The sequence below is a fragment of the Actinoplanes siamensis genome, assembly GCF_016862395.1.
GTDB classification, from domain to species: Bacteria; Actinomycetota; Actinomycetes; order Mycobacteriales; family Micromonosporaceae; genus Actinoplanes; species Actinoplanes siamensis.
Map to the genome: position 1 here is coordinate 54,880 of NZ_BOMW01000050.1, position 48,936 is coordinate 103,815.

39 protein-coding genes and 1 pseudogene (1 of these 40 only partly in view) are annotated in these 48,936 nt (G+C 72.7%); 8 read left to right on the forward strand and 32 right to left on the reverse strand.

Annotation, left to right across the window (positions count from 1 at the left end; genetic code table 11):
- The 3 genes from lepA to Asi03nite_RS24940 all read right to left on the reverse strand — a co-directional run.
- Window positions 1–934 carry the start of a translation elongation factor 4 gene (gene lepA, locus Asi03nite_RS24930; protein ID WP_203682881.1) on the reverse strand. Its footprint begins 944 nt before the window's first position, so only the first 934 of its 1,878 coding nucleotides appear in the window; it begins with the start codon at window positions 932–934; the stop codon falls past the left edge of the window.
- Between the two features lie 98 nt (window positions 935–1,032).
- Window positions 1,033–1,872, reverse strand: a complete 840-nt coding sequence (locus tag Asi03nite_RS24935; RefSeq protein WP_203682882.1) for an MOSC domain-containing protein — start codon at window positions 1,870–1,872, stop codon at window positions 1,033–1,035.
- Between the two features lie 238 nt (window positions 1,873–2,110).
- On the reverse strand, window positions 2,111–2,644 hold the full coding sequence (locus Asi03nite_RS24940) for a DUF4240 domain-containing protein (protein ID WP_203682883.1): 534 nt from the start codon (window positions 2,642–2,644) through the stop codon (window positions 2,111–2,113).
- 53 nt (window positions 2,645–2,697) lie between these two features.
- Between Asi03nite_RS24940 and Asi03nite_RS24945 the strand changes: the two genes are divergently transcribed.
- Window positions 2,698–3,702, forward strand: coding sequence for a phosphotransferase family protein (locus Asi03nite_RS24945; protein ID WP_203682884.1), 1,005 nt, complete (start codon window positions 2,698–2,700; stop codon window positions 3,700–3,702).
- A 360-nt stretch (window positions 3,703–4,062) separates the two neighbouring features.
- Window positions 4,063–4,329 (forward strand): 30S ribosomal protein S20, encoded by a 267-nt coding sequence (rpsT, locus tag Asi03nite_RS24950; RefSeq protein WP_122976768.1) that lies wholly within the window; start codon window positions 4,063–4,065, stop codon window positions 4,327–4,329.
- 880 nt (window positions 4,330–5,209) lie between these two features.
- On the opposite strand, the pseudogene Asi03nite_RS24955 reads toward rpsT, so the two are convergent.
- The 4 genes and pseudogenes from Asi03nite_RS24955 to Asi03nite_RS24970 form a co-directional block, all read right to left on the reverse strand.
- Window positions 5,210–5,464, reverse strand: a pseudogene (locus tag Asi03nite_RS24955) (hypothetical protein); the annotation flags it as partial.
- On the reverse strand, window positions 5,461–6,444 hold the full coding sequence (gene holA / locus Asi03nite_RS24960; protein WP_203682885.1) for a DNA polymerase III subunit delta: 984 nt from the start codon (window positions 6,442–6,444) through the stop codon (window positions 5,461–5,463). The pseudogene Asi03nite_RS24955 and the gene holA, both read right to left, overlap by 4 nt.
- A gap of 216 nt (window positions 6,445–6,660) precedes the next feature.
- Window positions 6,661–9,066, reverse strand: coding sequence for a ComEC/Rec2 family competence protein (locus Asi03nite_RS24965; protein ID WP_203682917.1), 2,406 nt, complete (start codon window positions 9,064–9,066; stop codon window positions 6,661–6,663).
- A gap of 74 nt (window positions 9,067–9,140) precedes the next feature.
- Complete coding sequence (locus Asi03nite_RS24970) at window positions 9,141–9,971, reverse strand: ComEA family DNA-binding protein (RefSeq protein ID WP_203682918.1); 831 nt, start codon at window positions 9,969–9,971, stop codon at window positions 9,141–9,143.
- A 448-nt stretch (window positions 9,972–10,419) separates the two neighbouring features.
- Here Asi03nite_RS24970 and Asi03nite_RS24975 point away from each other — a divergent pair, with 448 nt between their 5' ends.
- Window positions 10,420–11,244, forward strand: coding sequence for a putative protein N(5)-glutamine methyltransferase (locus Asi03nite_RS24975; RefSeq protein ID WP_203682886.1), 825 nt, complete (start codon window positions 10,420–10,422; stop codon window positions 11,242–11,244).
- A gap of 8 nt (window positions 11,245–11,252) precedes the next feature.
- Window positions 11,253–12,293, forward strand: a complete 1,041-nt coding sequence (locus Asi03nite_RS24980; protein WP_203682887.1) for a hypothetical protein — start codon at window positions 11,253–11,255, stop codon at window positions 12,291–12,293.
- A gap of 4 nt (window positions 12,294–12,297) precedes the next feature.
- On the opposite strand, the gene Asi03nite_RS24985 is transcribed toward Asi03nite_RS24980, so the two are convergent.
- From Asi03nite_RS24985 to pepN, 7 genes are all read right to left on the reverse strand, one after another.
- The gene (locus tag Asi03nite_RS24985; protein ID WP_203682888.1) at window positions 12,298–13,146 is read right to left on the reverse strand and encodes a DegV family protein; all 849 of its coding nucleotides are present in this window, start codon (window positions 13,144–13,146) and stop codon (window positions 12,298–12,300) included.
- A 34-nt stretch (window positions 13,147–13,180) separates the two neighbouring features.
- Window positions 13,181–13,567 carry a hypothetical protein gene (locus tag Asi03nite_RS24990; RefSeq protein ID WP_239102902.1) on the reverse strand — a complete coding sequence of 129 codons (387 nt, stop codon included), beginning with the start codon at window positions 13,565–13,567 and terminating at the stop codon, window positions 13,181–13,183.
- 35 nt (window positions 13,568–13,602) lie between these two features.
- Window positions 13,603–14,202, reverse strand: a complete 600-nt coding sequence (locus Asi03nite_RS24995; protein ID WP_203682889.1) for a histidine phosphatase family protein — start codon at window positions 14,200–14,202, stop codon at window positions 13,603–13,605.
- Window positions 14,199–14,603 carry a ribosome silencing factor gene (gene rsfS / locus Asi03nite_RS25000; protein WP_203682890.1) on the reverse strand — a complete coding sequence of 135 codons (405 nt, stop codon included), beginning with the start codon at window positions 14,601–14,603 and terminating at the stop codon, window positions 14,199–14,201. Before rsfS ends, Asi03nite_RS24995 begins: the two co-directional genes overlap by 4 nt.
- A 58-nt stretch (window positions 14,604–14,661) precedes the next feature.
- Window positions 14,662–15,267 carry a nicotinate-nucleotide adenylyltransferase gene (gene nadD / locus Asi03nite_RS25005; RefSeq protein WP_203682891.1) on the reverse strand — a complete coding sequence of 202 codons (606 nt, stop codon included), beginning with the start codon at window positions 15,265–15,267 and terminating at the stop codon, window positions 14,662–14,664.
- A 145-nt stretch (window positions 15,268–15,412) separates the two neighbouring features.
- Entirely contained in the window at window positions 15,413–16,528 is a 1,116-nt protein-coding gene (locus Asi03nite_RS25010) for a two-component system sensor histidine kinase NtrB (protein WP_239102903.1), read from the reverse strand.
- Between the two features lie 55 nt (window positions 16,529–16,583).
- A complete protein-coding gene (gene pepN, locus Asi03nite_RS25015; RefSeq protein WP_203682892.1) occupies window positions 16,584–19,082 on the reverse strand; it encodes an aminopeptidase N in 2,499 nt (832 codons plus the stop codon).
- A gap of 255 nt (window positions 19,083–19,337) precedes the next feature.
- On the opposite strand from pepN, the gene trpS reads away from it, so the two are divergent.
- Complete coding sequence (trpS, locus tag Asi03nite_RS25020; protein WP_203682893.1) at window positions 19,338–20,333, forward strand: tryptophan--tRNA ligase; 996 nt, start codon at window positions 19,338–19,340, stop codon at window positions 20,331–20,333.
- Here the strand turns inward: trpS and Asi03nite_RS25025 are convergent.
- From Asi03nite_RS25025 to Asi03nite_RS25075, 11 genes are all read right to left on the reverse strand, one after another.
- Window positions 20,322–20,771, reverse strand: a complete 450-nt coding sequence (locus tag Asi03nite_RS25025; protein WP_203682894.1) for a GNAT family N-acetyltransferase — start codon at window positions 20,769–20,771, stop codon at window positions 20,322–20,324. The genes trpS and Asi03nite_RS25025 overlap by 12 nt on opposite strands.
- A 57-nt stretch (window positions 20,772–20,828) precedes the next feature.
- Window positions 20,829–22,337 (reverse strand): GTPase ObgE, encoded by a 1,509-nt coding sequence (gene obgE, locus Asi03nite_RS25030; protein WP_203682895.1) that lies wholly within the window; start codon window positions 22,335–22,337, stop codon window positions 20,829–20,831.
- A 400-nt stretch (window positions 22,338–22,737) separates the two neighbouring features.
- Entirely contained in the window at window positions 22,738–22,998 is a 261-nt protein-coding gene (rpmA, locus tag Asi03nite_RS25035; RefSeq protein WP_203682896.1) for a 50S ribosomal protein L27, read from the reverse strand.
- Window positions 22,999–23,006: 8 nt separating this feature from the next.
- Window positions 23,007–23,321, reverse strand: coding sequence for a 50S ribosomal protein L21 (rplU, locus tag Asi03nite_RS25040; protein WP_014688346.1), 315 nt, complete (start codon window positions 23,319–23,321; stop codon window positions 23,007–23,009).
- A 160-nt stretch (window positions 23,322–23,481) separates the two neighbouring features.
- Entirely contained in the window at window positions 23,482–23,970 is a 489-nt protein-coding gene (locus tag Asi03nite_RS25045) for a hypothetical protein (protein ID WP_203682897.1), read from the reverse strand.
- A gap of 112 nt (window positions 23,971–24,082) precedes the next feature.
- The gene (locus Asi03nite_RS25050; protein WP_203682898.1) at window positions 24,083–27,319 is read right to left on the reverse strand and encodes an Rne/Rng family ribonuclease; all 3,237 of its coding nucleotides are present in this window, start codon (window positions 27,317–27,319) and stop codon (window positions 24,083–24,085) included.
- 129 nt (window positions 27,320–27,448) lie between these two features.
- Window positions 27,449–28,183, reverse strand: a complete 735-nt coding sequence (locus Asi03nite_RS25055; protein WP_203682920.1) for a TIGR03936 family radical SAM-associated protein — start codon at window positions 28,181–28,183, stop codon at window positions 27,449–27,451.
- A gap of 52 nt (window positions 28,184–28,235) precedes the next feature.
- Window positions 28,236–30,179, reverse strand: a complete 1,944-nt coding sequence (locus Asi03nite_RS25060) for a TIGR03960 family B12-binding radical SAM protein (RefSeq protein WP_203682899.1) — start codon at window positions 30,177–30,179, stop codon at window positions 28,236–28,238.
- A 23-nt stretch (window positions 30,180–30,202) separates the two neighbouring features.
- A complete protein-coding gene (locus tag Asi03nite_RS25065) occupies window positions 30,203–30,550 on the reverse strand; it encodes an STAS domain-containing protein (RefSeq protein WP_203682900.1) in 348 nt (115 codons plus the stop codon).
- Window positions 30,547–33,042 carry a SpoIIE family protein phosphatase gene (locus tag Asi03nite_RS25070; protein ID WP_203682901.1) on the reverse strand — a complete coding sequence of 832 codons (2,496 nt, stop codon included), beginning with the start codon at window positions 33,040–33,042 and terminating at the stop codon, window positions 30,547–30,549. The genes Asi03nite_RS25065 and Asi03nite_RS25070 overlap by 4 nt, the downstream gene beginning before the upstream one ends.
- A gap of 33 nt (window positions 33,043–33,075) precedes the next feature.
- Window positions 33,076–33,873, reverse strand: coding sequence for an alpha/beta fold hydrolase (locus Asi03nite_RS25075; RefSeq protein ID WP_203682902.1), 798 nt, complete (start codon window positions 33,871–33,873; stop codon window positions 33,076–33,078).
- 236 nt (window positions 33,874–34,109) lie between these two features.
- On the opposite strand from Asi03nite_RS25075, the gene Asi03nite_RS25080 reads away from it, so the two are divergent.
- Window positions 34,110–35,348, forward strand: a complete 1,239-nt coding sequence (locus Asi03nite_RS25080) for a hypothetical protein (protein WP_203682903.1) — start codon at window positions 34,110–34,112, stop codon at window positions 35,346–35,348.
- Window positions 35,349–35,354: 6 nt separating this feature from the next.
- On the opposite strand, the gene Asi03nite_RS25085 is transcribed toward Asi03nite_RS25080, so the two are convergent.
- The 4 genes from Asi03nite_RS25085 to ndk form a co-directional block, all read right to left on the reverse strand.
- A complete protein-coding gene (locus tag Asi03nite_RS25085; RefSeq protein WP_203682921.1) occupies window positions 35,355–36,023 on the reverse strand; it encodes a lysophospholipid acyltransferase family protein in 669 nt (222 codons plus the stop codon).
- Window positions 36,024–36,162: 139 nt separating this feature from the next.
- Complete coding sequence (ileS, locus tag Asi03nite_RS25090; protein ID WP_203682904.1) at window positions 36,163–39,273, reverse strand: isoleucine--tRNA ligase; 3,111 nt, start codon at window positions 39,271–39,273, stop codon at window positions 36,163–36,165.
- Window positions 39,274–39,370: 97 nt separating this feature from the next.
- A complete protein-coding gene (locus tag Asi03nite_RS38960; RefSeq protein WP_373872160.1) occupies window positions 39,371–39,769 on the reverse strand; it encodes a PhoD-like phosphatase N-terminal domain-containing protein in 399 nt (132 codons plus the stop codon).
- A 118-nt stretch (window positions 39,770–39,887) separates the two neighbouring features.
- Window positions 39,888–40,304: a nucleoside-diphosphate kinase gene (gene ndk, locus Asi03nite_RS25100; protein ID WP_203682906.1), complete on the reverse strand. Its 417-nt coding sequence runs from the start codon at window positions 40,302–40,304 to the stop codon at window positions 39,888–39,890.
- Between the two features lie 144 nt (window positions 40,305–40,448).
- Between ndk and Asi03nite_RS25105 the strand changes: the two genes are divergently transcribed.
- Window positions 40,449–43,190: a VOC family protein gene (locus Asi03nite_RS25105; protein WP_203682907.1), complete on the forward strand. Its 2,742-nt coding sequence runs from the start codon at window positions 40,449–40,451 to the stop codon at window positions 43,188–43,190.
- A 49-nt stretch (window positions 43,191–43,239) separates the two neighbouring features.
- Here Asi03nite_RS25105 and Asi03nite_RS25110 read toward each other — a convergent pair whose 3' ends face one another.
- From Asi03nite_RS25110 to Asi03nite_RS25120, 3 genes are read right to left on the reverse strand one after another with little or no spacing between them, the layout of a single operon-like run.
- On the reverse strand, window positions 43,240–43,641 hold the full coding sequence (locus tag Asi03nite_RS25110) for a DUF4233 domain-containing protein (protein WP_203682908.1): 402 nt from the start codon (window positions 43,639–43,641) through the stop codon (window positions 43,240–43,242).
- A complete protein-coding gene (locus Asi03nite_RS25115) occupies window positions 43,638–44,963 on the reverse strand; it encodes a bifunctional folylpolyglutamate synthase/dihydrofolate synthase (RefSeq protein ID WP_203682909.1) in 1,326 nt (441 codons plus the stop codon). Before Asi03nite_RS25115 ends, Asi03nite_RS25110 begins: the two co-directional genes overlap by 4 nt.
- Entirely contained in the window at window positions 44,960–47,599 is a 2,640-nt protein-coding gene (locus Asi03nite_RS25120) for a valine--tRNA ligase (protein WP_203682910.1), read from the reverse strand. The genes Asi03nite_RS25115 and Asi03nite_RS25120 overlap by 4 nt, the downstream gene beginning before the upstream one ends.
- 299 nt (window positions 47,600–47,898) lie before the next feature.
- On the opposite strand from Asi03nite_RS25120, the gene Asi03nite_RS25125 reads away from it, so the two are divergent.
- A complete protein-coding gene (locus tag Asi03nite_RS25125; RefSeq protein WP_239102904.1) occupies window positions 47,899–48,558 on the forward strand; it encodes a hypothetical protein in 660 nt (219 codons plus the stop codon).
- The last annotated feature ends 378 nt before the right edge of the window (window positions 48,559–48,936 follow it).

Sequence of the window (48,936 nt, forward strand, 5' to 3'; positions counted from 1 at the left end):
TGGGGTCCTTGTAGCCGCCCAGCGCTTCCTTGGCGGGACGGCTGTTGCCGGTGACGGTGTCACCGACCTTCGACTGGCGGACGTCCTTCACGCCGGTGATCAGGTAGCCCACCTCGCCGACGCCGAGCGCTCCGGCCTTCTCCATCTCCGGCGAGGCGACACCCAGCTCCAGCAGCTCGTGGACGGCGCCGGTGGACATCATCCGGATCCGGTCGCGGGCCTCGATCCGGCCGTCGATGACCCGGACGTAGGTGACCACGCCGCGGTACACGTCGTACACCGAGTCGAAGATCATCGCGCGGGCCGGGCCGTCCGGGTCCCCGACCGGCGGGGTGAACTGGCGGACGATCTCGTCCAGCAGGTGGTCCACGCCGACGCCGGTCTTGCCGGAGACGCGCAGCACGTCGGTGGGCTCCACGCCGATCAGCTTGGCCAGCTCCTCGGCGTACTTCTCGGGCTGCGCCGCGGGCAGGTCGATCTTGTTGAGCACCGGGATGATGTGCAGGTCGTTCTCCATCGCCAGGTACAGGTTGGCGAGGGTCTGCGCCTCGATCCCCTGCGCGGCGTCGACCAGCAGGATGGCGCCCTCACAGGCGGCCAGGCTGCGGGAGACCTCGTAGGTGAAGTCGACGTGGCCCGGGGTGTCGATCATGTTGAGGACGGCGGACTCGCCCTTCTTGTCCCCCTCACGCACCGTCCACGGCATGCGGACGGCCTGGGACTTGATGGTGATGCCGCGCTCGCGCTCGATGTCCATCCGGTCCAGGTACTGAGCGCGCATCTGTCGCGGGTCGACCACCCCGGTGATCTGCAGCATCCGGTCGGCCAGCGTCGACTTCCCGTGGTCGATGTGGGCGATGATGCAGAAGTTGCGGATGCGGCTGGGATCGGTCGATCCGATCACGTTCACGCCGGGGTCGAGCGGTCCAGGCACGGTCGTCCGTTCTTCTCGGGGTGGCTGGGTCGGGCTTGTCGAGTGCCGGCTCGCACGCCGGCGCTCCTATCGTCCCACGCCCGGCCGGGCAGGTCCGATCACACCCGTTCGAGCGGCTCGTGCGGGCCCGGCGGCAGCTCCACGGCAACCGGATCCCCGGGGCGGATCGCCCCACCGCGCAGCACCACACCCATCACACCGGCCTTGCGCACCACGGCGCCGTCGGCGTCCTGCCCGAGCACCTCCTTGAGCAGCCCCGGCCGGAACCTGTTGATCTGCGCACACGGATTCCGCAGCCCGGCGATCACCACAGCGGCCCGGAAGTCCCCGCCGCCGCGGGCATCGCGCTCCGCGGCCCGCGCGACCGCCTCCGCCGCGCGGGCCGTCGCCTCGTCCAGCGTCGCCGCCGCGGCGGCCGCCAGCACCGCCCGCACCGGCTCCCCCACAGCCGCGCCGGCATCCGTCCCGGACCCGGCCACCGCGGATCCAGCCCCTCCGGTGCCAGCCGACTCGGACCCACCCGCCACGGGCGCAGCCGCCACGGGCGCAGCCGCCACGGGCTTGGCCTTCCGCGCCTCCGCCGCCGTCCCATCGGCCGCCGCCTCCGCCGGGCCGAAGCGCAGGATCGTGCCACGCGGCAGCCCGAGCAGGTCGATCCCGCGGGTCGTCACGTTCTCCCCGATGCCGCCGGCGGGCACGTCGTAGCCCTTCCCGGCCACCTCGTCGAACAGCTCGGCCTGGATCAGATGTACCTGCCGCAGATTCGGCTGGGACGGATCCGCCCGGACCCTGCTCCGGTGCCGCACGTTCACCCCGGCGTGGATGTCCCCCTCCACCCCGAGCCCCGCCACCAGGACGATCTCGTCCCGGTTCGGCTTGGTGAACGTGTAGGCGTCGTTCCGGCTGACCGCTGCGACTGTTCCCGACTCACCACTCATGCGCCGAGTCTCACCAGCCACCGCCCCACTTCTCGACCCCGTTTCCCATTTCCGGTCCGGCACCGGCCCTGCCCGCGTCCACCGGCCCGGCACCCACCGGCCCGAACACCGGCCCCGCGCGATTCACACCACACCGGCCCGAGCCGGAACCCCATCGGCCCCAAACGATCTCCAGATGCCGCCGACCCCGACCGAGCGGCTCCGGCATCCACGGCTCCGGCACCCGCGGCGCCAGGGCTCAGTCCGGCGGCTCCAGGAAGAGCGCGGACAGCTTGGGGAGGCGCCGCCGCATCTCGTCCTCGTTGTCGAAGTCCCACAGGTCGTCGACCGCCGGCCGGGTGCGTGGCCGGTCCTCCGCCGGCAGGGGCTCGCCGGTGGCCTGCTGGTAGGCCCGGGCCGCGATCCCGAGCACCTCCTCCGCCTCGAAGACCGCGCCGGTGTCCGCCGCCTCCTTGATCACCACCACGTTGGCCAGCACGTCGGGCGACTTGACCGCGGCGGCCACGGCCTTGCGGCCATGGGCGATCAGCCAGCCCCGGAAGGCGTCGAAACCCGCCTCGTCGGCGCCGCTGTTGATCAGATAGGCGGCGGCCCAGAGATCCTCCGTCCCGGAGGCCGCCAGCACCTTGTCCAGGTGGCGGCCCCAGGCGACGATCTCCTCCGGATCGTGCGTGGCCAGCTCGGCGACGGCACGCTCGGCCACCTCGGCGGGGGACGCCGGCCGCGACGCGGTCGCGCGGTCGATGACCGCCCAGAAATCGTCGGTTCGCATGCGGCGATCCTGCCAGTGCCCTCCGACATTTTCGGCGACGGCAGGATGGAGTCATGCGGCCGATCACTCTGCCCGACGTTCCGTACGGCTCTACCGCCGTACGCCCGAATTGGAAAGATCTGCCGGAAACCCTGCGCGAAGCGATCACCTTGCGCCTCGGTTCCCCGGTCTGCGCCGCGCGCAGCGCCGGCGGCGGTTTCACCCGGGCCTTCGCCGCCGTCCTCGAGACCGAGGCCGGGACCAGCGCCTTCGTCAAGGCGGCGCCGCTTCACGACCCGACCTCGCAGTGGTACGCCCGGGAGGCCGCCGTCACCGCCGCCCTCCCACCGGAGGTGACCGCCGCCCGCCCGATCTGGACAATGACCGATTCTGACTGGTACGTGCTGTGCCTGGAGGCGGTCCACGGCCGCATCCCGGCACTGCCCTGGTCGCCGGACGACCTCGGCACCACGCTGCGCACCTGGTCGGCCGCGGCCACCGCGCTCGCCTACCCGTCCCCGGCCCTGCTGGCGATCGGCCTGCCCCGCCTGCCGGACATCGTCCGCGACGAGATGTCCTGGTGGTCGCTGATCGCCAAGCGGCGGGAGCCGATGCCCGAACCGGCCCGGGACACGGTCGCGCCGCACCGCCTCGCCGACCTGGCCAAGCTCGAACGCGCCCTGCCCGACCTGGTCGCCGGCGACGCCATGACGCACGGTGACCTGCGGCTGGACAACGTGATGATCGATTCGGGCGGCCGCGGCTGGCTCTGCGACTGGACCTGGCCGTGCCTCGGCGCGCCCTGGTTCGACACGGTGCGGCTGCTGGTCAGCGCGCACGCCAGCGGCCTGGACACGGACGCCGTGCTGCGCGCGTGGGGCGCGCCGGACGACGGGGTGGACGGGGCGCTGGCCGCGCTTTCCGGGTATTGGCTGGTCAACGCGGGCAGCGAACCGAGCAGCGCGTCACCGCACAGCCGCCAGCACCAGCGGTTCAGCGGCCGGCAGGCGCTCGCCTGGCTGGCCGAGCGCCGCGGCTGGACCGCGACCCCCGAGAAGCGGCGCTGGTTCCACCGCTGAAGCAGCCGCAGGCTGCGCCGGTCCTGTTGGGGCCCCGCCGCTGAAGCAGCCGCAAGCGGCGCCGGCCCTGCCGGGGGCCCCGCCGCTGAAGCGGCCGCAAGCGGCGCTGGTTCCGCCGCTGGAACACCCGGCTCCGCCGCCGGAGCGGGCTGCCGGCCCGCCGCGGAGCCCGCCCGCCACCGGCGCCGCATCCGCCGTTGGAGCGGAGCCGTTTTGGCGGCTCGGAGGGGTGCTGGTAGTCTGGTTCCTCGCGTGTGGTGACACGCTGTTGTTTCCTGCACCGGCATCGCCGGGTGAGACGGCCGCGCGGTGACCACTCGTTAGGACCATTTTCCGAACTAGTCAGGACAAGGCTGTCGCGTGGCGAACATCAAGTCCCAGATCAAGCGCAACCGGCAGAACGAGAAGGCCCGTCTGCGCAACAAGTCGGTCAAGTCGTCGCTGAAGACCGTGATCCGCAAGCTCCACGAGGCGAGCGACGCGGGCAACGCCGAGACGGCGACCGCGTTGCTGCGTGACGCTTCGCGTCAGCTGGACAAGGCTGTCAGCAAGGGCGTCATCCACAAGAACCAGGCGGCCAACCGCAAGTCGGCCATCGCCAAGAAGATCGCCTCGCTGTCCGCCTGATCCTCCTTCGGATCAGATCGGCGGCCATACGGAAGCGGCCGCCGGCTCCGCCCGCCGGCGGGCGGGCAGACGAACGAAAGCGGGCATCGCCGGACCTCACGGTCCACGCGGTGCCCGCTTCGTCTTTCCGCTGGCAGGCTGCTTCCCGGCACGCCCGCCGGGTGGAAGCCCGCCGGGTGGAAGCCCGCTCAAGGGCACGCCCGCCACGCGGGAGCCCGCTCAAGGGCACGCCCGCCGCTTGCGGCCCGCTCGGCGCCGGGTCTTTCTTCCCGAGGTACGCCGCAAGGTTCCCCATTCGCGGTACGCCCCGGGCACCCGCCCGGTCCCAGTGCCCGGGCACCCACACCCCGCGGCCGGCCGCGCACCCCACACCGCAAGCCCCGTGCGAATCCTCGGCCGGGGCCGATCGTCACTCGTAGCGCCGCACCGCGGACTGCCGGGCCATCTGCTGGCGTACATCCAGTTCCTCGGTCCAGGGCCGCCGCACCGGCGCCACATTGACCACCGGCGCCGCCTCGCCCCCGGAGAAACGCCCGTGCCCGGCCTCCGGGCAATCCCCCGACGGCCCGTAGTCGCCCTCCGGATCCCCGCCGACCCCGGAGAACCGGCCGCCCCCCGAGGACGACGGATCAGCCGCACGACCGGACCGCCCGTAGTCGTTGTCCGGCGGGAACCACACCACCCCGGTCGGCCGGGTCCCGGCATCCACGGGCGGTGGCGCCACCGGCGTCCGCACCCGCGGCTGCCAGTCCCCCGAGTCGAACCCGAACCCCCCGCCGCCGTCACCGGTCGGCCACTCCGGGGCATGCCCGTTGCTGTGCGGCCGGTGCACGTGCCGTTCCCGTAGCACCGCGGCGCGCGCCGCCACCGGCTCGGCCGCCGCGGCGGGCGGCGCCAGCCAACCGGCCACCAGGTCGTTGAACTTCACCATCACCGCGACCGCCATCGGCAGCACCAGCACACCCCACCAGCTGACCAGCTCGGCCAGGGCGAGCAGGACGCCCAGCGAGATCGCGCCCTCCAGGAAGACGAAGCAGAGCAGCCCGCCGGGGGTGAGGTGGCGCAGGCACAGCATCCGCGCGTACAGCGGCCGATGCGCCACGCCGGCCCGCCGGGCCCGCACCGTCCGGGTCATCGGGCGCCTCCGCCGCGCCGTGCCGCGGCCACCGCGAAGACGGCCTGCTCCAGCGCGTACCCCCGGTCCTCGGCTCCGCCCTTGACCGCCGCGTTGCAGTCGGCGGCCGCGCGCATCGCGTCGACCAGGCCCTCCGGCGTCCAGCCACGGCTGCGCTCCTGCGCCCGCTGGATCTTCCACGCCGGCATGCCCAGCGTGCTGGCCAGCTGGTACGGGTTGCCCTTGCCGGCCGACGCCACCCGCGCCACGGTCCGCACGCCGTCGGCCAGCGCGTCGGCGATGGGCACCGGGTCGACGCCCACGTGCAGCGCCCAGCGCAGCGCTTCGAGCGCGCCGGGCAGGTCGCCGATCATCGCGGCGTCCGCCACCGTGAAGCCGCTCACCTCGGCGCGGCCCTTGTAGTAGCGGGCCACCACCGCCTCGGTGATCTTGCCGTCGGTGTCCGCGAGCAGCTGCGAGCAGGCCGCGGCGATCTCCCGCAGGTCGTTGCCGACCGAGGCGAGCAGCGCGGACGCGGCCGCCTCGTCGCACCGGCCGCCGGCCCGGCGGAACTCGTCGCGGACGAAGGCGATCCGCTCCCGGTCGCCCTTGAGCTTCGTCGCCGGCACGACGGTGGCGCCGGCTTTCTGCAGACCGTCGGCGAACGCCTTGCCCTTGGCGCCGCCCGGGTGGGTGACGATCAGGGTGACGTCGGGGTCGGGATTCCTCGCATAGGCCAGCAGGGCCGCGGCGAGCTCCTTGCGCGCGTCCTGACCGTTGCGGACGACAAGCACCCGGCGACCGCCGAACAGCGACGGGCTGAGCATCTCGGCCACCTCGCCGGGAAGGAGCTGGCCGGCTTCGTATTCCCGGACGTCCGCGCCGGGGTCGGCCGCGCGCGCCGCCTCCACCGCCGCGGTGACGGCACGGGCGGCGAGCAGTTCCTCATCGCCTTGGACGAGCAGCAACGAGGGCGGCGGCGCGACGTTCACGCCCGCCATATTCGCACGTCCGGCCGACACTCCGACGAGGCTCACTCGTTGGCGTCGCGGATTCGATCACTGCACGCGAAACCCGACATATCGGCGCTCGCGCATGCTTAGTTTGCCGTGACCTGCGCACTCCGGAAACTACGGGCAGAAGATTCGGCAGGTCATCGACCATTCCTCCCGTTCGGAAAATAGCTTACCAATCGGGCATGTCGCCCACTGTTCATGTCACTCCACCGTCCCGGGACCACGTACCGTCACCGCCAGCCGGCCATCGGCGGCTGTCACCGCCACATCGCCGGACTGGTCCGTACGCAGCACCCGCGCCCCACTCCGGACCAACCGGGCCAGCAGCGACGCGTTCGGATGGCCGTAGTCGTTGTCCACCCCCACCGAGACCAGCGCGACCACCGGGTCCACCGCGTCCAGCAGTTCCGGCGACTGCAGCGCGCTCCCGTGGTGCGCCACCTTCAGCACGTCCGCCCGCAACGCCGTCCCGAACCGCCCCACCAGGTCGTTCTGCTCCTCGGTCTCGGCGTCGCCGGGCAACAGCACCGACCGGCCGCCGGACGTGGCCCGCAGCACCAGCGAGTTGTTGTTCGGATCCGAGTTCGTCCCGCGCAGCGGCTCCAGCGGGGCGAGCGCCTCCAGCCGCAGGCCGCCCACCTCGTACGTCCAGCCCGGCCCGACCGTCCACACCGGCGCCCCCGCCTTCCCGGCGGCCTCGGCCACCTCCCTGCGCCCACCCGCCGGCTCCGGCCAGTCCGGCCCGGCCACCGCCGCCACGGCACGTCCCCGGAAGAGCCCGTCCATCCCGCCGATGTGATCCGCGTGATAGTGGCTGACCACGAACACCGCCACCTCGCGGATCCCGAGCCGGCGCAGGCACCCGTCCACCGGGTCCGGCTCCGGGCCGGCGTCCACCACCACCGCCCGCGCGGCGCCGGCCGGCAGCACGATCGCGTCACCCTGCCCCACCGCGCAGGCCACCACCAGCCAGCCCGGCGGCGGCCAGCCGGGGGCCAGCAGCCGCACCGGCAGCGCGCCGAGCACCGCGCACACGGCCACCACCGCGGCCAGCCGGCGAGCCACCGGCCGCCGGGCCGCGACCAGGACCATCACCGTGAGCACGGCCAGCAGCAGCGCTCCGGGCACGCCGGCCGGCCAGGGCAGCGCGCCGGCCGGCACCCGCGCTCCGGTCCGCGCGACCAGCACCAGCCACTCGGCCGGCCAGTGCCCGAGCCAGGCGGCGAACTCCGCGCCGACCGGCCACACCGGGGAGAGCAGCGCCGAGGCCACTCCGAGCAGCGTGGCCGGGGCGATCGCCGGCACCACCACCAGGTTGGCCGGCACCGCGACCAGGCTCACCGTCCCGGACAGCCCGGCGATCACCGGTCCGCACGCCACCTGCGCGGCGGCCGGCACCGCCAGGGCCTCGGCGGCGCCCGGCGGCCAGCCACGGGCCCGCAGCGCGTCCCGCCAGACCGGCGCGAGCAGCAGCAGACCGCCGGTGGCCAGCACGGACAGCGCGAACCCGGCGTCCGCGGCCAGTTCCGGGTCCGCGATCAGCAGCACCGCCCCGGCCGCGGCCAGCGCCGGAACCGCCGCCCGCGACCGCCCGGACGCCAGCCCGAGCAGCCCGATCGCCCCCATCGCGGCGGCCCGCACCACGCTCGGCGACGGCCGGGCCAGGATCACGAAGCCGGCCAGCGCGAACGCGCACACCACCGCGCAGAGCACCGGCCCGGCCCCGGCTCGCCGCACCACGAACAGGACGACACCCAGGATGATCGCCACGTTGGCGCCGCTCACCGCATTCAGGTGCGTCATTCCGGTGGCCTGGAAGTCGGCCTCCAGCCCCGGGTCCAGCCGGCTGGTGTCACCGACGACCAGGCCCGGCAGCAGGCCGCCGGAGTCGTCCGGGAGCGGTTCGCAGGCCCGCTGCAGCCCGGCCCGCAGCGCGCCGGCGGCACGCTGCGCCCAGGAGGACTGTCCGATCAACCGTGGAGATTTCCGTACGGACACCACTGCCGCCCGCAGATCGCCCGGTCGCGGCGCCGTCAACCTGCCCACGGCGAGCACGTGCTGCCCGGGCAGCAGTCCACGCCAGCCCGGGTCGCTGCCGAGCACCAGCGCCCGCGCGGACAGCCGGACCGGGTCCCCGCCGCCTGCCGGGCGGACCCGTTCCAGCTCGACCGCCACCAGATAGGCGCGCGGCCCCGGGCCGCCGGTCAGCGCCCGCGGATCGTCGCGGACGACAGCCCACACCTCGACCGGCTCACCGGACTCGATGAGCGCCACCAGCGGCCCGGCCTCCCGGACACTGACCCGCGCCGCCGTGGCCACCGCTCCGCAGCCGGCTCCGAGCGCCACAGCCACCATGATCCACCGCAGCGCCGCCCGGTTCCGGACACGCCGTTGCGACTCGGCCGGAATCCGGCGGCGACGGGTTCCGGTGACGTTGTGCCGCGAGCCGGTCCGCTCGTGCTGGTCTCCTTTCCCCCGCTCGCCCGCCGCCCCCTTTCGCGGCGGCCCGGCGGCCAGCGCGCCCACCCCCGCCGCACCGCCGGCGAGCAACCCGTCCCGGGCGGCCAGCCGCAACGCGACCAGCGACGCGAGCCACACACCCACCATGAACCCGGCAAGCCGCAGATCCGGCGCCGCCCGCACCCGCGCGGACGGCTGACGACGGGGCGCCGGTGGCCCGGTCACACCGTCACCAGGTCTTTGAGCTGCTCATAGCGGGCGTCGCCGATCCCGTCCACCTTGCGCAGGTCGCTCACGGCGCGGAACCCACCCTGGGCGTCCCGGGCGTCCAGGATCCGCTGGGCCAGCACCGGGCCCACCCCGGGCAGGGAGTCCAGGTCGGTCAGGGTCGCCGTGTTCAGGTTGACCAGCCCGCCGGGCGGCCCGGACGGTCCCGGAGCGGGCGCCCCTGGTGCTGTCGTCGTGCCCGGTGGCGGGGTGGCCCCCACCATGATCAGCTCACCGTCGGTCACTTTGCGGGCCAGGTTGAGGCTCGACACGTCCACGCCGGGCTGCGCGCCACCCGCCGCGGTCAGGGCGTCGGCCACCCGGGCGCCCGGCGCCAGGCGGACCAGGCCCGGCTTGCGGACCTTGCCACCGACCGCGACCACCACCTCGGCCGGCCCGCTGCCGCCGGCTCCACCGGCCGGGCCGCCGGCCCCACCCGCGGCGCCGGCGCCGGCCGGGCCACCCGCTCCTCTCGCGGCGGCCGCGAGACCGGCGCCGGCCGGGGAGCCGTCCGCACTCGCCGCGGTCCCGTCCAGGCCCGCGGTGACCGGGTCCACCCGAGGGCGGGACCGCCAGGCCAGGAACGCCGCCACCAGCACGACCACCACGGCGACCGCGGCCAGCGCCCGGACCCCGGGCCGGCCGGGATCGAAGGCGTGCAGCCACCTGCGGGGCCCGCCGTCCTCCTCGCCGAAGGCCCCCTTCCCGGGCAACACCGGCTCTCCCTCCTCGAACGTCCACGCATACCGCTCGTCGAAAGCACCTCCGGGAACGCCGGAAGGCAGCGGAGAACCGCCGGCCGCGGCAGTTCCATCAGGCAGGCCACGCCCATCACCCCTTGATCCACCGAAGCCAGCCGGGTCGAAGAAGCCGGCGGTGCCGCCCGGGGCGGGACCCCCGGGGTCGCCCGGTCCAGGCCGGCTCCCGTGGTCGCCCGCGCCGGCCGGACCGCCGGGAGCCGCGCCCCCGAAAGGGCCGGGATCGTCGACCTCCGACCAGGCCGGAACGATGTCCGACCACTGCAACGGCCCGCCGCCGGACGCCAGGTCGCAACGGCCCGCGCGGATGTCGTGCAGCGCCCGCATCCGGGTCGCCACGACGTCGTCGGTATCCTTCGCCTCTCGCACGACGCGAAGTCTGGGACTTCGGCGCCGGCGGGACCGGCCACCTTGTGGACGGAGCGGCACTGTGGACAACCCACACGATCTTTTCCGGCTCTGCTAAGGACGGCGCGTGACCAGAGAAGAGACGATCCTCCGGCTGCGCACCGCGGGCTGCGTCTTCGCCGAGGACGAGGCCGCGGTGCTGATCGAAGCCGCGGCGGCGAAGGCCCGCACCCAGACGGACCCGACGGCGACGGCCCGCACGGAAACGGACGCGGGGACGACGAACGTGATCCTGGAGAGGCTGGTCGAGCGCCGCTGCGCGGGCGAGCCCCTGGAACAGGTGGCCGGCTACGCCGACTTCTGCGGCGTACGAGTCCGCCTGCGCCCCGGCGTCTTCGTCCCCCGGGTGCGCAGCGAGCTGCTGGTCCGCCTGGCCGCGACAGAGGCCGGCCGGCAGGAGGATCCCCTCGTCGTCGACCTCTGCTGCGGTTCGGGCGCCCTCGGCCTCGCGGTGCGCCACGCCGTGCCCCGGATCACCCTGCACGCCGCCGACCTGGACCCGGTCGCCGTGGCCTGTGCCCGGGACAACCTCGGCGGCCACGTTCACCAGGGCGACCTGTTCGACGCCTTGCCGCCGGACCTGACCGGCCGCATCACCGTCCTGCTGGCCAACGTCCCCTACGTGGCCACCCGCCACCTCCCCTTCCTCCCCGCCGAGGCGCGCGACCACGAACCCCGCACCGCCCTGGACGGCGGCGACGACGGCCTGACGGTGCTCCGCGCCGTCCTCGCCGGGGCGCGCCGCTGGCTGGCCCCGGGCGGGCTGGTGCTCAGCGAGATCACCGAAGCTCAGGCCGGGGCCGCGATCGCCGCCGCCGATGGGAACGGATTGACGTCCGCCGTGGTCAGCGACGATGATCTCGACGCCCGAGTGATCACCGCGAGACGATAGGCAGCGCCGTGGGGCTGTTCCGCAGGGTCGCCCGCGCCCGGCTGGCCGGCCGGGTCATCCGGCGTCTGCGCCACGCGGGCGTCCCGGACGCCCGCTATCACCCGGCCGGCTTCGAGATCCGCTGCACGCTGCCCGGCGACGGCGAACCGACCATCCTCCCGCTCACCCCGCTGCTCGGCCGTAGCCGTAGTGAGCTGGGCGAATATCTGGCGGGCGTGCTGCGTACCGGAAATCTGCCACAGGACTGGGCGCAGGCCGCGCCGCTGCTGCGCCCGGTTCTGCGCGGCGGCGCGCCGGGCGCGCCACTGCGCCGTGCCGCGATGCCGTTCCTGTCCGAGTTCGTGGTGGTCGACCATCCCGACACGATCACGTACGTCACGCCGGCCCAGCTGGCGGTGTGGAACGTCACCGCCGACCGGGTCTTCGAGACCGCCCGCGGCAACCTGCCCGGCGCGGTCCTGCACGGCGCCCCCGCCGACCGGCCGGTCGTGGTGCGCTTCGTCGACGACGGCAACGCGTACTGGACCTCGCACCTGCTGCTGCCGGGCTGGCTGGACCGCCTCTCCGGGCAGGTCGGCGGCCGTCCGGTGGCGTTCGCCCCGGAGCGCGGCACGCTGCTGGTCACCGCTGACGGCAGCAGCCTGCTGCCGGCGCTGTTCGCCCAGGTGGAGGAGATCTACGCGAAGTCGTCGCGATCGCTGACCCCGATGGCGTACGTCAGCGACCCGGACGGCTGCACGGTTCCCTATCCCGCGCCGCCCGGCCATCCGCTGCACCACCTGGTGTCCCGGGCCGGCCGCATCCTGGCCGTCGAGGAGTACAACCGGCAGGCCGCCGAGCTGCCCGGCGCCGCCGAGCTGCGGCTGGCCGGCTCGGACGAGGAGGGCTGGCGCACCCAGGCGCTGTGGACGAGCGACGCCCCGGTGCTGCTGCCGGCCGCCGACGAGGTGGTCACCCCGGAGCGGGTGCTGCCCTGGGACGAGCTGGATCTCACTCCGGTGGACGACCTGAGCCCGGAGCGGTGGCGTGCGCGGGGATGGCCGGACTGAGCGATCAGGCCCGCCGATGTACGACGACTCCGGCCAGCCCGGGCCCGGTGTGCGCGGCGACGACGGCGCCGACCTCGGTGAGGTAGCAGTCCCGCAGCCGGTCCCCGAGCCGCATCGTGATCGCGTCGACCAGCGCGGCGGCCCGCTCCGGCGTGCCGAGGTGGTGCACCGCGATGTCGGCCTCCCCCGCCCCGGCCGCCTCCACGGCGAGGTCGACCAGCCGGCTCAGCGCCCTCCCGGCCGTGCGCACCTTGTCCCGCACCACCACCGCGCCGTCCACCACGTGCAGAATGGGCTTGACCGACAGCGCCGTGCCGAGCAGCGCGGACGCCGCCCCGATCCGGCCCCCGCGGCGCAGGAACTCGAGCGTGTCGACGTAGAACAGGGTGCTGACCCGGTCGGCGTGGTCGACGGCCGCCCGCCGTACGGCATCGAGGTCTTCTCCCCGGGCTGCCGCCGTCGCGGCGGCCAGGGCCGGAAAGCCCAGGCCCATCGCGGCGGTCCCGCTGTCCACGACCCGCACCCGGGGACCGACCTCGGCGGCGGCCAGCCGGGCGGCCTCGAACGTGCCGGAGAGCTTGGCCGACAGGTGCACGGAGACGACGCCGTCGGCCCCGCCGTCCAGCAGTTTGCGGTACACCTCGGCGAACTGTGAGGGGGCGGGCCGGGACGTGCTGACCGAGGAGCGCCGGCCACCGAGCGCCCGGGCCACCTCGGCCGGTGAGATCTCCAGCCCTTCCAGGCCGTCCCAGCCGTTGATCACGACGGTGAGCGGCACGACGGTCAGCTCGTATCGCCCGTCCAGTTCGGCGGGCAGATAGGCGGTGGAATCGGTGACGACCGCGATGGTCATGCACGAACTGTACTGATCGCGGGCCCGCCCGGGGTCAGCCCGGTGTGACAGCGGACACCAGGAACGGCTCGCCCTGCTGGCAGGTGGTCATCATGCCGGGCTGCGGAGCGCCGGTCACCCGCACCTTGCTGCCCGGTCTCGCCGACGCGCGCAGCGCGTCGTCCCGGAAGACCAGCAGGTGGGTGCCGTTCTGCTCCTGCAGCAGCAGGCAATTCGGCTCGACGCCGGCGACGACCGTGCCGGTGATGGAGGTGGTCGACCCCAGCACCGGTTTGCTGGGCATGGTGAGCTCCGGAATCGGGGAGGAGGCCACCGGGGCGGACGGGACCGACCCGGACGACCCGGTCTGGTCCGGAGCGTTGGCGCAGCCGCCGATCGTCAGCAGGAGCAGCGCGGCGGGTACGACAGTTCGACGGATCATGACGGTTGGACGCGCCCGCCGGCCCACCGGTTCCATCAGGCCACGTTGTACGACGTGAGCTGCCACCCGGCGCCCTCGGCGTGGGTCAGCTCGGCCCAGTGGCAGTTGCCCAGTCCGCGCAGCGTGCGCAGCTGTTCCCGGGGCCAGCCGAGCAGATGCCCGATGCCCTGCCGGGCCGCCGCCCCGTGGGTGGCGGCCACGACCACGCCGCCGGGCGCCGGCGCGATCGCGTCCTGAAACGCCTCGGCGACCCGTTTGCCCAGTTCGTCGAGGGTCTCCACGCCGTCGCCGACGACGTCCGCACCGGCTTTCCAGCGGGCGTACCCGTCCGGGTGCCGCGCCGCCGCCTCGGCCGTGGTCAGCCCCTGCCACTCGCCGAAGAACCGCTCGCGGAGCCGCTCGTCCGGCCGGACGGTCAGCCCGGTGCGGGTGGCCAGCGCCGCCGCGGTCTCGGCGGCCCGGCGCAGGTCACTGGCCACGATCGCGTCCGGCCGCAGCGCCGCCAGCCGTTCCGCGGCCTCCGCCGCCTGACGGCGGCCGAGGTCGTTGAGCGGCACGTCGAGCTGGCCCTGGATGCGGCCGCCCGCGTTCCAGTCGGTGTTGCCGTGCCGCCAGACGATCAGGCGGGTGGTCACGGCGCTTCGGTGCCGGCCGCTCCGGCGTCGACCATGTCACGGTCGACGAACGGGATGACCGGGCAGTCCTTCCACAGCTTGTCCAGGGCGTAGAACTCACGCTCCTCGGTGTGCTGGATGTGGACCACGATGTCGACGTAGTCGAGCAGGACCCACCGGCCCTGCCGCTCGCCCTCGCGCCGCACCGGCTTCGCCTTCTCCGGAAGGCTGACCAGAGCTTCCTCGATGGCGTCGACGATCGCGACCACCTGACGCTCGTTGGCGGCGGAGGCGATCACGAACGCGTCGGTGATGGCGATCTGGTCGCCCACGTCGATGACGGAGATGTCCTGCGCCTTCTTGTCGGCGGCGGCCTGCGCGGCCGTCATCGCCAGTTCCAGGGCGCGCTCAGAGACGGGCAAAAGAGTCCTTCCAGCCAGTGGATGCAGGTCGGTCGGGTTCAACAACACTTCAAGTGTCTCACGCGGGTCCGACAATCCCCGAGTCCCGATAGAGCCCACGCTTGTTGATGTACTGCACGACACCATCCGGCACGAGGTACCACACCGGGAGACCGGCGGCCACCCGTTGGCGGCAGTCGCTCGACGAGATCGCCATCGCCGGGACCTCGACCAGCGTCACGCTCTCCGGCGGCAGATCCGCCGCGGAGAGCTCGAAGCCCGGCCGGGTGACGCCGATGAAGTGCGCGAGGCCGAGCATGGTCAGCGCGTCGCGCCAGGACATGATCCGGGCCAGCGCGTCCGCGCCGGTGATGAAGTACAGCTCGGCCGACTGGCCGTAGACGGCCCGCATGTCGCGCAGCGTGTCGACGGTGTAGGTGGGGCCGTCCCGGTCCATGTCCGCCCGGCTCACGTGGAACCGCGGGTTGGAGGCGGTGGCGATCACCGTCATCAGGTAACGGTCCTCGGCGGGCGAGACCCGGCCCTTCTCGTACGGCTGCCCGGTCGGGACGAACATCACCTCGTCCAGGTCGAACCGGGCCTGCACCTCGCTCGCCGCCACCAGGTGGCCGTGGTGGATGGGGTCGAACGTTCCCCCCATGATCCCGATGCGCCTGGCCGACATCCGTGCAGGATATGTCAGCCGCCCAGGCGCTTCGCGGGCATCACCACGTTGCCGAGCGGCAGGTCGATCTCGCCGGTGTGCCGGGCGGCCACCTCCAGCGCCGTCTCCCCGCAGTCGGCGGTGAGCACCTGGTACCCGGCGCCGGTCAGGAGCCGGCCCGCTGGGGCGCCGTCTGCTCGCCGGCCGGCAGCAGGATGGTCACCGTGGTGCCCAGGCCCGGCTCGCTGGTCAGGGTCACCTCGCCGCCGGCCTGGGCGACCATGCCGTACACGGTGGCCAGGCCCAGCCCGGTGGCCTCGCCCTTGGGCTTGGTGGTGAAGAACGGGTCGAACGCGCGGTCCAGCACGTCCGGCGGCATGCCCAGGCCGGAGTCGGAGACCCGCAACCGGATCTGGTCGTCGGACCGGTGGGTGTCGACCACCAGGTTGCCGCCGGAGGGCATCGCGTCCCGCGCGTTGAGCGCCAGGTTCACCAGCAGCTGCTCCAACTGGGCCGGATCGTAGGTGACCGACGGCAGGTCCGGGCCGGGCCGGAAGATCAGCGTGATCTGCTCGCCGAGCGTCCGGCGCAGCAGCCCCTGCATCCGGTCGATGGCCGCGTTCAGGTCCAGCGCCTGCGGCCGGACCACCTCGCGGCGGGCGAAGGCGAGCAGCTGATGGGTGAGGTCGGTGCCGCGGGTGCCGGCCCGGACCACCTGGCGGGCGTCCGCGACGATCGCGCCGAGGTCCGGCTGCGGCGTCTCGGCCTCCTCGATCACGAAGTTGGCGTAGTTGAGGATCACCCCGAGCATGTTGTTGAAGTCGTGGGCGATGCCCCCGGCCAGCTGGCCCAGGCTCTCCAGGCGCTGGCTGCGGTGCGCGTGCGCCTCGGCGCGCAGCCTGGACTTGTCGTCCTCGGCGCGGACCCGCTCGCTGATGTCCCGGATCACCGCCACGGCCAGCCGGCCCTGCGGGGTCTCGACGATCGTGGTGGACGACTCGATCGGGAACTCGGTGCCGTCACGCCGCCTGGAGCTGGTCACCAGGGTGCCGATCGAGCCGGGCACGCCCGACTCGATCATCCGCTGCCGTTCCGGGGTCAGCGCCCGGGACTGCTCGGTGATCAGCACGTCGACGGACTGGCCGACCAGTTCGCCGCCGGACCAGCCGAACATCTGCTCGGCCCGGTTGTTGGCCAGCACGATCCGGGTGCCTTCGAGGACCAGGATCGCGTCCGGTGCGGCCTGCAGCAGACCGCTGGAAAGTTCAGCGGACCATTCCACGCATTCACCCCCGTAGCGTCAGATTACGGGGTGCGACCGGAGGAAAGCGGCGTCTTCAGGAAAGGCCGCGGGCCAGCAGAGCCCGCCGCATGTCGTCGTCGTGGTCCTGGACCACCCGGCGCAGCAGCGGGTGCAGCTCCGGCCGGGCCAGCAGGGCGGCGGCCAGTTCCCGGGTCCGGTCCGAGACCAGCACCGCCGGGTACGCCGCGATCGCGGTCTTCTCCGCGCTCATCCCGGACCGGATCAGCAGCATCTCCGGCATGTCCGCGAAGTACCGCTCGACGTACGGCGCCAGCAGCTCGGCCTGCTCGGCGTGCCAGAAACCGTGCGCGGTGAGCTCGGCCAGCCGGTTGGAGAGCGACGCGTCCCCGACGATCGCCGCCCACGCCGCCGCCTTGGTCTCCGGGTCGGGCAGCGCGGCCCGGCACCGGACCGCCCACTGCTCGCCGCTGGCCGTCCGGTCCCCGGCCAGCTCCGCCTCGATCACCTCCAGGCCGGCCGCGCCCAGCACCGCCAGCCGGTAGACGATCAGCCAGCGCAGGTCGGCGTCGACCACCAGCCCCTCCGGCACGCCGTCCCCGGCCAGCCAGCCACGCAGCCGGGCGGTGTCGATCGAGGCGCCGATCAGCCCGCGGGCCGCGACCAGCTGCCGGGAGCCGCCGGCCGGGGAGACCGCGAGCAGCCGGTCGGCGGCCTGCGCGATCAGTTCCAGGGCGGCCGGGCGGGTCTCCGCGGTCGCGTACCTGTCGACCAGGCCCCGGGTGGCGCGCAGCACATCTTCGACGATCACCGTCTCGGTCTCCACCGGCAGCGCGGCGAGCACCAGCGCGACCAGCTCGGCCACCGGGCGCTCGCCGTCCACCACGGCGTCCAGGACGGAGGCCCAGATCACCGCGCGGGCCAGCGAGTCGGTCAGCAGCGGCAGCAGCAGCGGGACGGCGGCTGCCGAGTCCGGGTCCAGACGGATCTTGCCGTACGCCAGGTCGCCGTCGTTGAGCAGCAGCAGGTCGGCCGCCCGCACCCCGGTCAGCTCGGGCAGCACGGTCCGCCCGGTGGCGTCCAGCTCCGCCTCGATCAGCGCGCGCCGCGTCACCGCGCCGTCGGCCTGGTCGTAGAGCCCGATCCCGATCCGGTGCGGGCGCAGCGTGGGGAAGCCGTCCGGCGCGGTCTGCACGACCGTCACCTCACGGTAGACGTCGCCGTCCCGCCGCACCTCCAGCCGCAGCGTGTTCACCTGGGCCCGGCGCAGCCACACCTCGGCCCAGCCGGACAGGTCCCGCCCGCCCGCCGCGGAGAGCGCCCGGAGCAGGTCGGCGAGCGTGGCGTTGCCGTACGCGTGCTCGGCGAAGTGCGCGTTCACCCCGGCCCGGAACGCCTCGTCGCCGAGCCACGCGACCAGCTGCTTGAGCACCGAGGCGCCCTTGGCGTACGAGATGCCGTCGAAGTTCATCAACGCCTCGTCGGTGTCGGCCACCTCGGCCGGCGCCACCGGGTGGGTGGACGGACGCTGGTCGGCGCGCAGGCCCCAGGCCTTGCGCTGGATCGCGAACGTGGTCCAGGTGCCGGTGAACCGGGTCGCCTCGGCGGCCACCCGGGAGCCCAGGTACTCCGCGAACGACTCGTTCAGCCACAGGTCGTCCCACCAGGCCATGGTGACCAGGTCGCCGAACCACTGGTGGGCCATCTCGTGCGCGATCACGCTGGCCCGGTGCTCACGCTCGGTCTCGGTGATCGTCGAGCGGGGCACGAACTCGTCGCGGAACACCACGAGCCCCGGGTACTCCATCGCGCCGAAGTTGAACTCCGGGGCGAAGGCCTGCTGGTAGTGCCCGAACGGGTAGCGGATCTCGAACATCTCGTGGAACCGGTCCAGGCACTGCCTGGTCACCTCGAAGATCTCGGCGGCCTGCTGGTCCAGGTGCTCGGCGAGGGTGGCCCGGATGTAGAGCGCCAGCGGGATGCCGTCGTGCTCGTCGGTGCGCACGTGCCACGGGCCGGCGATCAGGCTCGCCAGGTAGGTCGAGATGCGCTCGGTGGGCGCGAACTCCCAGCGCCCGCCGTCGCGGGAGACCAGCCGTCCGTTGGTGGCGACCGTCCAGTCGGCCGGAGCGGTGACGCTCACCCGGAACGACGCCTTCAGATCGGGCTGGTCGAAACAGGGCAGCACCCGGCCGCCGTTGTTGATGAACAGGTGCTGGTAGAGGTAGACCGAGCCGTCGGCCGGGTCGGTGTAGCGGTGCAGGCCCTCGCCGTTGTTGGAATATCCCATGGTGGCGTCGGTGACCAGCTCGTTCTCCTCGGCCAGGCCGCTGAGCGCGAGCCGCCCGCCGGCCACCGCCTCGTGCGGCACCGGCCGCCCGTTCAGCGTGATCGAGGCGATCGCGACCGGCTCGAACTCCACGAACGTGGCCGCGCCGGGGCGGGCGCGGAACCGGGCCACGGTGCGCGCGCGGAAGGTGGCGCCGTCCCCGGTGAGGTCCAGATCGACGTGGTAGCTGTCAACGTCGACGAGGGACGCCCGCTCGGCGGCCTCGGCACGGGTCAGGGTCGGCATGAGGACCATCATGCGGTAAGGGTTTCCGGGCCGTGCAGGCACGTCGGCGATCACTTGCCCGCCGGCCGGTCGGCGCGCTAGCTTCGGTGCATGCGCGTGACTCGAAACAACTGGTGGCGGCCCTGACCGGGCGGCCCATCCACACGCGCGACTGATTCCCATCCGCGGCCGCCCCTCCCGGGCGGCCGTGCTGCGTTCACGTGTGCTCTCCGGGGACGGGGCGGTCTTCGTACCCACCATGATCGGAGACCGCACATGACCACCACCGTGACCGCGGCGCCCACCCGGACCCGCCGCCTCAGCGGCTTCCAGCCGACCGGTCGGCTGCATCTGGGAAACCTGCTGGGCGCCCTGCGCCCGCTGATCGCGGCACAAGGCGCCGCGGAGTCCATCGCGCTGATCGCGGACCTGCACGCGATGACCGTGGAGCACCACCCCGCGGCGGTACGGGCGTTCGCGCTCGAACAGGCGACAGTCATGCTCGCCGCGGGCGTCGATCCACAGCGCACGCCGATCGTGCTGCAGTCCCAGGTGCGCGAGCACACCGAGCTGCACTACCTGCTGGAGTGCGTGGCCACCCACGGCGAGGCGGCCCGGATGATCCAGTTCAAGGAGAAGTCGGCGGCCGGCGGCCAGGTGCGGCTCAGCCTGCTCACCTACCCGGTCCTGATGGCCGCTGACATCCTGCTCTACGACGCCGCCCAGGTGCCGGTCGGCGAGGACCAGAACCAGCATCTGGAGCTCGCCCGCACCCTGGCCGTGCGGTTCAACACGAAGTACGGCGCCACGTTCACGGTGCCCGAGGGGGTCCGGCCGGACTCCGCCGCACGGATCATGGACCTCGCCGACCCGTCCGCGAAGATGGGCAAGAGCAACGGCTCCGGAGCCGGGCGAATCGGCCTGCTCGACCCGCCCGAGGTGATCCGCCGCACGATCGCGCGGGCCGCCACCGACACCGTCGGCGTGGTCCGCCGGGACCGGGAGCGCCAGCCCGGCGTGACCAACCTGATCGGCATCCTGACCGAGATCACCGGCCGGGAGCCGTCCGACCGCACCTCCTACGCCGCGCTCAAACGCGAGGTCAACGACGCGGTGCAGGACCTGCTCGCGCCGATCCGCGCGCGGCACGCGGAGCTTTCCGCAAACCCCGATCTCGTACGCGGGGTGCTCGCGGCCGGCGCGGAGAAGGTGCGCCCGATCGCCGCCGCGACGGTCGGCCGGGCACGGGCCGCGATCGGACTACTGGACTAGCGCCGGGAGCCGCTTCTCGAAGCAGACGCTGCCGGGGTTGCCGGCGTAGATCCCGAACGCGGGGATCTGCCGGTAACCCGAGGACTGGTAGAGGGCGATCGCGGCGGGCAGGTAGACCCCGGTCTCCAGCCGGATCACCGGCCGCCCCGCGGCGAGCGCCTCCTCCTCCACGGCGACGATCAGCTGGCGGGCCAGGCCGTGGCCGCGGTGCGCCGGGCGGACGTACATCCGCAGCACCTCGGCCACGCCCGGCTCCAGAGCCTGCCAGGCGGTGCAGGCGACCGCCCGGCCGTTCACCACACCGATCAGATACGCGACGTCGTCGTGCGGTTCGAATACCTTGCCCGTGCCGGCTCCGGCCTCGGCCAGCTCGCGCTGCTGGGCAGTCACGAGAGCGGCGAGTTCGGGGTCCAGGGCGGGACGCGATTCGATCAGCACAGAGGTGACTCTAGGTGACGTCCCTTTCCGGCGGGTTGCGTAGAACTGGCCTATGCCCTATTCGCCGGTGTCGTCCTCGTCGTCGTCCTCGTCGGTGACCAGCACCGGGAGCTTCGCGTTGGTCACGCTGGAGACGCTCCCGTCGGCCGCCATGTGCAGGACCTCGTCCTCGTTGCGGATCCGGCGGGCCTTGCGGGCGGCGAGCCGCTGCGCCGCGGAGGGCCGGTGGTCCAGCTCCTCCAGCCGGGCGTCGGTGCCACGCGGACCGGAGACGAACTCGCCGGCGTTCGGCTGCCAGTCGAACTCGCGCTCGCCGATCCGCACCGGGTCGCCGGGCTGCGCGCCCAGCTTGGCCAGCCGGTCCTCGACGCCGAGCCGTTCCAGCCGGTCGGCCAGGAAGCCGACCGCCTCGTCGTTGTCGAAGTTCGTCTGCTTGATCCAGCGCTCCACCTGATTGCCGCGGACCACGTACACGCCGTCCTCGTCCTGCTGGACGGTGAAGCCGGTGTCGTCCACCGCGCGCGGGCGCAGCACGATCCGGGTCGGCTCCTCGACCGGCTTCGCGGCCCGGTGCTCGGCGACCAGCTTGGCCAGCGCGAAGGTGAACTCGCGGAGGCCCTCCCGGGTCACCGCGCTCACCTCGTACACCTGGTAGCCACGGGCCTCCAGGTCCGGCCGGACCATCTCGGCCAGGTCCCGCCCGTCCGGGATGTCGACCTTGTTGAGCACCACGATCCGCGGCCGGTCCTCCAGACCGCCGTACGCGGCCAGCTCCGCCTCGATCGCGTCCAGATCGGCCAGCGGGTCGCGCTCGATCTCCGGCGCCGCCGAGTCCAGCACGTGGACCAGCACCGAGGTGCGCTCGATGTGCCGGAGGAACTGCATGCCCAGGCCCTTGCCGGTGGCCGCGCCGGGGATCAGTCCGGGCACGTCGGCGATGGTGAACGTCTCCTCGCCGGCCTGCACCACGCCCAGGTTCGGCACCAGGGTGGTGAACGGGTAGTCGGCGATCTTCGGCTTGGCCGCGGAGAGCACCGAGATCAGCGACGACTTGCCGGCCGAGGGGAAACCGACCAGGCCGACGTCGGCGACACTCTTCAGCTCGAGCACCACGTCCAGCCGGTCGCCCGGCTCGCCCAGCTCGGCGAAGCCCGGCACCTTGCGGCGGGCGTTGGCCAGCGAGCGGTTGCCCCGCCCGCCCCGGCCGCCGCGGGCCACCTCGAACTCGGTGCCCGCGCCTACCAGGTCGGCCAGCACCTCGCCGTCGGCGGTCTGCACGACCGTCCCGTCCGGCACCTTCAGCACCAGGCCCTTGCCGTTCGCGCCGTCCCGGTTCCCGCCGGCGCCACCACCGCCGTTGCTGGCCTTGACGTGCGGGTGGAAGTGGAAGTCCAGCAGGGTGTGCTGCTGCGGGTCGACGACCAGCGTGATGCTGCCGCCGTGCCCGCCGTCGCCACCGTCCGGGCCGCCGAGCGGCTTGAACTTCTCCCGGAGCACGGAGACACAGCCGTGCCCGCCGTCACCCGCCTGCAGGTGCAGCACGACCCGGTCGACGAACGTGGTCACGGCTCAACTCCTCGTACGCTTCATGTCCTGTGGCCCGGCCGAGCCCGCTCAGCCGGTCTCCCGGTGTCCCGGGACTCACCCCGCCGGCCGTTCCCGTCCCCGCCCGGGGCCCCGCCCGTCCGGTCCCGGGCGGGCTCGGTCACGTGGCCACTGCTGGATTTGTCCCTATTCGCGCAACGCCGGCCCGGCCGCAGCTGTTCCCGTGACCGGCCCCAGATCTCGGCTGGCAACCATGGGTGCCAGCCCGGGAACCGCGCGGCCGGTCTCGGCTCGTCCTCATGGTTGTCTCCGGGGCGGGAGACAACCATGAGGACGAGCCGGATGCCCGGCGGGCGTGCTGGGGCGTGCAAACAAAAGCGGGCCGTGGACCCCAAGAGGTCCGCGGCCCGCTTCGGCAGTCTTACTCCGCGGCCGACGGCACGATGCTGACGGTCTTGCGGCCCCGCTTGGTGCCGAACAGCACGTTGCCCGCGGCCAGCGCGAACAGCGTGTCATCGCTGCCGCGGCCGACCAGTTCGCCCGGGTGGAACTTGGTGCCACGCTGACGGATCAGGATCTCGCCGGCGCTGACCAGCTGGCCGCCGAACCGCTTGACGCCGAGCCGCTGAGCGGCGGAGTCACGGCCGTTACGCGAGCTTGATGCACCCTTTTTGTGAGCCATGGCTGCGCCTACTTCCCGCTCTTGATGCCGGTCACCTTGACGCGGGTCAGCGGCTGGCGGTGCCCCTGGCGCTTGTGGTAGCCGGTCTTGTTCTTGAACTTGTGGATCCGGATCTTCGGACCCTTGGTGTGCTCGGCGATCTCGCCGGACACCGTAACGTTGGCAAGCTTGGCCGCGTCGGTCACCAGGTTGTCACCGTCGACGAGGAGGACCGCGGCGAGCGTCAGAGCGTCGCCGGGCTCGCCCACGAGCTTCTCGACCTCGATCACGTCGCCCTCGGCAACCTTGTACTGCTTGCCGCCGGTCTTGACGATCGCGTACATAGGACGCGGACTCCCTGAGACTTACGCAGCCCAAAACAGAAGCTGCTGGCGGATACTGCTGGGGTCCCGGCGCGACCGGCTGAGCCGGGCGCACGGAACAGGCGCCGAAAAAGCGCCGTCGGCAAGCCTACTTCATCGGCGTGCCGCGGCCAAAACCGGGTTAACTCTTTCCGCAGGCCGCATCCAGCGTAGCGTGCAATTCCGCGAGCTTGGCGTCATCGATCTTGCGGAGATCGCCCTTGAGCGCGGTCACCTGGGCGCCCATCGTCCCGAGCGCCTTCTTCAGCGCCGGGTCGGACGCCAGCTTCGACATGTCGAGCAGGGCGTAGGAGAAGCTCTCCACGTCGCGCGCGGCCTTCTCCTGCGCCTGCGCCCTGGCCCCGGCGTCCTTGGACGCGGCGTCGGTCAGCAGCTTGTAGTCGGCGGCGAAGGTGGTGCCGAAGCTGGTGCTGGTGCGGGCGGCCTGGTCGCAGATGGCCTTGGTGTCGGCGGAGAGCGCCGCGTCCGCGGAGGCGGCCACCGCGGGGTCGACGGCTGCCGGCGCCGTGGGCGCGCCGGCCGCCGGCGCGCTCTCGTCCGGGTCGCCGGAGCAGCCGGCCGCGAGCAGGGCGAAGCAGAGTGCGGCACAGGCCGCGAGAGGGCGTCGCATGGGATCTCCTCGGGGGACGGGGATCGATCCCGACGAGGGTAACGGAAAACCCGGCCCGGCAGTTAACTTTCTTTACAGCTAACTGCCGGCCGGGTTTCCTCAGCTCAGGAGCTCAGGGACGGGTACGGCGGCGGGTGGTGCTCCGGCGCGTCCGGCGACGGCCGGAACCGGCGCCCACCGCGTCCTCGTCCCCCTCGTCCTCCTCCGCGGCGTCCGGGTCGTTCGCCCCGGCCAGCCGCATCGGCTCCGCCTCGGCCGCGCTCTCCGCGCCGTTGACGTCCGGCGTCTCGTACCGGGACAGGTCGTAACCGCTGATGTCGTAGTCGTCGTCGGCGTCCGAGGCGCTCAGCACCGGCGCGGGCCGGACCACCCCGGACCGGATCACACCCGACCCGGCCACCGGGGTCTCCGGCACCGGCACCGCGGCCACCTCGGCCGCCGGACCGGCCTCCGCCGGCTCGATCAGCTCGATCGGCTCGCTCGGCTCGATGGCCACCTCGACCTCGGCCACCTCGTCCGCCGGCGCGGGAGTCCGCGGAACCGCGGCCTCCACCTGCGGCTCGACCGGCGGGGTGTCCCCACCGCGCCGCCGCCGCGACCGCCCGCTGCTCGCCGGCTGCGCCGGGGCCTCGGTCCGCGCCGCCGCCGCGACCGCCTTGACCTGGGTCACCGCGCCCGCGCCGCTGCCGCCGCCCGCGCCGCCACCGCCGTTGGACCGCTTCTCCGGCACCGGCTCGGGGTGGATCACGACGCCGCGGCCCTTGCAGTGGTCGCAGGTCTCGCTGAACGCCTCGAGCAGGCCGGCGCCGATCCGCTTGCGGGTCATCTGCACCAGGCCGAGCGAGGTGATCTCGGTGACCTGGTGCTTGGTCCGGTCCCGGCCCAGGCACTCGGTCAGCCGGCGCAGCACCAGCTCGCGGTTGCTCTCCAGCACCATGTCGATGAAGTCGATCACCACGATGCCGCCGAGGTCACGCAGCCGCAGCTGACGCACGATCTCCTCGGCCGCCTCCAGGTTGTTGCGGGTGACCGTCTCCTCCAGGTTGCCGCCCGCGCCGGTGTACTTGCCGGTGTTGACGTCGACGACTGTCATCGCCTCGGTCCGGTCGATCACCAGGTGGCCGCCGGAGGGCAGGAAGACCTTGCGGTCCAGGCCCTTGAGGATCTGCTCGTCGATCCGGTGCTCGGCGAACACGTCGCCCGCGCCGGTGTGCCGGTGCAGCCGCTCGACCAGGTCCGGCGACACCGAGTGGAGGTAGTTCTCCACCTCGGCGTACGCCTGCTCGCCCTGCACGATCAGCTCGCGGAAGTCCTCGTTGAAGAGGTCCCGGACCACCCGGATGACCAGGTCGGGCTCCTCGGAGAGGGCGCGCGGCGCGTTACCCTCGGCCGCCTTCGCCTGGATGTCCTCCCACTGCGCCTGCAGCCGCTTGACGTCGCGGGCCAGCTCGTCCTCGCTGGCGCCCTCGGCGGCGGTCCGCACGATCACGCCCGCGCCGTCCGGCACCAGCTTCTTCAGCACGTCCCGCAGCCGCTTGCGCTCGGTGTCCGGCAGCTTGCGGCTGATCCCGGAGGCGTTGCCGTTGGGCACGTACACCAGGTGCCGGCCGGAGAGCGCGATGTGGCTGGTCAGCCGGGCGCCCTTGTGGCCGATCGGGTCCTTGGTGACCTGCACCAGCACCGAGTCGCCGGAGCGCAGCGCCTGCTCGATGGAGCGGGCCCGGCCCTCCAGCCCGGTGGCGTCCCAGTTCACCTCGCCGGCGTAGAGCACGGCGTTGCGGCCGCGGCCCACGTCGACGAACGCGGCCTCCATGCTGGGCAGCACGTTCTGCACCTTGCCCAGGTACACGTTGCCGACCATGGTGCCGGAGGTGGCCCGGGCGACGTAGTGCTCGACCAGGATGCCATCCTCGAGCACAGCGATCTGGGTCCGGTCGGCCTTTTGCCGGACGACCATGACCCGGTCCACCGCCTCACGGCGGGCCAGGAACTCCGACTCGCTCAGGATCGGCGGGCGGGTGCGACGCTGCTCGCGGCCGTCCCGGCGGCGCTGGCGCTTGGCCTCCAGCCGGGTCGAGCCGGAGACACCCTGCACCTCGTCGGTGCGGCGCGGCTCGCGGACCCGGACGACCGTGTGCACGCCGTCCTCGATGCCGCCGGTCTCGGCGTCCCCGCCGGACCCCTTGCGACGGCGACGGCGGCGCCGGCGGGTCACTCCGCCCTCGCCCTCCTCGCCCTCCTCGTCCTCCTCGTGGGCGGCCTCGGCGTCGCCCTCGCCCTCGTCGCCCTCGCCCTCGGACTCGTCGGTGTCCGATTCGTCGGCCTCGTCGGACGGGCCCTTGCCCCGGCCCCGGCCACGGCGGCCACGGCGACGGCGACGGCGACCGCCGGCTTCCTCGTCCTCGGACTCGTCCTCGACGCCCTCCTCGAGTTCGTCGGCGCCCTCGTCCTCGGACTCGTCCAGCACCGGCGGCTCGGCCTCGGCGGCGGCCGGCTCGACCGGCTGCTGCTCCTCGGCGGCGCCACGGCGACGGCGGCGGCTGCGCCGGGTGCCCTCGGCCGGCTCCTCGGCGGTCTCCGCGCCGGCCGCCGGAGCGGCGGCCTCGGCCTCGGCCGGCTCGGCGGCCGCGACGGCCTCGGCCGGCTCCGCCGCGAGCGGATCGGTGACCGGGCGACGGCGCCGGCTCACCGGAGCGGGCTCGGCCTCGGTCGCCTCGGGCGGCATGAACAGCACCGCCGGGGGCAGCGCGGCGCGGCGGGCCCGGGCGGGCTTGGCCGGCTTCTCCTCGACGAAGTCGTCGTCCAGCGGGAGGACACCGACCACCGGCACCTCGGCGGCGGCGGCCGCCTCCTGCTCCGCGTTCTCCTCCTCGACCGGCTCGGCGACGGCCGGCTCGGCAGTCGCGGCCGGCTCGGGCGTCTCGACCGGCTCGGCGGGCGGCTCGGCGACGGCCTTGCGACGGCTGCGCGTGGCCTTCTTCGCCGGAGCCTTGGCGGCCTTCACCGGAGCCGCGGGCGCAGCCTCGGCCTCAGCGCCTTCCGGAGCGGCGGCCGGAGCCTCGGCGCCGGTCGGGGCCGCCTCTTCCGCCGGCGGTGCGGTGGCCTTCCGGCGGCTGCGAGTGGCCTTTTTCGCCGGAGCCGGAGCCGCGGCGGCCTCCGCTTCCGGTGCGGGTGTCTCGGCGGGCGGCGTCTGGGCCGCTGGCGATTCCGCGGGAGCCGCGGCCGCCTTGCGCCGTGTGGTCCGGGCCCGGCGGGCCGGAGTGGTGGCGGTATCGGTGGGCGGCGTAACTGCGCCGTCCCCTTCACCGCCCGGTTCTCCCAGGTTGGCTGGGGGCTCGTTATCGAGCATGGGCGCTCTCCAGTTCTGGCGACCCCGGGCGCGGGTGAGCGCTGCCACGCAGGATCGCTGCAAGTATTTCGGGCCCGTCCGAGCCGGACGGGCTGCCGAAGTCTGCCAATGGGCGCCGACCGGTTCCGGTCAGCGTCCGCCGATGCCGACGCCCTCGCGATCCGCCTCCAACGGATCGACGATCTCCCCCTGCGCGGTGAGTGTGCCCTGGGCCAGCCGGGTCACCCTCGCGGGGACCGGCGGCTCCAGGCCGGCTACCACGCGCAGGCCGGAAAGGACGTCATCGGGCCGCACGGCGGGTGTCACCTGCCGTACGACAAGGTCGATTATCGCACACGGTACTCCACCGGCCTCGGAAGGTGGGTCCGGCTCTGCTACCACCATGCACGACACGACCGCCGCGCGCGCGTCGAACGAGCGCCGGCCCTGTTTGGTCATGCGTTCGACCAGCACTTCGGGAGCCGCCAGGAAGGCCGTCACGGCGTCGCCGGCGGTGGCCGGCGCGACCTCGGGCAGCTCGATCCGCCACCGGGAGGCGTCGATCCGGTCGGCCAGGCTGCCCTCGCCGGCCCGGACCGCCTCCAGCACGTCCAGACCCGGCGAGAGGGCCGCGTCCAGGGCGATGCGCAGCTGTTCCGGGTCGACCTGCGACTGCAGGCCGATCTCCAGGTACTCCGCCTCGCTGCCGACGCCGGTGGGCGCGGCACTCGCGTACGAAATCTTGGGGTGTGGGGTGAAGCCCTGTGAGAAGGCGATCGGAACGCCGGCACGGCGCAGCGCGCGCTCGAAGGCGCGGGCGAAGTCCCGGTGCGAGGTGAAGCGCAGCGGCCCGCGCTTCGCATAGCGGAGGCGGATCCGCTGCACGACCGGGGCCTGACCGCCCACGGGCTGGTTCTTGGGGGGAATCGTCGTTCTCCTAAGCGGGGACCCGCAGTCCGTTCACCGGGGTCAGGGGTAGCAGCTTCTTACCGGTCGGGCCGATCTGGATCTCGGTGTCCATCGACGGGCACACGCCGCAGTCGAAGCACGGGGTCCAGCGGCAGTCGTCCTGCTCGAACTCGCTCATCGAGTCCTGCCAGTCCTGCCAGAGCCAGTCCTTGTCGAGGCCGGAGTCGAGGTGGTCCCAGGGCAGCACCTCCGCCTCCTCGCGCTCGCGGGTCGTATACCAATCCAGGTCCACGCCCAAACCTGGGAGAACCGTCTCGCAGGCCGCCACCCAGCGGACGAAGGAGAAGTGCTCGGACCAGCCGTCGAAGCGGCCGCCCTGCTCCCAGACCTCACGGATGACCTTGCCGACCCGGCGGTCGCCGCGCGACAGCAGGCCCTCGATCAGCGAAGGCTCGCCGTCGTGATAGCGGAAACCGATCGCCCGGCCCAGCGAGCGGTCGCTGTTGATCGCCTGCTTGAGCATCTTGAGCCGGCCGTCGATGACCTCGGGCGTGTCCATCTTCGCCCACTGGAACGGGGTGTGCGGTTTGGGCACGAAACCGCCGATCGAGACGGTGCAGCGGATGTCCTTGGTGCCGGCGGCCTCCCGGCCGGCCCGGATCACCTCGTGCGCCATCTCGGCGATCTCCAGCACGTCCTCGTCGGTCTCGCTGGGCAGGCCGCACATGAAGTACAGCTTCACCTGCCGCCAGCCGTTCGAGTACGCCGTGACGACGGTCCGGATCAGATCCTCCTTGGTCACCATCTTGTTGATGACCTTGCGGATCCGCTCCGAGCCGCCCTCCGGCGCGAAGGTGAGGCCGGTGCGCCGCCCGTTGCGGGACAGCTCCTGGGCCAGGTCGATGTTGAACGCGTCGACCCGGGTGGACGGCAGCGACAGCGAGACGTTGGTGTCCGCGTACTGCTGGGCCAGACCGGAGCACATGTCACCGATCTCCGAATGGTCCGCGCTGGAGAGCGAGAGCAAGCCGACCTCGCTGTAGCCGGAGAACTCCAGCCCCTCCTTGACCATCTGGCCGACCGTGGTGATCGACCGCTCCCGCACCGGGCGGGTGATCATGCCGGCCTGGCAGAACCGGCAGCCCCGGGTGCAGCCCCGGAAGATCTCCACCGCGTACCGCTCGTGGACCGTCTCGGCGAGCGGGACCAGCGGCTTCTTCGGGTACGGCCAGGCGTCGAGATCCATGGTGGTGCGCTTGGCGACCCGGAACGGCACGTCCGGCCGGTTCGGCACGACCCGCTGGATCCGGCCGTCCGGCAGGTAGTCGACGTCGTAGAAGCGCGGCACGTAGATGCTCTCGGTCCGCGCCAGGCGCAGCAGGATCTCGTCCCGCCCGCCGGGGCAGCCCTCCGCCTTCCACTCCCGGATGATCCCGGTGATCTCCAGGACCGCCTCCTCGCCGTCACCGAGCACGGCGGCGTCGATGAAGTCGGCGATCGGCTCCGGGTTGAAGCTGGCGTGGCCGCCGGCCAGCACGATCGGGTGCTCGACCGTGCGGTCCCCGCTCTCCAGCGGGATGCCGGCCAGGTCCAGCGCGCTCAGCATGTTCGTGTAGCCGAGCTCGGTGGCGAACGACAAGCCGAGAACGTCGAAGGCTCTGACCGGGCGGTGCGCGTCGACGGTGAACTGCGGGACGCCGTGTTCCTTCATCAGCGCCTCGAGGTCGGGCCAGACCGAGTAGGTCCGCTCGGCGAGCACGTCCGGCTGCTCGTTGAGCACCTCGTAGAGGATCTGCACACCCTGGTTGGGCAGGCCGACCTCGTAGGCGTCCGGGTACATCAGCGCCCACCGGACGGTGGTGGCGTCCCAGTCCTTGACTACGGCGCCGAGCTCGCCGCCCACGTACTGGATCGGTTTGCTGACCCGGGGCAGTAGCTGCTCGAGCTGCGGGAAGACGGAACTCACGCTCATGGGTGTCCAGCGTACGCGAGCCGCTAACCGCCCAGTTCCGCCGCGGCCCGATCCAGGTCGGCCGCGAACAGGTCGTTGCGGAAAGCGCACAGCTGCAGCGTCATCCGGGCCGGGCCGCGCTCGCCGACCACCAGCCGGATCGGCTTGCCCCGCTGGTCGAGCTCGCCGACGATCACGTCGAGCAGCCGCACCCCGGCGCTGTCCAGGAACGAGACCGCGGTCAGGTCGATCAACACAGCCTCGGCAAGTGTGATGCGCGCCACGATCGCCCGCCCGATGTCGTGCGCGTTCGCCAGATCGATCTCGCCCTTGAGGTGCACCGCCTCGGCCGCTCCGCGCCGGGAGAAGGTCACCCACCGGTCCGTCGTCATCGCGCGTGCCCCCGGCGCCGGCGCATCGTCACGGTGGTGCCGTCACCCCTGTCGAACAGCACCTCGTCCATGGATTCCTCGATCAGCCGACGCCCGCTTCCCCGGGCCTGCTCCGGACCGCGCCAGCTGCCGTGGTCGGCGACCCGGATCTCGACCGCGTCGGCGGTGACCGTGGCGGAGACGTCCACCACGCCGAACGGATCGTCCCGGTACCCGTGCTCGATCGCGTCGGCCACCGCCTCGGAACAGGCCAGCAGCACCGCGTTCAGGCACGCGGTGTCCACCCCGTGGCCGAGCAGCCAGGCCCGCATGTCCGAGCGCAGCAGCGCGATCTGCAGCGGGTCGGCGCCGAGCGTGCGCTCCAGCCGCTCCTCGGCGCCCAGGGTCAGGCAGAGCAGGCAGACGTCGTCGCCGTGCTCGCGGCCCACCATGGTGTCGGCGAGCGCGGCGGCCAGGCCCTTCAGCGGCGCCCCGCGCAGCCGGCTGAACTCCCGGCCGAGCACCTCGAAGCCCCGGTCGACCGGCCGGTCCCGGCGTTCGATCAGCCCGTCGGTGTAGAGCAGCAGGCGGCTGCCCGGGGTCAGGGTGACCCGGTGCTCGGTGCGGCGCCGGTCCCCGGCCCGCGTGCCGATCGGGCCGGAGCGGCCCCGGAGCAGGAACTCGGCCGGGCCGGCCGGCTGGTGCAGCAGCGGCGGCAGGTGACCGGCGCACGCGTAGACCAGTTCGCAGCCGTCCAGGTCGATCTCGGCGTAGACGACAGTGGCCATCCGCGCCGACTCCACCCGCTGGCAGAACCGGTCCAGGCCCTCCAGCAGCCGGGCCGGGCCGTTGTCCGAGGTCGCCAGCGCCCGGATGGCGCTGCGCAGCTGACCCATCGTGCTGGCCGCCTCCAACCCGCGGCCGACCACGTCGCCGACCACCACTGCCAGCTTCCGCCCGGTGATCAGGAACGCGTCGAACCAGTCGCCGCCGACCTCCAGGTCCCGGCCGGCCGCCTGGTAGTGGGTCTCCAGCGCGAACCGCGGGTCGCCGGCCGGCACGTCGGTGGCGAGCAGGCTGCGCTGCAGCGACCGGGCGATGGCCCGCTCCTGCTCGTAGAGCCGGGCGTTCTCCAGCGCCAGCCCGGCCCGGTCGGCCAGGTCGGCGAGGAACGCCCGCTCCGCCTCGGCGCCACGCCGGTCGGCGGCCATCCGCAGGGACAGCGTGCCGAGTACCTTGCCGCTGGCGGTGAGCGGCAGCACCGTGCAGTCCAGCCGATCACCCCCGGTGGCGAAGACCGGCGTCACCGAGCGGGTCGCCTCGGCGATCCGGGCGTCCAGCAAGTCCTCGGCCGGCGCCGGGCCGCCGGCGTCCTCGCGCAGCCCGGCCGGGCCGACGTGCAGCCGGACCGTCGCCCAGTCGGCGATCTCCGGCACCACCCGCTCCACCAGCCGGCGGCTGCGCTGCAACAGCCGGTGCTCCGCCTCCAGCGCCCGGGTGGTGGCGGCCAGGAAGCTGGCCCGTTCCTCGCGGCGGCCCAACTCGTCGTAGAGCCGGGCCCGGTCCAGCGCCTGCCCGGCCTGCTGGCCGAGCAGCCGGATCATCCGCAGCTCGCCGTCGGTGAGGACGCGCCGCCGGGCGAAGCTGAACGCCAGCAGGCCCAGCACGGTGATCCCGGGCTGCTCGTCGGCGGGCCCGGTGGTCAGCGGCAGCAGCACCACGGTCTGCCGGCCGGACCGGGTCATCGTCTCGGCCAGGTCCGGGAAGTGCTCGGCGGCATCCGCCAGATCGCCCACCACGTGCAGGTCCCCGCGCCGGGCCACCTCGGCCACCGCGCGCGCCGACGACCGGGGCATGTCGTCCCAGTTCCCGGTGGTCGGATCGGTGGAGGCCACCGCGACCAGCTGGTCGCGCTCCGCGTCGACCAGGTAGATGCTGCTGCTGGTGGCCTCGAACGCCGCCTCGGGCGCCCGCACCACGGCCTCGGCCACCTCCGCCTCGCTGGGCGCGGCGGCCAGATCGGCCACTATCCGCTGCAGCGCCCGGATCCGCCGCTCCGCGGCCTCCGCCGTGTGCCGGGCGGCGAGCAGCTCCTTCTCGTAACCGCGCCGCTCGGAGGCGTTGAAGATCATCGTCCGGATGAGGCGGGGAGCGCCGCCCTGGTTGCGTTCCAGCACCGAGTTGACCAGCACCGGAACCCGTCTGCCGTCGGCACGCACCACCTCGAGCGCGATCTCGTGCACCTCGCCCTGCATCACGAGCAACGGCGCGTAATGGGTCTCGTGGTAGATCTGGTCACCGGGAGTGAGCAGGTCACGGAACCGCCGGTGACCGATCAGGTCGGATCGGGCATACCCGGTCCAGGTCAGGAACGTCTGGTTGACCCGGACGACGGTGCCGTCCGGCAGCGATGTCAGATAACCACAGGGCGCATGCTCGTACAACTCCTCGGGATCGTCGTCCCATGGCAGTCGCAACTCCTGTGTCACGTCCGGCCCGCCAGATTCGCTCACGCCGCTGCTCCGCCGCCGATCATGCCCGATGATCTACAACCAGGACCTGATCGCGTCAACCGTCTCCTCGGGAGCGCTCAGATTCGGACAGTGGCCTGTGGCGTTCAGCTGCACGAACGTGCTCTGCGGGGTGTGCTTGTGGACGTACTCACCGACCACGCCGGGCGCGATCACGTCGTCCGAGCACTGCAGCACCAGCGAGGGCACCCGCATCCTCGGCAGGTCGGCCCGGTTGTCGGAGAGGAAGGTGACCCGGGCGAACTTCTTGGCGATCTCCGGATCGGTGCGGCAGAACGAGTTGGCCAGCTCCTCGCCCAGCTCCGGCCGGTCCGGGTTGCCCATGATCACCGGGGCCATCGCACTGGACCAGCCCAGGTAGTTGCTGTCCAGCGAGACCAGCATCTGTTCGATGTCGGAGCGGCCGAAACCGCCGACGTAACCGTCCGCCTCGTCGTCGATGTACCGCGGCGACGGGCCGATCATCACCACGCCGGCGAACCGCTCCGGCGCGCGGACCGCGGCCAGCAGACCGATCATCGAGCTCACCGAATGGCCGACGAGGACCACGTCGTGCAGGTCGTGCTCCTCGACCATCTCCAGGATGTCCGTGGCGTAGCCGTCGAGGGTGGAGTATTTCGCGTCGTCGTACGCCGTCAGGTCGGACCTGCCGCTGCCCACGTGATCGAAGAGCACCAGCCGGTGCGTGTCGGCGAATGCCGGCGTGACCAGCCGCCACATGTTCTGGTCGCACCCGTAGCCGTGCGCGAAGAGCATCGGCTGCCCCGCGTCGCGGCCGGACATCGTGACGGCGTTCCTCTGCGTGGTGCCCATGCGGTACGCGCCTCCCCGGTGCAGATGAGATCGAAACATTTCGTGAAAGGTGTCACCCGTACGACCGGATGTGAAGTAGGGGTAACCATACGACTCCGGAGCGTTCCGCACATCGCCCCCGTTGTCCGCCATTCGTGTCCGGTGACCGGATTCGGCCGGCCCGTCCCCCTGGCACACCGTGCCTAACCTGGGTGAGACGCTCTCGCTGCCGGCGACGCGGAAGGAGACCGACGAGAATGGCTGACACGGAGCCGGGACCACACACCCCGGCCACCGGACTGCCCGCTCCCTCCGAGGAGCCGACCGGGGTCCTGCCGTCGCGCTGGAGCGGCGCGGCGCCCGTCCCGGAGATCGGGCCGCGCAAGTCGCTCTGGGAACGCCTGGTCGGCAAGGTCGGCGGGGAGCCGCCCGAGCCGCACCCGGACGACTACTGGGCGACGGTGCCGGCCGTGGACCCGTGGGCCGGGCAGGACACTCCGGTCTGGACCACCGAGCAGCTGATCCCCGCCGCGCCGGCCACCATGCCGCCGACCCTGGTGGACAACCCCGTCGCGACGCCGCCGACCCGGGTGGACACGCCGGCGGGGACGCGGACGGCCGCCCCGGCGGATCCGGCGGCGGATCCGGGGAAAGTGGAGCTGCCCGCGAAGATCCGCGCGCTCGTGGACGCCCTGTCGGCCAAGGCCGCCGAGGTGGAGAAGACCCGGGCGGCCAAGGCCCGGGCGGCGGGCGCCGCACCCACCGCCGTACCCCCGAAGCCGCCGGCCACCCCGGCCCCGAAGAAGGAAGGCTGGTTCCGCAGAGCCGCGGCGACGCCGAAGGCGGGCCCGGCGCCCGGTCGCGTCCCGGTCCCGCCGCGCCCGCAGGACCTGAACCGCCCGCCCTTCCCCAGGCCGCCGCGGCCGCGGCGACCGCGGCGCCGTCTGCGCCGCCTCCTGCTGGTCATCACCGTCCTGGCGGCGATGTGGTTCGGCGCCCCGTTGGCGTACGACCGCTGGCCCACCCTGGCGCAGTTCCCGGTCACCGCCTCGCTGCCGGAGCGGATCGGCGACCTCGAGCTGCGCGCCGACGACGCCAGCCGGCGGGCGGTGGACCGGCTCGCCGACCAGCTGACCGCGGCGGGCTCGGAGGGGCAGGCGTTCGCCGGCGTCTACGGCGACGGGGACGGTAAGCGGGTCACCGTCTACGGCGTCACCGGCTGGCGGTTCACCCCGCAATCCGACCTGAACGGTCAGCTGGCCCGGATCTCCGGCGACGTCCGGCTGACCGGCGTGCGGGACTTCCCGCTGGCCGCGTCCGGCGCCTACCAGACGTGCGGCGCCGGCCGGTTGAACGGGACGTCGACGGTGATCTGCACGTGGGCCGACCACGGCAGCATGGCGACCGTGCTGCTCACCAGGCGATCGGTGCAGGAAAGCGCGGAACTGGTGGCCCGGCTGCGCGGGGAGGTGCTCACGCCCCGGTTCGGCGCGTAGGAGCGGTCACTCCTCGCGCTTGGGCGCGTAGCGAGGCACGTACTCCTGGCCGGTCAGCTTCTGGATCTCGGCCATCACCTGGTCGGTGAGCTCGCGCAGCGAGGTCCGGTCGTCGGAGCGGCCGACCGTCTCGATCGGCTTGCCGAACTTGACGGTGACCTGGCCGCGCATCAGTTTCGGATAGAGCCGGCCGATCGGCTGCACGACCTCGGTGCCGATCATGCCGACCGGGATGATCGGCACGCCGGCCGCGGTGGCCAGCCGGGCCACGCCGGTGCGTCCGCGGTAGAGCCGGCCGTCCGGTGAGCGGGTGCCCTCCGGGTAGACCGCGACGAGATCGCCGTCCTTGAGCGCGGGGATCGCGGCGTCGAACGCGGTCAGCGCGGCCCGGCCGCCGGCCCGCTCGACCCGGATCGCGCCGAGGCCCTCCATCAGCTTCCGCGAGAAGAAGCCCTTCACGCCCTTGCCGACGAAGTAGTCCGACTTGGCCCAGAACGCCAGGTGCCGCGGCACGGCGGCGCCCAGGAACAGCTCGTCGGCGACCGAGAGGTGATTGCCGGCGAAGATCGCGCCGCCGGTCTTCGGCACGTGCTCGAGGCCCTCGATGCGCGGCTTCCAGCCCACCATCAGCGCGTTGCCGACGGTGAGCTTGCCGATCGAGTAGAGCAGCGGCAACTCGTCCTCCGATGACCAGTGCAAAACAAGTTGAGGGGTGAGGAGAGGTTAACGGACGCGGGCCCGCCGTGGTCTATTGATCTTGCGCCAGGCCCGGACATTCGCCGCGTCAGGCGAACATCCGGGCCAGTCGGTTATCTCACACCGGCGTGACGGCCACGGTGATCCGCTCGCCGTCGCCCACCTCGCCGCCGAAACCGGCCGTCTCGGCGAAGCTCAGCGACGTGGCCAAGGTCTCACCGGCGACGAACTCCCGGTGCGCCTCGACGGCCTCCCGGACCGCCGGCGACCCGGACACCACGAGCGCGATGCGGTCGGAGACGTCCAGGTCCGCGTCCCGGCGGGCCTGCTGCACCACCCGGATCACGTCCCGGGCCAGTCCCTCGGCGGCCAGCTCCGGGGTGACCGTGGTGTCCAGCACCACCACGCCGCCGCCGGCCGGCAGCGCAGCGGAGTTCTCCGGGTCCGCGGCCACCAGCTTGAGCTCGTACTCCCCCTCGGCGAGGGTGACGCCGGCCGCGACCGGGGCGCCGCCGGCCAGCTCCCACTCGCCCGCCTTGACCGCCTTGATCACCTGCTGGACCTGCTTGCCGACGCGCGGGCCGAGCGCCCGCGGCACGACGGTGAGGACCTGCTCGCAGTACGCCGCGACGTCGTCGGTGAAGACCACGTCCTTGACGTTGACCTCGTCCTTGAGCAGGTCGCCGAGCCCGTCCAACAGCCCTCCGCCGGGCGTCGCCACGGTCAGCCGGGCCAGCGGCAGCCGGACCCGCAGCGCCTTGGCCTTGCGCAGCGAGAGCGCCGCCGAGGCCACGTCCCGGATCGCGTCCATCGAGGCGACCAGGTCGTGGTCGGCCGGGAACGCGTCCGCCGACGGCCAGTCGGTCAGGTGCACCGACCGGTCCCCGGTCAGACCGCGCCAGATTTCCTCCGCGGTGAGCGGCGCGAGCGGCGCGACCACCCGGCAAAGCGTCTCCAGCACGGTGGCCAGGGTGTCGAAGGCATCGGCGTCGCCCGCCCAGAACCGGTCCCGGGACCGGCGGACGTACCAGTTCGTCAGCGCGTCCAGATAGTTCCGAACAGTTGCCGCGGCACCGGAGATGTCGTATTCGTCCATCTGGCGCTGCACGCCGGTGACCAGCTCCCCCGTCTTGGCGAGGAGGTAGCGGTCCAGCAGGTGCGTCGAGTCTGCCCGGAACTTGGCGACATGGTGGGAGGCGTTCGCGTAGAGGCTGAAGAAGTACCAGACGTTCCACAACGGCAGCAGGACCTGCCGCACCGAGTCCCGGACGGCCGTCTCGGTGACCGGCATGTCCCCGCCCCGCAGCACCGGCGACGACATCAGCATCCAGCGCATCGCGTCCGAGCCGTAGGTGTCGAACACCCGGTACACGTCCGGGTAGTTGCGCAGCGACTTGGACATCTTGCGCCCGTCCTCGCCGAGCAGGATGCCGTGGCTCAGGCAGTTGCGGAACGCCGGCCGGTCGAACAGCGCCGTGGCCAGCACGTGCATGGTGTAGAACCAGCCCCGCGTCTGCCCGATGTACTCCACGATGAAGTCACCCGGGTAGTGGTGCTCGAACCAGTCCTTGTTCTCGAACGGGTAGTGCACCTGGGCGAACGGCATCGACCCGGACTCGAACCAGCAGTCCAGCACCTCCGGCACCCGCCGCATGGTCGACTTCCCGGTCGGGTCGTCCGGGTTGGGCCGGGTCAGCTCGTCGATGAACGGCCGGTGCAGGTCGGTGACCCGGACCCCGAAATCGCGCTCCAGCTCCTCGTAGGAGCCGTAGACGTCGACTCGCGGGTACTGCGGGTCGTCCGACTTCCACACCGGGATCGGCGAGCCCCAGAACCGGTTCCGGGAGATCGACCAGTCCCGCGCGTTCGCCAGCCACTTGCCGAACGAGCCGTCCTTGATGTGCGCCGGCGTCCAGGTGATCTCCTGGTTCAGCTCGACCATCCGGTCCCGGAACTTGGTCACCGCGACGAACCAGGACGACACCGCCTTGTAGACGAGCGGGGTGTCGCAGCGCCAGCAGTGCGGGTACGAGTGCGTGTACCCGTCGTGCCGCAGCACCACGCCGCGCTCCTTGAGCGTGGCGATCACCGGCTTGTTGGCGTCGAAGACCTGCACACCCTGCAAGTCCGGGACCAGCGAGGTGAACCGGGTCTGCTCGTCCACGGTGACCACGGTCGGGATGCCTGCCGCGGTGCAGGCGTTCTGGTCGTCCTCACCGAAGGCGGGCGCCATGTGCACCACGCCGGTGCCGTCCTCCGTGGTCACGAAGTCGGCGCCGAGCACCTGGAAGGCGTTCTCGCCGGCCGGCTCGACCAGGTAGTCGAAGAGCGGCGTGTAGCGGCGCCCGACGAGCTCGCTGCCGAGCACCGTGCCGGTTGGCGAGTAACCCTCCAGTTCCTTGGCGTAGGCGGCCACCCGGCCGGCGCCGACGATGAGCTTCTGCCCGGATTCGTCGGACAGGACCGCATATTCGATGTCGGGCCCGACGGCGAGCGCCACGTTCGAAGGCAGCGTCCACGGCGTGGTCGTCCAGACCGCGATGTCCTCGCCGGTCTCCAGGCGGAACCTCACCGTGAGCGCCGGGTCGGTCCGGTCCCGATAGACGTCGTCCATCCGCGTCTCGGTGTTCGACAGCGGCGTCTCACACCGGTAGCAGTAGGCGAGCACCCGGAAGCCCTCGTGGACGAGACCCTTGTCGTGCAGCGTCTTGAACGCCCACATGACCGACTCCATGTAACTGGGGTCCAGGGTCTTGTAGTCGTGCTCGAAGTCCACCCAGCGGGCCTGCCGGGTGACGTACCCCTGCCAGTCCTTGGTGTAGGCGAGCACCGAGGTGCGGCAGGCCTCGTTGAACTTGTCGATGCCCAGCTCGACGATCTGCGCCTTGGTGGTGATGCCGAGTTGCTTCTCGGCCTCGATCTCGGCCGGCATGCCGTGGGTGTCCCAGCCGAAGCGACGCTCCACGTGCTTGCCGCGCATCGTCTGATACCTCGGCACCACGTCCTTGACGTAGCCGGTGAAGAGGTGCCCGTAGTGCGGCAGGCCGTTGGCGAACGGCGGGCCGTCGTAGAACACGTACTCGTTGGCGCCGTTCTCGCCGGCCGGGCGCTTCTCGACCGAAGCCTCGAAGGTCCGGTCGGCGGCCCAGTGCTCCAGGACGGCGCGTTCGACCGCGGGCAGATCCGGGGAGGCCGGGACGCCCGTCGCGCCGGTGTGCTGGGGATACATACGGGGCTCCTCAAACAGTCATCCGGATGACTGCGAGGACGAGCCTTTCGTCAAGGCCCGCGGTACCACCTCGCTTGGCCTCCGCCGGGAGACCCGCTCATTCGCCGGCTGCCGCGCGTGCCGGTCCGCCCGGTTCTACTGGGGCTCGCGCCCGTTCTTCCGGAGGCTCCCCGGTGATGGCCGGTTCGCCGCCTGCGTCCCGACAACGATACCGGCCACCCCGGGATTCCCTCATCCGCATTCCCCCGGGCCACACCTTTCCGGTGAAGTCGGTGTCCGGCGTGACCGGCGGTCCTCGGACCACCCGCGAGCGGCGGAAGTCGGGCCGGCGGCTGGCCTGCGCCCAGAGCCGGCCGGGGCGGCCCGGCCGGGCCCGGACCACCGCGGAGTCCGCGGCGGTGTCGCCGCTCTGCACGCCGTGGGTGATCACCGGGCGGCTGCCGGCGCTGGAGAAGGCGGGGGCCTCGAAGAGCGCCCCCGCCACGCCGCCGGCCACCCGGCGCGCGACAGGTTCCTTCGTGAGATCGCAGTCCTGCCCTGATGCCTATCGATCCCAGGTGGCCCCGAGGTGGCCGTGCCCTGAACTTCTGATCAGTGCCGGACAGGCCCCCGGCTCACAGGTTGGGGAACCAGAGCGCCAGCTCGCGCTTGGCGCTGTCCGCCGAGTCGGACGCGTGCACCAGGTTCTCCCGGTTGGACAGCGCCAGGTCGCCGCGGATCGTGCCGGCGGCGGCCTTGCGGCCGTCGGTCGCGCCGATCATGGCGCGGACCACGTCGATCACCTCGTCGCCGGAGAGCACCAGGGCGGCGAGCGGGCCGCTGGTCATGAAGTCCTTCAGCGGCGGGTAGAACGCCTTGTCGACGTGCTCGGCGTAGTGCTGGTCGGCGAGTTCGCCATCCATCGTGCGCAACTCCAGCGCCTCGATGACCAGGCCCTTACGCTCGAAGCGAGACAGGATCTCGCCGAGCAGGCCGCGGCGGACCGCGTCGGGCTTGATGAGCACGAGCGAACGCTCGGTGTTGCTGGACACGTAGGTTCCTCTCCGGAGAAGACACGCCTGATGTTCAGCCTATCGGTACCGCCGGGACGGCGAGCGGCGATGCCGGTACCGCCGCACTTTCGCAGAGTGACCGGCGGGCCATAACCTGACGGGGAACAAACCGGGAGGTCCACAGTGGCGAACCAGACCGGCCGGCCCATCGCCCCGGCGCGCAAGCTGGTGGCGGCGGTCATGGGCACGCTCGCGGTCTTCGTGATCGTTTTCGGGCTCGGCATGTCCAGCTGGGCAGTAGCGATCTTCGGCCTCGTCGTGCTGGCGATAGCCGTCGCGCTCGCCATGGTGAGCAATGTGCGAAGAGGCGGCCGCGCCACGGTCGCCGGCACCGCGGAGATCCTGGACATTACCGCGCCGCCGATCGCCGGGGCGTACGGCCGTGCCGAGATCCGGGCCATCGTGGTCGCGCCCGGCCTGGGCACCTTCGACAAGGTGATCCGGGACGGCCGGGTGCCGGTCGCGAAGTGGCCGCTGATCGGCTCCACGGTGCCGATCACCGTCGACGTCGACGACACCCGCCGGGTGCGGATCAACTGGAAGGACGCGGCGGACGTCGGCCCGGCCGGCGACCCACCGCCGCCCGGTCAGACCGATTTCGATCTCGGACCCGATCCGGCCGACGAGGCCGAGGACGACGACGTGCTGGGCAGTGTCGCTCCCGGTCCCTGGGAGAGCCGGTCCGACGACTGGGCGACCGAGGAGCCGGCCGCGGCGTACCAGGAGAGGCACGTGACCGCCCCCGTGGTGGTCCGCGACACCCCGCACGGGCCGATAGTGGAAGGCCAGGTCGTCGGTGGCGGGGAGCAGGCCGGCCAGCTGCCCCGGCGGGCCGGCAGCGGCCCCCGCGCGGCGGACTTCGACACGGCGGCCACCGATCCGGTCGGCTTCGACCCGATCGACCTCGACCCGCCGTCGGCCGAGCCCCGCCCGGCCGCCACGACAGCGTCCGCCGCGGCGGCGGCCCCCGCCTCCCCGGCCTCGGCTCCCGGCGCGCCGGCCTCCGCCCCGGCCACGGCTCCCGCCTCGCCGGCTCCGGCCTCCGCCACGGCGGCCACCGCCACCGGGCCGGCCGATGCCGTGCGGTCCGCCGACATCGCGGACCAGGCCGGTGCCGCGCCGGCCACCGGGCGCACCGCCACCGACCGGCCCGGCTCGGGCGCCTCCTCGGAGGCCTGGACCCCGGCCGGCTATCCGCCACCGCCCGGTCCCTCAGCGGCCCGGCGGCCGGTCGACGACTCGGACTCGTTCGACTTCCCGCCGCCCCCGGCTCCGGGCGCCAAGGCCCCGCCGGAGCCCTTCGACGACGACTTCCCGCCCCCTCCGGGGCCCGGATCACGTGGCCGCGCGGCCGAATTCGATTACCCGCCCCCGCCGGGGCCCGGCTCGCCCGGGCGAGCCCCGTCGATCCCCACCGGCTCGGACTACCCGCCGCCGCCCCGCGCGGCCGCCTCCTCCGCCCCGGCCACCGACAGCCGACCGCCGGGCCCGGCCACGTCCGGCGCCTCCTCGGACCGAGCCGCGTCGGGTGCCCCCTCGGGCCCGGCCACGTCCAGCGCCCCGTCGGGTCCAGCCACGCCGAGCACGCCCACAGGTCCGGCCGCGTCCGGCGCCTCGTCGGCGCCGGTCGCCGCCGCGTTCGCCGCCGGCCCGGCCACCGGCGCGGCCGTGCCGACCGCACGAGCCGCCGGGACCCGCCCGCCCGGCTCCCGGCCGAGCCCCAAGCGCCGTTCCAGCACGTCGACCGCGACGGTCGAGGCCCCGGTGGCGCGGCCGCAGACCGCTCCCGGCCGGCCACCCGCCCAGCGCACCTCCACCGAGTCGACCACCGACCCGGATCCGGTCATCGACGTGCCGCTGGACGAGCCGGTCCCGCCGGCCCCCACCACCGCGCCGGAGCGCAGGCCCACCCACTCCGGCCGTACCCGCTTCGTCACCCAGCCGGGCGTCGCCGACACCATCCCGGAGCCTCCGGCGGCGACGTCGCGCCCCGCGCCGACCCCGCTCACCGCACCACCGACCGCGCCGGAGCCGGACCGCCCGTTCCCCACCGCGCCGAAGCCGTCGACCCCACGCCCGACCGCCCCGGTCCGGCCGGTCGACGACGTCGACCTCCCGCTGGACGACAATCCGGACACACCTCCGGAAGCCACCGCAGCCGCCGACCCGGCCGTGGCCGCCGGCATCGTCGCTCCCCCGGCCGGCGAAACCCCGGCCTCCCGCGACACGCCGGCAGCCTTCCCGGCCACCGAGGCGCCCACAACCGGACCCGACAGCGCTCCGGCAGCCTTCCAGGCCGCTGAAACCCAGGCGGCCGAGCCCGGCAACAGTTCGGCAGCGGAGTTCTCCGCCGCCCCGCCGGACCAGACCGCCAAGCCCAGCGGCAGCCCCTGGGGCGATTTCTCCGGCCGTCAGGAACCCGACGACCGCGCCGCCGAAGTGATCACCGCCTACCCCAGCGCCCGCCCCGGCCCGGCCGGCGCGATCCACGGCGTAGGCATCACGATCCTGGTCACCGACCTGGCCCGCTCGATCGACTTCTATCGGGACACCCTCGGGTTCTACGAGATCGACACCGGCGACGGCAGCTCGGTCCTCGCCTCCGGCGACACCCGCGTGGTGCTGCGCACCGTCCCGAACGTCTCCTCGGAGGCCGGCCGCCTGATCTACCTCAACCTGGAGGTCGGCGACATCGAGGCGGTCCACGACGAGCTCAGGGCGAAGGGCGTCAAGTTCGTCCACTCTCCGCGCCCGGTGAACCGCGGCGACAAGCTGGAACTCTGGTCCGCCACGTTCCGCGACCCGGACAACCACAACATCGCCATCACCCAGTGGCGGGCCATCCGCCCGGACTCCGAGGCCTAGAGACGCGTCGAGGGGGAGCCACCACGGTGACTCCCCCTCGACGGACAATTCAAGAGCTCAGAATAGATTTCCGTACGTACGTCGCATACGCCCACGCCAATCCGAAGATCACCCCGAGCGCGGCCAGCGACCAGTGCACCACCAGCCCACTGACCAGCAGGAGCACCTGCAGCACGGTCCCCGCGTTCCAGCCCCACCGCTGCCGCATGCACCCGGCGAGCACCGCCGCGAGCACCGCGAGGACGATCACGATGCCGATCCCCCAGGCGCTCAGGTCGGCGCCCAGGATGCGGATCGGCTGGATCGCCAGGAGCAGCACGATCGCTTCCAGCGCGAGCGTGCCCGCGCCCAGCCCTCGTACCGCCGCCTCGGGGTTCCGCAGTCCGGAACGCCGCGTCGCGGCACCCGTCTCGCCCTCCGGCCGCCTGGCGTGCTCCTCCGGCCCGGTCATCGCTTCAGCAGCTTCCGCGCGTCGGCGACGGTCACCACCGAGCCGGTGATCAGCACGCCGACCCCGCTCAGCTCGCCGGACGCGTCCTCCTCGGCGAGCACCACGGCCTCCTCGATCGCGTCCGGCATGTTCTCCGCGATCGTCACCCGGTCCTCGCCGAACACGCCGATCGCGAGCTGCGCCAGCTCACCGGCCGGCATCGAGCGCGGCGAGCTGTTCTGCGTCACCACGATCCGGGCCACCACCGGCTCCAGCAGGTCGAGCAGCCCGGTCACGTCCTTGTCGGCGAAGACCGCGAGCACCGCGACCAGGTGCCGGAAGCTGAACTCCTCCTCCAGCGCGGCGACCGTGGCGGCCATCCCGTGCGGGTTGTGCGCGCCGTCCAGCAGGATCGCCGGCGCGCTGCGCACCCGCTCCAGCCGGCCCGGCGAGTCCACCTGGGCGAAGCCCTCCCGGATCAGGTCGATGTCGATCTGCTTGCCCGGACCGGCGCCGAGGAACGCCTCCACCGCGGCCAGCGCGAGCGCCGCGTTCTGCGCCTGGTGGGCGCCGAACAGCGGCAGGAAGATCTCCTCGTAGACGCCGCCCAGCCCCTGCAGCACGAGCACCTGGCCGCCGACCGCCTGGATCCGCTCGACCACCCCGAACTCGCTGCCCTCGCGGGCCAGCGTGGCGCCCATCTCCGCGCAGCGTTCCAGGATCGGCCGCATGGCCTCCTCGGTCTGCAGCGCGGTGATCACGGTGGCGCCCTTGTGGATGATCCCGGCCTTGGCCCAGGCGATGTCCTCGATCGTGTCGCCGAGCCACTCGGTGTGGTCCAGCCCGATCGGGGTCATCACGCAGACACCCGCGTCGATCACGTTGGTGGCGTCCTCCTCGCCGCCCAGGCCCACCTCGACCACCGCGATGTCGACAGGCGCGTCGGCGAACGCCGCGTACGCCATCGCCGTGGTCATGTCGAAGTAGGTGAGCGGCTCGGTGTTGCGCGCGTCGATCAGCTCGGCCAGCGGCGCGACCTCCTGGTACGTCGCGACCAGCCGCTCCTCGGAGACCGGCTCCCCGTCCAGGCTGATCCGCTCCCGGACGGTCTCCAGATGCGGGCTCGTGTACCGCCCGGTGTGCAGCCCGCAGGCCCGCAACAGCGCGTCGATCATCCGCGCCGTGCTGGTCTTGCCGTTGGTCCCGGTCAGGTGGATCGCCGGGTAGGCCCGCTGCGGGCTGCCCAGCACGTCCATCAGGTCCCGGATCTTCTGCATGTCGAAGACCATGCGGGTGAAACCGCGCTCCTCGAGCGCGGCCTCGACCTCGGAATACTCGCTCATGACGCCGGCAACCCCTCGAGCGCGGCGGCGATCCGGACCAGGTCCGCCTCAGCGGTCGCCAGCCTGTCCTTGATCTTCGCGACGACCTGCTCCGGCGCCTTCCCGACGAACGCCTCGTTGCCCAGCTTGCCCCGGCACTGCGCGGCCTCCTTCTCGGCGGCCGCGCGGTCCTTCTCCAGCCGGGCCCGCTCGGCGGCGACGTCGATCGCCCCGCGGGTGTCCAGGTCGACGGTGACCCCGCCGGTCACCGCCAGCGTGGCGGTCGCGGTGAAGTCCGCGGCCGGCGCGTCCAGCCGGGCCAGCGACCGGATCAGCGGCTCGTGCGTGTCGATCCCGACGTTGCCCAGGCCGGTGAGCGCGGCGGAGACCCGCTGGCTCGGCTTGAGCCCCTGGTCGGAACGGAACCGCCGGACCTCGGTGACCACCTTCCGCAGGGCGGCCAGCTCCTCCTCGGCGGCGTCGTCGACCAGTTCCTGGACCGCGACCGGCCAGGTGGCGCGCCCGACCGTCTCGCCGCCGGTGAGCGCGATCCACAGCTCCTCGGTGACGAACGGGATGACCGGGTGCAGCAGGCGCAGCAGCTGGTCCAGCACGTGTCCGAGGACCCGCCGGGTGCGCGCCGCCTCCGGGGTGTCCTGCGCCAGCACCGGCTTGCTCAGCTCGACGTACCAGTCGCAGACGTCGTCCCAGGCGAAGTGGTACAGGGTGTCGCAGACCTTGGCGTACTCGTACGCCTCGAAGTGGTCGTTGACCTCGGCGATGGTGTGCTGCAGCCGGGACAGGATCCACTTGTCGATCGCGCTGAGCTCGCCCGGCGCCGGCAGGCCGCCCGCCACGGTGGCGCCGTTCATCAGCGCGAACCGGGTGGCGTTCCACAGCTTGTTGCAGAAGTTGCGGGAGCCCTGGCACCACTCCTCGCTGATCGGCACGTCCGAGCCGGGGTTGGCGCCGCGGGCCAGCGTGAACCGGGTGGCGTCGGCGCCGTACCGCTCGATCCAGTCCAGCGGGTCGACCACGTTGCCGAACGACTTCGACATCTTCTTGCCGAACTGGTCGCGCACCATGCCATGCAGGTTGATCACGCGGAACGGCTCCTTGCCGTCCATCGCGTACAGGCCGAACATCATCATCCGGGCGACCCAGAAGAAGAGGATGTCGTAACCGGTCACCAGCACGCTGGTCGGGTAGAACTTCTCCAGCTCGGCGGTCTGCTCCGGCCAGCCCAGCGTGGAGAACGGCCACAGGCCCGAGGAGAACCAGGTGTCCAGCACGTCCTCGTCCTGGCGCCAGCCCTCGCCGGCCGGCGGCTCCTCGTCCGGCCCGACGCAGACCACCTCGCCGGCCGGCCCGTACCACACCGGGATGCGGTGACCCCACCACAACTGGCGCGAGATGCACCAGTCGTGCATGTTGTCGACCCAGGCGAAATACCGCTTGGACAACTCGGCCGGCTCGATCCGGACCCGGCCGTCGCGGACCGCGTCCCCGGCCGCCTCGGCCAGCGGGCCGGTGTTGACGAACCACTGCAGCGACAGCCGCGGCTCGACGGTGGTCTTGCACCGCGAGCAGTGGCCGACCGAGTGCTCGTACGGCCGCTTCTCGGCCACGATCCGCCCCTGCTCGCGCAGCGCGGCGACCACCGCGGGCCGGGCCTCGTAACGGTCCAGGCCCTCGAACGGACCCGGCACGGTGATCACCGCACGCTCGTCCATCACGGTCAGGCTGGGCAGGCCGTGCCGCTGGCCGATCTCGAAGTCGTTCGGGTCGTGCGCCGGGGTCACCTTGACCGCGCCGGTGCCGAACGCCGGGTCGACGTGCTCGTCGGCGACGATCGGGATCCGCCGCCCGGTCAGCGGCAGCTCGACCTCGGTGCCGACGAGGTGCTTGTACCGCTCGTCGTCGGGGTGCACGGCCACCGCGGTGTCACCGAGCATCGTCTCGGCACGGGTGGTGGCGACGACTATCGAGTTCTCCCCCTCGCCGTAGCGGATGGAGACCAGCTCGCCCTCGTCGTTGGTGTGCTCCACCTCGATGTCGCTGAGGGCGGTGAGACAACGCGGACACCAGTTGATGATCCGGTTCGCCCGGTAGATCAGGCCGTCGTCGTACAGCCGCTTGAAGATCGTCTGAACCGCCCGGGAGAGCCCCTCGTCCATCGTGAAACGCTCACGGGACCAGTCGACGGAGTCACCGAGCCGGCGCATCTGCCCGAGGATCGCGCCCCCGGACTCGGCCTTCCACTCCCAGACCTTCTCCACGAACTTCTCCCGGCCCAGGTCGTGCCGGGAGAGCTGCTGCTCGGCGAGCTTGCGCTCCACCACGTTCTGCGTGGCGATGCCCGCGTGGTCCATGCCGGGCAGCCAGAGCACCTCGAAGCCCTGCATGCGCTTGAGGCGCACCAGGGTGTCCTGGATGGTGTGGTCGAGGGCGTGGCCGACGTGCAGCGAGCCGGTCACGTTGGGCGGCGGGATGACGATCGTGAACGGCGGCTTGTCGCTCTTCGGGTCGGCGGTGAAATAGCCCTCCGATACCCACCGCTCGTACCGCGACTGCTCTACGTCGCCCGGCTGGTACTGAGCGGAGAGGCCACCGGTGGGCCGGCTGTCGGGAGTGCGGGTATCGGTTGCATCGGTCACCCGGCAATTCTACGGATTCGCGGGCGGGGTCCGGTATTCGCACTGCCACCTGTGGATAACGGTAGGCTCGCCGGATGTCGGACCGCGGCCAGCAGACGCCCCCTCCCGCTGCCCCCACACCCGAGCCCGCAGCCCCGGCCGGCTCACCCGGGGGTTCCCAGCCGGCCCAGGAGACCCCCTCGGCCCCTGCCGACACCACTGACTCTCCGGCCGTCCCGAGCACGGATCCCCCGGGCGGGTCATCGTCTTCGACCGCCGCCGCTCCCCCGCCGTATCAGCCCGCGGTCAGCGCGCCGGAAGTGGCCGTCGAGCCGATCGAGATCCGGGAGGCCCCGTTCACCCTCCTCACCGAGGAGACCGGCGAAGCCGGCGGGCGCCCCGACGCCGAGCGGCTGAGCCCGGCCCGCCGCCGCACCCGAACGATCCTGCTGAGCTCTCTGCTCGCGGCCGTCGTCGCCGGCGTGGCCGCCCTCGGCTGGTTCTACTGGCAGATCCACTCGCAGCGCGACGTCACCCTGAACCTGCCCGCGCAGGTGGCCGAGCTCACCCTGAGCACCAGCGACAACGCCGAGTCCGCCACGACGTACCTGCAGACCGCGCTCGCCGCCGAGGTGGACCTGGACGACACGGTCGGCGGGGCCTACGACGGCCCGGGCGACAAGGATGTCCTGATCTTCGGCGGTACCGCCCTCATCTGGAGCCCGGACAAGGACCTGAAGACGTCGTTCGACCTGTTCGCCGACGACGAGGGAGCGGTCGCCGGCCTGCACGACGTCGACGCCGGCCCGTTGGGCGGCTCGATGAAGTGCGGGACGACGAAGTCCGAAGGCCAGGACATGCCGGTCTGCGGCTGGGCCGACCACGGAAGCCTGGCCCTGGCAATGTTCCCGGGCCGCTCCGAATCCGAAGCCGCCCCGCTGATGCGCCAATTGAGGAAAGCAATTCAAACCCGCGATTGACGTACGCCCCGAAGCCCCGGCCCCGCTGCGAGCACCCCGCACCCGCAGCCCCGCGCCCACGCCCGCCGGCACCGGCAGCTGCGACCTCACACCCGCGCACACCCCGCCGCGTCCCGTCGTAGGTGTAGGCGTAGCCGGCGAGCGTGCTCACACCCGCGCACACCCCGCCGCGTCCCCTCAATCGCCGGCACACCTAGCCGAGCGTCGATCCGCGCACCCAGCCGCGCCGAGACCCGCCGCACACACGTAGCCGGGGTCGCCTGCGCACGCCCCCACCATCGCAACGCTCCGCGCACGGTCTCCTGCCGGAGCGCCGCTCGCCGCCCGGCAGCGACCAACAGCAGGTCGTTTTTGGGCATGAAGAAAGGCCCATCCCGC

Coding starts and splice junctions, on each gene's coding strand:
- Asi03nite_RS24935 (WP_203682882.1), bottom strand. CDS start 1,872: ATGAGTGGTGAGTCGGGAACAGTCGCAGCGGTCAGCCGGAACGACGCC.
- Asi03nite_RS24940 (WP_203682883.1), bottom strand. CDS start 2,644: ATGCGAACCGACGATTTCTGGGCGGTCATCGACCGCGCGACCGCGTCG.
- Asi03nite_RS24945 (WP_203682884.1), top strand. CDS start 2,698: ATGCGGCCGATCACTCTGCCCGACGTTCCGTACGGCTCTACCGCCGTA.
- holA (WP_203682885.1), bottom strand. CDS start 6,444: ATGGCGGGCGTGAACGTCGCGCCGCCGCCCTCGTTGCTGCTCGTCCAA.
- Asi03nite_RS24965 (WP_203682917.1), bottom strand. CDS start 9,066: ATGGTGGGTGTGTGGCTCGCGTCGCTGGTCGCGTTGCGGCTGGCCGCC.
- Asi03nite_RS24985 (WP_203682888.1), bottom strand. CDS start 13,146: ATGACCATCGCGGTCGTCACCGATTCCACCGCCTATCTGCCCGCCGAA.
- Asi03nite_RS24990 (WP_239102902.1), bottom strand. CDS start 13,567: ATGATCCGTCGAACTGTCGTACCCGCCGCGCTGCTCCTGCTGACGATC.
- nadD (WP_203682891.1), bottom strand. CDS start 15,267: ATGTCGGCCAGGCGCATCGGGATCATGGGGGGAACGTTCGACCCCATC.
- pepN (WP_203682892.1), bottom strand. CDS start 19,082: ATGCCGACCCTGACCCGTGCCGAGGCCGCCGAGCGGGCGTCCCTCGTC.
- trpS (WP_203682893.1), top strand. CDS start 19,338: ATGACCACCACCGTGACCGCGGCGCCCACCCGGACCCGCCGCCTCAGC.
- rpmA (WP_203682896.1), bottom strand. CDS start 22,998: ATGGCTCACAAAAAGGGTGCATCAAGCTCGCGTAACGGCCGTGACTCC.
- rplU (WP_014688346.1), bottom strand. CDS start 23,321: ATGTACGCGATCGTCAAGACCGGCGGCAAGCAGTACAAGGTTGCCGAG.
- Asi03nite_RS25045 (WP_203682897.1), bottom strand. CDS start 23,970: ATGCGACGCCCTCTCGCGGCCTGTGCCGCACTCTGCTTCGCCCTGCTC.
- Asi03nite_RS25050 (WP_203682898.1), bottom strand. CDS start 27,319: ATGCTCGATAACGAGCCCCCAGCCAACCTGGGAGAACCGGGCGGTGAA.
- Asi03nite_RS25060 (WP_203682899.1), bottom strand. CDS start 30,179: ATGAGCGTGAGTTCCGTCTTCCCGCAGCTCGAGCAGCTACTGCCCCGG.
- Asi03nite_RS25065 (WP_203682900.1), bottom strand. CDS start 30,550: ATGACGACGGACCGGTGGGTGACCTTCTCCCGGCGCGGAGCGGCCGAG.
- Asi03nite_RS25075 (WP_203682902.1), bottom strand. CDS start 33,873: ATGGGCACCACGCAGAGGAACGCCGTCACGATGTCCGGCCGCGACGCG.
- Asi03nite_RS25080 (WP_203682903.1), top strand. CDS start 34,110: ATGGCTGACACGGAGCCGGGACCACACACCCCGGCCACCGGACTGCCC.
- ileS (WP_203682904.1), bottom strand. CDS start 39,273: ATGTATCCCCAGCACACCGGCGCGACGGGCGTCCCGGCCTCCCCGGAT.
- Asi03nite_RS25110 (WP_203682908.1), bottom strand. CDS start 43,641: ATGACCGGGCCGGAGGAGCACGCCAGGCGGCCGGAGGGCGAGACGGGT.
- Asi03nite_RS25115 (WP_203682909.1), bottom strand. CDS start 44,963: ATGAGCGAGTATTCCGAGGTCGAGGCCGCGCTCGAGGAGCGCGGTTTC.